This is a genomic window from Streptomyces sp. NPDC048664, from assembly GCF_040650555.1.
Classification (GTDB): Bacteria; Actinomycetota; Actinomycetes; order Streptomycetales; family Streptomycetaceae; genus Streptomyces.
On record NZ_JBEZHK010000004.1, the window covers coordinates 227,506 to 285,176 of the forward strand.

43 protein-coding genes and 2 pseudogenes (2 of these 45 only partly in view) are annotated in these 57,671 nt (G+C 71.2%); 13 read left to right on the forward strand and 32 right to left on the reverse strand.

Going from position 1 to position 57,671, the window contains the following annotated elements:
- The 4 genes from AB0C59_RS06545 to AB0C59_RS06560 form a co-directional block, all read left to right on the forward strand.
- On the forward strand, positions 1 to 404 hold the 3' end of the coding sequence (locus AB0C59_RS06545; protein ID WP_359654028.1) for an MFS transporter. It extends 838 nt beyond the left edge of the window; only the last 404 of its 1,242 coding nucleotides appear in the window; the start codon falls outside the window, past its left edge; it ends in the stop codon at positions 402 to 404.
- Positions 405 to 637: 233 nt separating this feature from the next.
- Positions 638 to 955, forward strand: a complete 318-nt coding sequence (locus AB0C59_RS06550) for a GFA family protein (RefSeq protein ID WP_363001387.1) — start codon at positions 638 to 640, stop codon at positions 953 to 955.
- A gap of 346 nt (positions 956 to 1,301) precedes the next feature.
- Entirely contained in the window at positions 1,302 to 2,075 is a 774-nt protein-coding gene (locus AB0C59_RS06555; RefSeq protein ID WP_363001388.1) for a tyrosine-protein phosphatase, read from the forward strand.
- A 375-nt stretch (positions 2,076 to 2,450) separates the two neighbouring features.
- Positions 2,451 to 3,188, forward strand: coding sequence for an aminoglycoside phosphotransferase family protein (locus tag AB0C59_RS06560; RefSeq protein WP_363001390.1), 738 nt, complete (start codon positions 2,451 to 2,453; stop codon positions 3,186 to 3,188).
- A gap of 17 nt (positions 3,189 to 3,205) precedes the next feature.
- On the opposite strand, the gene AB0C59_RS06565 is transcribed toward AB0C59_RS06560, so the two are convergent.
- The 9 genes from AB0C59_RS06565 to AB0C59_RS06605 all read right to left on the reverse strand — a co-directional run bounded on the left by AB0C59_RS06565 (position 3,206) and on the right by AB0C59_RS06605 (position 24,815).
- Positions 3,206 to 4,030 carry a hypothetical protein gene (locus AB0C59_RS06565; protein WP_355273124.1) on the reverse strand — a complete coding sequence of 275 codons (825 nt, stop codon included), beginning with the start codon at positions 4,028 to 4,030 and terminating at the stop codon, positions 3,206 to 3,208.
- 30 nt (positions 4,031 to 4,060) lie between these two features.
- Positions 4,061 to 5,734: an urease subunit alpha gene (locus AB0C59_RS06570; RefSeq protein ID WP_355273121.1), complete on the reverse strand. Its 1,674-nt coding sequence runs from the start codon at positions 5,732 to 5,734 to the stop codon at positions 4,061 to 4,063.
- The gene (gene ureA / locus AB0C59_RS06575) at positions 5,731 to 6,441 is read right to left on the reverse strand and encodes an urease subunit gamma (protein ID WP_355273118.1); all 711 of its coding nucleotides are present in this window, start codon (positions 6,439 to 6,441) and stop codon (positions 5,731 to 5,733) included. The genes AB0C59_RS06570 and ureA overlap by 4 nt, the downstream gene beginning before the upstream one ends.
- Before the next feature lie 31 nt (positions 6,442 to 6,472).
- Entirely contained in the window at positions 6,473 to 8,059 is a 1,587-nt protein-coding gene (locus AB0C59_RS06580; protein ID WP_355273115.1) for a hypothetical protein, read from the reverse strand.
- 65 nt (positions 8,060 to 8,124) lie between these two features.
- Complete coding sequence (locus AB0C59_RS06585) at positions 8,125 to 9,051, reverse strand: phosphotransferase (protein ID WP_355273113.1); 927 nt, start codon at positions 9,049 to 9,051, stop codon at positions 8,125 to 8,127.
- Positions 9,048 to 10,469, reverse strand: a complete 1,422-nt coding sequence (locus AB0C59_RS06590) for a condensation domain-containing protein (RefSeq protein WP_355273110.1) — start codon at positions 10,467 to 10,469, stop codon at positions 9,048 to 9,050. Before AB0C59_RS06590 ends, AB0C59_RS06585 begins: the two co-directional genes overlap by 4 nt.
- The gene (locus AB0C59_RS06595; RefSeq protein ID WP_363001393.1) at positions 10,466 to 15,976 is read right to left on the reverse strand and encodes an amino acid adenylation domain-containing protein; all 5,511 of its coding nucleotides are present in this window, start codon (positions 15,974 to 15,976) and stop codon (positions 10,466 to 10,468) included. Before AB0C59_RS06595 ends, AB0C59_RS06590 begins: the two co-directional genes overlap by 4 nt.
- On the reverse strand, positions 15,973 to 20,163 hold the full coding sequence (locus AB0C59_RS06600; RefSeq protein ID WP_355273105.1) for an amino acid adenylation domain-containing protein: 4,191 nt from the start codon (positions 20,161 to 20,163) through the stop codon (positions 15,973 to 15,975). The genes AB0C59_RS06595 and AB0C59_RS06600 overlap by 4 nt, the downstream gene beginning before the upstream one ends.
- Positions 20,160 to 24,815: an FkbM family methyltransferase gene (locus tag AB0C59_RS06605; RefSeq protein WP_363001395.1), complete on the reverse strand. Its 4,656-nt coding sequence runs from the start codon at positions 24,813 to 24,815 to the stop codon at positions 20,160 to 20,162. The genes AB0C59_RS06600 and AB0C59_RS06605 overlap by 4 nt, the downstream gene beginning before the upstream one ends.
- A 358-nt stretch (positions 24,816 to 25,173) precedes the next feature.
- Between AB0C59_RS06605 and AB0C59_RS06610 the strand changes: the two genes are divergently transcribed.
- A complete protein-coding gene (locus AB0C59_RS06610) occupies positions 25,174 to 26,514 on the forward strand; it encodes a transcriptional regulator (protein ID WP_355273099.1) in 1,341 nt (446 codons plus the stop codon).
- A gap of 109 nt (positions 26,515 to 26,623) precedes the next feature.
- Here the strand turns inward: AB0C59_RS06610 and AB0C59_RS06615 are convergent, their stop codons facing one another.
- From AB0C59_RS06615 to AB0C59_RS06635, 5 genes and pseudogenes are all read right to left on the reverse strand, one after another.
- Positions 26,624 to 27,151 (reverse strand): GNAT family N-acetyltransferase, encoded by a 528-nt coding sequence (locus AB0C59_RS06615; RefSeq protein ID WP_355273096.1) that lies wholly within the window; start codon positions 27,149 to 27,151, stop codon positions 26,624 to 26,626.
- A 169-nt stretch (positions 27,152 to 27,320) separates the two neighbouring features.
- Entirely contained in the window at positions 27,321 to 28,214 is an 894-nt protein-coding gene (locus AB0C59_RS06620; RefSeq protein WP_355273093.1) for a carbon-nitrogen hydrolase family protein, read from the reverse strand.
- Between the two features lie 195 nt (positions 28,215 to 28,409).
- Positions 28,410 to 29,255, reverse strand: a complete 846-nt coding sequence (locus AB0C59_RS06625; protein ID WP_355273091.1) for a sugar nucleotide-binding protein — start codon at positions 29,253 to 29,255, stop codon at positions 28,410 to 28,412.
- A 149-nt stretch (positions 29,256 to 29,404) separates the two neighbouring features.
- Entirely contained in the window at positions 29,405 to 30,442 is a 1,038-nt protein-coding gene (locus AB0C59_RS06630) for an XRE family transcriptional regulator (protein WP_355273139.1), read from the reverse strand.
- Between the two features lie 147 nt (positions 30,443 to 30,589).
- Positions 30,590 to 30,754, reverse strand: a pseudogene (locus tag AB0C59_RS06635) (helix-turn-helix transcriptional regulator); the annotation flags it as partial.
- A gap of 240 nt (positions 30,755 to 30,994) precedes the next feature.
- Between AB0C59_RS06635 and AB0C59_RS06640 the strand changes: the two are divergent.
- Genes AB0C59_RS06640 through AB0C59_RS06655 form a run of 4 tightly spaced genes read left to right on the forward strand, consistent with a single transcriptional unit; the run spans position 30,995 to position 35,236 of the window.
- Positions 30,995 to 31,720 (forward strand): hypothetical protein, encoded by a 726-nt coding sequence (locus AB0C59_RS06640; RefSeq protein ID WP_355273089.1) that lies wholly within the window; start codon positions 30,995 to 30,997, stop codon positions 31,718 to 31,720.
- Between the two features lie 5 nt (positions 31,721 to 31,725).
- A complete protein-coding gene (locus tag AB0C59_RS06645; protein WP_355273087.1) occupies positions 31,726 to 33,036 on the forward strand; it encodes a UDP-N-acetylglucosamine 1-carboxyvinyltransferase in 1,311 nt (436 codons plus the stop codon).
- Positions 33,036 to 34,073, forward strand: coding sequence for a serine hydrolase domain-containing protein (locus AB0C59_RS06650; RefSeq protein WP_024126810.1), 1,038 nt, complete (start codon positions 33,036 to 33,038; stop codon positions 34,071 to 34,073). Before AB0C59_RS06645 ends, AB0C59_RS06650 begins: the two co-directional genes overlap by 1 nt.
- Positions 34,074 to 34,090: 17 nt before the next feature.
- Complete coding sequence (locus AB0C59_RS06655) at positions 34,091 to 35,236, forward strand: UDP-N-acetylmuramate dehydrogenase (RefSeq protein ID WP_355273085.1); 1,146 nt, start codon at positions 34,091 to 34,093, stop codon at positions 35,234 to 35,236.
- Here the strand turns inward: AB0C59_RS06655 and AB0C59_RS06660 are convergent.
- The 6 genes from AB0C59_RS06660 to AB0C59_RS06685 all read right to left on the reverse strand — a co-directional run bounded on the left by AB0C59_RS06660 (position 35,233) and on the right by AB0C59_RS06685 (position 39,189).
- Complete coding sequence (locus AB0C59_RS06660; protein WP_363001399.1) at positions 35,233 to 35,529, reverse strand: DUF6624 domain-containing protein; 297 nt, start codon at positions 35,527 to 35,529, stop codon at positions 35,233 to 35,235. The genes AB0C59_RS06655 and AB0C59_RS06660 overlap by 4 nt on opposite strands.
- A 201-nt stretch (positions 35,530 to 35,730) precedes the next feature.
- Complete coding sequence (locus AB0C59_RS06665) at positions 35,731 to 36,612, reverse strand: hypothetical protein (RefSeq protein WP_363001401.1); 882 nt, start codon at positions 36,610 to 36,612, stop codon at positions 35,731 to 35,733.
- Positions 36,613 to 37,200: 588 nt separating this feature from the next.
- Complete coding sequence (locus AB0C59_RS06670; RefSeq protein WP_363001403.1) at positions 37,201 to 38,481, reverse strand: competence protein CoiA family protein; 1,281 nt, start codon at positions 38,479 to 38,481, stop codon at positions 37,201 to 37,203.
- A gap of 13 nt (positions 38,482 to 38,494) precedes the next feature.
- A complete protein-coding gene (locus AB0C59_RS06675; protein WP_181411942.1) occupies positions 38,495 to 38,641 on the reverse strand; it encodes a hypothetical protein in 147 nt (48 codons plus the stop codon).
- A complete protein-coding gene (locus AB0C59_RS06680; RefSeq protein WP_258404890.1) occupies positions 38,638 to 38,769 on the reverse strand; it encodes a hypothetical protein in 132 nt (43 codons plus the stop codon). The genes AB0C59_RS06675 and AB0C59_RS06680 overlap by 4 nt, the downstream gene beginning before the upstream one ends.
- Positions 38,770 to 38,865: 96 nt before the next feature.
- Positions 38,866 to 39,189, reverse strand: coding sequence for a DUF6087 family protein (locus tag AB0C59_RS06685; RefSeq protein WP_363001406.1), 324 nt, complete (start codon positions 39,187 to 39,189; stop codon positions 38,866 to 38,868).
- A 135-nt stretch (positions 39,190 to 39,324) separates the two neighbouring features.
- On the opposite strand from AB0C59_RS06685, the gene AB0C59_RS06690 reads away from it, so the two are divergent.
- Both AB0C59_RS06690 and AB0C59_RS06695 read left to right on the forward strand, forming a co-directional pair.
- The gene (locus AB0C59_RS06690; RefSeq protein WP_024126815.1) at positions 39,325 to 39,537 is read left to right on the forward strand and encodes a helix-turn-helix domain-containing protein; all 213 of its coding nucleotides are present in this window, start codon (positions 39,325 to 39,327) and stop codon (positions 39,535 to 39,537) included.
- A gap of 186 nt (positions 39,538 to 39,723) precedes the next feature.
- Complete coding sequence (locus AB0C59_RS06695; protein WP_024126817.1) at positions 39,724 to 40,617, forward strand: restriction endonuclease; 894 nt, start codon at positions 39,724 to 39,726, stop codon at positions 40,615 to 40,617.
- On the opposite strand, the pseudogene AB0C59_RS06700 reads toward AB0C59_RS06695, so the two are convergent.
- Positions 40,593 to 41,902 (reverse strand): annotated as a pseudogene (locus AB0C59_RS06700) (UDP-glucose/GDP-mannose dehydrogenase family protein). The gene AB0C59_RS06695 and the pseudogene AB0C59_RS06700 overlap by 25 nt on opposite strands.
- A gap of 118 nt (positions 41,903 to 42,020) precedes the next feature.
- On the opposite strand from AB0C59_RS06700, the gene AB0C59_RS06705 reads away from it, so the two are divergent.
- Positions 42,021 to 43,322, forward strand: coding sequence for a sporulation protein (locus AB0C59_RS06705; RefSeq protein ID WP_363001408.1), 1,302 nt, complete (start codon positions 42,021 to 42,023; stop codon positions 43,320 to 43,322).
- Between the two features lie 7 nt (positions 43,323 to 43,329).
- On the opposite strand, the gene AB0C59_RS06710 is transcribed toward AB0C59_RS06705, so the two are convergent.
- The 11 genes from AB0C59_RS06710 to AB0C59_RS06760 form a co-directional block, all read right to left on the reverse strand.
- Complete coding sequence (locus tag AB0C59_RS06710) at positions 43,330 to 45,099, reverse strand: hypothetical protein (RefSeq protein ID WP_363001410.1); 1,770 nt, start codon at positions 45,097 to 45,099, stop codon at positions 43,330 to 43,332.
- A gap of 572 nt (positions 45,100 to 45,671) precedes the next feature.
- Positions 45,672 to 47,012, reverse strand: coding sequence for a helix-turn-helix domain-containing protein (locus AB0C59_RS06715; RefSeq protein ID WP_355273071.1), 1,341 nt, complete (start codon positions 47,010 to 47,012; stop codon positions 45,672 to 45,674).
- Positions 47,009 to 49,528: a hypothetical protein gene (locus tag AB0C59_RS06720; protein WP_363001412.1), complete on the reverse strand. Its 2,520-nt coding sequence runs from the start codon at positions 49,526 to 49,528 to the stop codon at positions 47,009 to 47,011. The genes AB0C59_RS06715 and AB0C59_RS06720 overlap by 4 nt, the downstream gene beginning before the upstream one ends.
- A gap of 382 nt (positions 49,529 to 49,910) precedes the next feature.
- The gene (locus tag AB0C59_RS06725; protein ID WP_024126824.1) at positions 49,911 to 50,366 is read right to left on the reverse strand and encodes a hypothetical protein; all 456 of its coding nucleotides are present in this window, start codon (positions 50,364 to 50,366) and stop codon (positions 49,911 to 49,913) included.
- 393 nt (positions 50,367 to 50,759) lie between these two features.
- Positions 50,760 to 51,203, reverse strand: coding sequence for a hypothetical protein (locus AB0C59_RS06730; RefSeq protein WP_030381893.1), 444 nt, complete (start codon positions 51,201 to 51,203; stop codon positions 50,760 to 50,762).
- A 602-nt stretch (positions 51,204 to 51,805) separates the two neighbouring features.
- Entirely contained in the window at positions 51,806 to 52,651 is an 846-nt protein-coding gene (locus AB0C59_RS06735) for a ParA family protein (RefSeq protein WP_355273063.1), read from the reverse strand.
- Positions 52,652 to 54,341: 1,690 nt separating this feature from the next.
- Positions 54,342 to 54,881 (reverse strand): hypothetical protein, encoded by a 540-nt coding sequence (locus AB0C59_RS06740; RefSeq protein ID WP_024126827.1) that lies wholly within the window; start codon positions 54,879 to 54,881, stop codon positions 54,342 to 54,344.
- A gap of 80 nt (positions 54,882 to 54,961) precedes the next feature.
- Positions 54,962 to 55,405 (reverse strand): hypothetical protein, encoded by a 444-nt coding sequence (locus AB0C59_RS06745; RefSeq protein ID WP_355273061.1) that lies wholly within the window; start codon positions 55,403 to 55,405, stop codon positions 54,962 to 54,964.
- Positions 55,406 to 55,485: 80 nt separating this feature from the next.
- On the reverse strand, positions 55,486 to 55,944 hold the full coding sequence (locus AB0C59_RS06750; RefSeq protein WP_355273058.1) for a hypothetical protein: 459 nt from the start codon (positions 55,942 to 55,944) through the stop codon (positions 55,486 to 55,488).
- A gap of 201 nt (positions 55,945 to 56,145) precedes the next feature.
- Positions 56,146 to 56,271 carry a hypothetical protein gene (locus AB0C59_RS06755; protein ID WP_355273055.1) on the reverse strand — a complete coding sequence of 42 codons (126 nt, stop codon included), beginning with the start codon at positions 56,269 to 56,271 and terminating at the stop codon, positions 56,146 to 56,148.
- A gap of 130 nt (positions 56,272 to 56,401) precedes the next feature.
- On the reverse strand, positions 56,402 to 56,899 hold the full coding sequence (locus AB0C59_RS06760; RefSeq protein ID WP_355273052.1) for a hypothetical protein: 498 nt from the start codon (positions 56,897 to 56,899) through the stop codon (positions 56,402 to 56,404).
- 358 nt (positions 56,900 to 57,257) lie between these two features.
- Here AB0C59_RS06760 and AB0C59_RS06765 point away from each other — a divergent pair, with 358 nt between their 5' ends.
- A protein-coding gene (locus AB0C59_RS06765; RefSeq protein ID WP_355273049.1) for a hypothetical protein crosses the window boundary here: on the forward strand, positions 57,258 to 57,671 show its 5' portion. It continues 198 nt past the right edge of the window; 414 of the gene's 612 nt are visible here — the first part of the coding sequence; the start codon lies at positions 57,258 to 57,260; its stop codon lies beyond the right edge, outside the window.

The window sequence follows — 57,671 nt, forward strand, 5'->3', positions numbered from 1 at the left end:
ACGCCGCGCTCGCCCGTCGCACCACCGCCACGGCCCGCACAACGATCCTCATCGCCCTCGGTGGACTGACCACCGCCGCCTTCGCCGCGGTCCCCGGCCCGTACGCCCTGCTCATCGCCGTCTCGGTCGTAGCCGGCATGGTCCGCGGCAACCTCACCCTGCTCCAGGCCACCGCCATCACCGACCGATGGGGCACCACCCAATACGGCCGCCTCTCCGGACTCCTGGCGGCGCCGGCAACCACCGCGGCGGCCCTTGCGCCGTTCGTCGGCGCCGCCCTGGCCGTGCCCCTCGGCGGCTACGGACGGCTCTTCCTTCTCCTGGCCACCGTCTCCGCGGCCGCCGCGCTCATCGCACCGTGGACAGCAATAAGCGCAGTACGCCGCCGCCCCCCACAGCTCTGACAACCGCCGCATCCTCCTGCTGGCATAGACGAACCCGCCCTCGTGCCCGGCTCCAACCCGGCGACGACGCGCGGGTTCAGCTCATCGAAGCGGCCTACTCGCTCCGGTGAACGAGGCACGGCCTTCCTCATGGGGCCGGCCCGTAAGGCGGCCATCTCACCCCTTTGACGGCTGCCACTGCACGCCACCGCACAGAGGAACAAAAGAGCTGAACACATGGACTTGACAGGGAATTGTGTTCATGTGTCCATGAAACGCGGATCTCCGGCGGGCCTGCGGTGCTATGGGTGGGCTTCCCCCTGGACTCCCTGATCTGGACCGGACCCGGGGGCGAGCCGAAGTGGTATGCGACCTACCCGACCCTACGCCGAGGCTTCTGCCCCGACTGCGGATCGCAGCTCGTGTCCATCGCCGATGACTCCGACATGGTCATGGTCACCGGGTTCAGCCTTGCCGACCAGAACGGCATCGAACCACTGGGCCACTCCTTCCGTGAGCACGCCGCGCCGTGGATGCACATCACCCTCGCCCCTGCCCCGGCACCCGACTGAGACGGGGCTGCGGCACCAGGAACTGAGCCAGCTGACAGCCTTGAAGAGCCGTGTCGAGAGCGAACCTCTCGAACACCATCGGCCGGATCGTCCTGATAGCCGAGTCGCGAGTGGCGGCTGTTCCCGTCGCCGACTGCGGCCAACCGCTGGCCGACGACACGCCGTAGGCGAGCCGTCCGGCCAATCATCAGAGATCACGTACACCAGGCGCTGACTGTGCCGATCAGCCGGCCACATCGAACCCTCATCCGGGATGCGGACGACATCTTTCAGCCACACCAAGCAATTAGAGTTATTTTCCTGCAATAGGGGAATGAAAAGGCCGCTCGGGCCCTACTCTTTTCCCATGACAAAGCCTGACAGTGGAACAAGGTCGGCCAGTCACCTTCGTCCGGCACGGAACCACCTGCCGGACGTACCGAACGTGCGCAACTTCCGGGACGCATGCATTTCCCCTATGCGATCCGGGATCCTCTACCGATCCGGTTCTCTGAACCGGCTGACCGACGTTGGGGCCCGACGCCTAAGAGAACTGGGCATTCGCACGGTGATCGACCTGCGCAGCGGCGTCGAAAGCGACGTCTGGCCCGGACAGACGCACGGGCTCGACATCGAATGGGTTCCAATTCCGGCCTTGCCTGATTTGGATGCCCTGAAGGCGATGGGCTTCACCGACTTCACGGGCTTCGACGGCAAGCCGTGGCCCGTGGACCCGGCCGCCCTGTACCCCTTCATGGCCACCTACGGGGCTGCGGCGATCGCGGCGCTGGTCAAGCGGCTGGCCGAGCCGACCGCGCTGCCGGCAGTCGTGCAGTGCGCCGTGGGCAAGGACCGCACAGGTCTCGCGGTGGCCGTGGTCCAGTCGCTACTGGGGGCCCCGTGGGACCAGGTCGTCGGGGACTATGTGCGGTCCAACGTCGAGCTGGAACTGACGGCTGGACCGACGTCCTTCCTGGACGAGGCGGGGGTAACCCGCTACTCGCACCCGGTCAGCGAGGCCCTGCTGGCCTCAGCGATGGACACGATTCTGACCGGGTTCGGCTCCATCCCCGCCTACCTGGCACCCCACGGGATCACGGAGGCCGACCTGGACGCCCTCCGCTCCAACCTGCTCGCCTAACCAGGCCCGCGCGGCTGCGCCCGCGATCCACCGGATCGCGGGCGCAGCCGCGCGTCGACGCCTCGTCATCCGTTCGGGTGACGTTCGCTACGCGGCCCACGGTGCGAACGCCGTCTCGCCCACATCCGCTCTCAGCATCGCCGCAGGCCACACCGGTGCGCTTTGATCAATTGCGACGCCGGATACATTAAATTCGATCTTGAGAATGCCGGACTCTACACGCGACAAGGCGAGTTGGGCATCCCGGGACCGCTGCGCAGCGTGGCTCGTATAACATCGCTTGGGTCGCAAGGCGAGCCCTGGTGTCCTAGCGTAGATATGTGCTGCTTGTAGACCCATGGGCCGATTCGGGATCTAGGTATGGGAGCGGCTTAAATGACTGATGCGCCTGGTGGTGCGGTCCCGCTTTCCGGCGGAAGGATGACCGACGGCGTCGTTAAGGTCGATGATTCCGTGCGCAGGCCAGTATCGGATTCCTCGGAATTCGTCGCCACTCTTCTGAAGGTTTTCGAACAGCAAGGATTCGACGGCGCTCCGAAATATCTCGGACAGGCCGACGGGATGGATATTCTGAGTTTTCTCCCCGGTGAGGTTCCGGCGCGTTTCCAGGTGTGGGAGGACGATCAGGTGGCGGCGGCCGGAGCGCTGCTGAGGGCCATGCACGACGCCACTCGTGGCAGCGAGCTGGCCGGCCGCTCGCCCGTGGTGTGTCATCACGATGCCGCCCCGAACAATGCCGTATTCGTCGATGGGCTGCCCACCGCGTGGATCGACTTCGACACCGCGGCGCCCGGCTCGCCCCTGGAGGACCTCGGCTATGCCGCGTGGACGTGGTGCATCGCGTCCAAGTGCACCGTGCCGGTGGAGCGGCAGGCGGAGCAGGTGAAGATCCTCGCCGACGCCTACGGCATTCAGGGGCCGGAGCGCGGTGCGGTGGTCGACGCCATCCTCGAGCGGCAGGCACGCAACGCCCGGTTCTGGGCGGAGCTGATGGCCTCTCCCGACACCGCGCCCGCCGAGCCCGAAGTGCTGGCCTCCCGGATCGAGTGGAGCCGCCGCGAGTTCGCGTTCACCGCATCGAACCGGTCGGTGTTCGAGGACGCTCTGGCCTGAGCCGGCCCTGTCGCGCTTCAGACGGTGGGCGGGGCCAGGACCGGTGCCGGGGGCAGCCCGAACATCGAGCCGCTGGTCCGTGCCAGTGCCGCGACGTCCACAGCTTCGCCCCCTGCCGTGGCGTAGGGGGCGATGTTCCGGTCCAGCCTGGGGTTGACCAGGAAGAGTGTGGTGATGCGCCGCTCCAGCTGGTGGTTGCGGACCTGGTGGTAGAGCGGCGGGATGTGGCCGGCGGTCATCGCGGTGAGCACGCTGCCGGGCATGACGAGCAGGCGGCCGTCTCCGACGGTCGCCTGCTTCATCTCTCCGTCGGTCTCGATCTCCAGCCCGGGGCCGTCGGAGGTGGCGAGGGTGAACAGGTGACCGTCCTCGTGGCGGTCCTGAAGGAGGTCTCGCTCGGGTTCGCGGAGGTACCAGTTGATCTCCAGGTAGGACGAGGTGCGGAACTGCAGGTCGTCGCGGTAACCGTAGTGGGCCGCCAGGCCGGCCAGCACCTGGTCGGCAGCGTTGGAGGCGACCCGCCAGTACCCGGCCAGGGCCTTGAGGAACGGTGCGACGGTGTCGGCCTCGTGCCCGGGGACCCTGGCCGGGTCGTTCGCCCAGTAGGTGAACGAGCTGTTCATGTCGGGCCGTTCAGGGCTGACGGAGTACTGGCGCCCGTAGGGCCGGTAGCCGAAGTTGAAGTCGCTGCTGCCGTGCCGGAGCTTGGTCTCCTCGTCCTGGGCGAAGAACCGCGCTGCGTGGGTGCGCAGCTCCGCGAGGACCTCGGCGTCTGCAGCGGGCAGGGGGATCGTCGCTTGGCCGCGGTCGAGGAGGTCGCGGGCCGGGCTGGTGGGGGACATACGGGCGCTCCTGGGTGTCTCGGGCCTGGGTTACAGGAAGTAGAGCTGGCTGAGAGCGGTGGCCTGGGCGGGCGGGGAGTTGATGGGATCGCCGTCGAGGGTGACCCGTCCGGTGCCCGGGTGGACGCGGACGTCACTGAGTCGGTCGTTGCGGTTCATGTCGGCCAGGCCGATCGTGCGGGTGCCGCGGACGGCGACCCGGCGGCGCTGGGTCGGCAGGGTGTCGGTGCCGCTGTCGTGCGCGGACCGGCTGACGAAGGCGACAGACAGGTCGGCTGCGGTCGCACCGTACGCGCCGACCTGCGGTCCCAGGACGAGGGGCTGGCTCGTCTCGGTGGAGGCGTTGGGGTCGCCGGTGACGCCCCAGGCGGGGTAGCCGGCCTTGAGGACGAGCTGCGGCTTGGCACCGAAGTAGGCGGGGTTCCACAGCACGATGTCCGCGAGGCGGCCGGGGGTGAGCGCGCCGACCTCGTGGGACATGCCGTGGGCAATGGCCGGGTTGATGGTGAGCTTGGCGATGTAGCGCAGGACGCGTTCGTTGTCGTCACCGCCCGGCTCGGGGTCCAGGGCGCGCATCTTGGCGGCGATGGCGAAGGTGCGGCGGACGGTCTCCCCGATGCGTCCCATGGCCTGGGAGTCGGAGGAGGTGATGGGGATGACCCCGAGGTCATGGAGGACGTCCTCGGCGCCGAGCGTGCCGGTGCGGATCCGGTCGTGGGCCATCCGCCGGCAGTCGGGGTCGTCCGGGTCGAGCCGGTGGACGGTGGCGATCATGTTCAGGTGCTCGGCGGCGGTGTCGCGGGTGTAGGGCAGGCTCGGGTTGGTGGAGGACCCGATGATGTTCGCCAGGCCGGCCAGCTGCAGGACGTTCGGGGCGTGGCCGCCGCCGCAGCCCTCGACGTGGAAGGCGTGCAGGGTGCGGCCGCCGATGACCGCGAGGGTGTCCTGGACGAACATGGCCTCGTTGAGGGTGTCGCTGTGCAGCGCGACCTGGACGTCGTGGTCGTCGGCGACGGTCAGGGCGGTGTCCAGGGCGCGGGCGTGGGCGCCCATGTCCTCGTGGACCTTGAACCCGGAGGCGCCGCCCTGCTCCAGGGCGCGCAGCAGCGGGTCCGGGTGGGAGGAGGAGCCACGGGCCAGCATGGCGATGTTGACCGGGAAGGCGTCGAAGGCACGCAGAGCGTGGCGCAGTTCGGCGGGGCTGGTGACGCCGCAGCCCCAGGTCGGGCCGAAGTTCTGGGAGACGATCGTGGTGACCCCGGAGGCGAGGGCGGCGCCCATGATGCCCGGGGAGCAGAGGTGGACGTGAGTGTCGACGATGCCGGGGGTGGCGATGAGGCCTTCGCCGGGGATGACGGTGGTGCCGGTGCCCGCGAGGACGTCGACGCCCTCCAGGGTGTCGGGGTTGCCGGCGCGGCCGACGGCGGCGATGCGTCCGTCCTTGATGCCGATCGAGGCCTTGCGGATGCCGAGGACGGGGTCGACGAGCAGGACGTTGCTGACGATCAGATCGCAGGTCCGGTCGGTGAGGCGGGCCTGGTAGTGGATGCCGTCGCGGCCGGTCTTGGCGTAGCCGGTCAGGAACTCGTCGCCCGAGCGTTGGGCGTCGGCTTCGACGCGCAGAGTCAGGCCAGTGTCGGCCAGGCGGACGCGGTCGCCGGTGGTGGGGCCGTGCTGCTGTGCGTAGGTGAGGTGGCTGCTCACAGGTCGCCTTCCTGGTCGGTGGTGGGGCCGGTGTCGAGGTAGCCGGCGACGTGGGCGCGGGTGAGCGCGGACTCGCGTGCGCCGGGGGCGTCCAGCGGGCCGTCGACCAGACCGGCGAAGCCGATGACGACTCGGGCGCCGCCGATCGGGGTCAGCTCGACCTCCTGGGTGGTGCCGGCTTCGAAGCGGGTGCTGGCGCCGACGGGCAGGGCGAGGTGGCGGCCGTAGGCGGCGCGGCGGTCGAAGGCCAGGGCGCGGTTGGCCTCGAAGAAGTGGAAGTGCGAGGTGACGGTGACCGGCACGCCGGCGGTGTTGGTGACCTTGACCCGCATGATGTCGGCCAGCTCGGGCGGCGGCTGGTCGGCGGGTAGGACGGCGCCGGGGGCATCGGCCGGGTTGGCGGGCGGCCCGAGGGGGTGGGTGATGACGATGAGTTTGGAGCCGTCGGCGAAGACGGCCTCGACCTGGATCTCGGTCAGGATGCCCGGCACCTCGGGCAGCACGTCCGCGGCGGTGAGGGCCGCGCGCCCGGCGGCGACCGCGTCCTCGAGCCGGCCGCCGTCCCGGGCGGCCTCGCACGCGGCGTGGGCGATGAGCGCGGTCGCCTCGGGCACGTTGAGTCTCACGCCGCGCTGGTGGCGCTCGCGGGCCAGCAGGGTGGCCGTGTACAGCAGCAGCCGGCCCTGCTCGGCGGGGGTCAGGTGCACGACGTGTCCTTCCCGGCGGGGGCGGTCGGGTTCATTCGCCGATGACCACGCCGCACGCCTTGGCGTGGGAGCGGATAGTGGCACGGGCCTGGGCGAGGTCGTCGAAGGTGATCTCGGGCATCAACGCGAGGGTGTAGTCCCGCATCGCGTCCTCCGGCATCACCACGTCCTGGTGCGCCCAGCGGGCAGAGACGGCAGCGAGGGTGGCGTCGTCGGCAACCGTGAGGCCGAGCTTCGCGGCAGCCTGCCGGGCGGCGTCGGGGGTGGTGAGGTAGGTGTAGTCGCGGGCGCCGGGCTGCGGGGAGAGCACCTCCGCGTCGATCGCCGAGAACACGCCGTGCTTGCCGCCTTCGGTGATCAGGGCCAGGATCCGCTCGAGGTTCTCGGTCAGCAGGGCCCGGGTCATGCCGATGTGGCCGACGACGAAACCCGCGCGGATCAGCATGCCGTGGTCGCGGGCGACCGTGATCGCCTGCGAGTTGAGTTCGTACAGCTTCTCGGCCTCCGCGAGGACGTTGCGGCGGCGGCCGCCGACCGGCTTGTTCATCGCGGCGAGGGATGTCGCGGCGCCGGCGTCCATGCCGATCATGATCTGGCGCACTCCGAGGGAGGTGAGCAGCGCGGTCTTGCGGGGGTCGGCGATGCCGTCGGCGCGGCCGTACCCGACCAGGAGGGGCCGCTCGTTCTCGTTGAGGGCGGACCACCAGTCGGGGGTGTCCGCGGCCATGCCGGTCAGCAGTTGGGCGAACGTCAGGGGCAGTTCGTCGGCGGTCAGGTAGTGGTAGTCGTAGCCGGCGTTCCAGGCGGCCTCGATGGCGGCCCACGCCTGGGCAGGGGTGAGCTGGTTGCGCCACAGCTGCCCGGGGTGGATCGAGCAGAAGGAGCAGGCGTCGTCGGCGGCGAACTTCACGCAGCCGCGGCCGATGTCGACCGGCATGCCGGCCGTGACGGTGCGTCCGAGCAGTTCGTGGATCCGCGGGGCGATCCGGTGGCCGAACTGCCTGGTGTACAGCGGCGTCTGGGGGAAGACCCGGTCCACCAGGGTGTAGTCGTAGCCGGAGAACACCGGCTCGGCCCGCGTAGGGGTGGTGTGGACGAGGCCGTCGGCGCGGTACACCAGACCGGGGAACGCCGTCGGGTCGATCGGCGCCGCGGCCCGCAGGGCGCCGATCAGGTCGCTGAAGGGCCCCACGACCTCGTTGCCGATGAAGCCGTAGTCCAGGCTGGGGGACGCGTTCATGCACACCGTGGGCAGGGAGCTGAAGTGGTCGTTGCCCGCGACGGTGGTGATCCGGGCGTCGGTGTCCTTGGCGTGTCGGGCGATCAGGACACCGGCCTCGTAGTTCGCGGTCAGCATGCCCAGGCAGACCGCCAGAATCCGGTCAGCGTGGGCGGTGATGCACTCCAGGACGTCGTCCAGCGGGGTGATCGTGCCGTCGACGTAGACCGGCTCCAGGGCGGGGTTCGTCGCCAGCGAGGAGACGAGGGACAGTGCGCCCAGGCACAGGAAGTCCGACCAGTCGGAGTGCTCCTCGGGGCGGGTGACGGTCAGCAGTCGGCCGGTGATGACGGTGTTGGAGTTCGGCGGGACGACGACCAGGACAAGATCACGGGGCATGGCGGTCTGCTCTCTGCAGGGTCGGGGCGCGCCCGGCCGGGGCGCGCGGCTCACAGGTGGCCGGCCTACGGCTGAAGGTGCGGCCAGCGGTCGGACAGGGAGTTCGCGAGGTGGTGCATGGCGGCGGCTGAGCGCCCGGAGGGCAGGCGGTGCTCCCGTTGCCAGCGGTGGCGGCGCAGCGCGACGAGTACGGCCGCGTACAGGGCCGCGTCGCGCACCAGGTCGCCGTTCAGCGCGGCTGCGCTGCCCTGCTGGTAGCCGCTCAGCAGGTGGCGGGCGCGTCGCGGGGAGAATCCGCGCCGGCCGCACAGGCCGAGCAGCGCCATCCCCACGTCCAGGTGGGGCAGGTCCAGCGAGCCGTCCTCCCAGTCGAGGAAGATCAGGCTCCGGCCGCCGCGGACGACGATGTTGTCCGGGAACAGGTCGCCGTGGACTGGGACGTGGGGGGCGTCGTGCTCGGTGATGTGGCCGACGGCGTGCCAGGTGGAGCGCGCCCACTGGGCGAACGGCCCGTCGGGCAGCGTGGCCAGGGTGTCGGCGTCGTCGTCGTGCAGTCGCAGATGCGGGGGCAGCGCACTGTCGAAGCCGGCCGCCGCGGTGCGGTGCACCTGCCCGAGGAGGAGCCCGGCCTCGTGGACCAGGCGGACCGGTAGCCGGGCGGGGCTGCGCCCGTCGACGAAGTCGCAGACGATGACCGGCCGGCCGCGGTGGCGGGTGACCCAGCCGCCGGCGCGCAGCGGCCGCAGCCGCGGTGCCGGGGCGCCGTTGAGCTCCAGGTGCCGCAGGAAGCGTGCGTACTCCTCGGCCTGCGTCGGTGACTTCTTGTTCAGCACGGTCACCACGACCGTGCCGGTGGCCGTCTGCGCCTTGAGGTGGGCGTTCTCCATACCGCCCGGCAGAGGTCGTGCCCGGCGCAGCGTCAGGCCGTACGCGTCGAGCAGCTCGGCGGCGTCCAGCTCGGAGAGCGGCTCCGCTGCCGCGGCGGTGCTCACCGGGCCTCCGGCCGGGGCGTCGGCAGGGTGGCGGTGATGTCGGCGAGGGTGGTGCGGGGGTGGGTGACGGCGCGCAGCGCCGTGTCGAGGCCGGTGAGCGTGGCCGCGATGGCGGGGCGGGTGGCGGTGTCGGTGCGCCAGGTCAGCGTTCCGGCAAGATGGCCGGCGTGCTCGTCCAGGACCCAGCGCTGCTCGATGCTGGTCGGCGCGCGGCGTGGGCCGACCCGCTCCAGGTCGATGTCTTGGCAGTTAAGGCCGTCCAGGGTGAGCGAGGTGGTGCGCATCGTGTTGAGCGCGAGCGTCACCCGGTACAGCGGGCCCGGCCCGAGGGCGCCGGTGTCGCACAGGTCCTGGTAGAGGTCCTGGATGGGCAGGGCCTGGTGCTCGATGGCCTCGGTGACGGCGGTGTTCGCCTGCGCCACCAGATCCCCGGCGGTCATCGTCGGGTCGACGTGCAGTCGGATCACGGTGGTGTTCACGAAGTAGCCGATCAGGTGCTCGGCTCCGGGCCGGGCCCGGTTGGAGATCATCATGCCGATCCGCACGTCCCGCTCGCTGTCGGCGCGGTGCAGGACCAGGGCGAGCGCGGCGAGGAACGGTCCGGCCACGCCCCCGCGCTGCGCGCTGGTGGCCGCGGTCTCGCGCAGGCTCCGGACGAGGTCGGCCGGCACGAGGACCGGGTCGACGTCCACCGGGCTCAGGCCGTCGGCCTGCGGCTCGGCCCGGTGGGCGGGCAGCGGCGGGGCCAGTCGGCGGCGCCAGTAGGCGAGCTGGCGCCGCTCCTCGGGGCCGCCGCGCTCAGCGCGCATCTGCCGGCTGTGGGCGGCGAAGCTGCGGGGGATGGCGGGCAGGCCTGCGTCCCGCCCTGCCCGGGCGGCGTTGTAGAGCTCGGACAGGTCGCGGTAGAGGACGCCGATGGACCAGCCGTCGCTGACGGCGTGGTGGACCTGCAGCAGCAGAACGTGCCGCTCCTGGTCCAAGCGCAGCAGGTGGACGCGGAAGAGCAGGTCGTGGCGGGGGTCGACCAGCCGGGCCGGAGCGTGGCGCAGCAGTTCCTCGGCCGTGGGGAACTGCTGCCCGGCCGCGAGGTCGAGCGTCCCGAGGCTCATCGGATCCGGGGCGCGGTCGGTGACGAGCTGGACGGGCGCGCCATCGGGCCGCCGGCGGAAGGTGGTGCGCAGCGCGGACTGCCGGGCCACGAGCGCGGTGACGGCGCGCCGGAGTGCGGCGACGTCCAGGGGACCGTCGATGCGGATGGCGCCGCTGTCGATCGGGCGCAGCCGGGTCGGCGTGCCCGGAGTCGGCCAGGAGCCGTCGGGCAGGACGAACTCGGCGTCGAACAGGCGCTCCTGGCCGGGCGAGAGCGGCGCGATGTCGGTGACGACCGAGGGCTCGCCAGCGGCGGTGGTCACGGTCATGCGTGCTCTCCCTCAGTGGCGGGGTGGGCGGGGACGCCTCCGAGGAGGGTGTGCAGCAGTACGAGGCGTTCGCCGCCGGGCAGCAGCCATCGGATGCGGTCGAAGTCGAGGCCGTGCACCGGGGCCAGAGCGAGGCCCGCTCCGGTGGCGGTGTGGCACAGCAGTTGGCCGATGTAGCCGGCGTTCAGCAGGGCGAGGGGTTCGGCGTCGCATCCGTACAGGGGGGCGGAGTCGGCGGGGTCGGTCGCCAGGAAGATGCTGAAGGCCGCGGTGCCCGCGAGTGGGCGGTTGGCCGGGCCGAGGTGGATGCCGGGGTCGAGGTCGATGTCCGGGGCGTGCGGGGTGAGGTCATGGGCGTCGGGGTGGTAGCCGTACAGGCCGCCGGGCAGGCCCTGGACGCGGCCGGGCCGCACGTGGAGATGGGCCTGGACGGCGTACAGGCCGCCGGCTGAGGGGTAGAGGAAAGCGGGCCGGCCGCCGACATCGGTGCGGCGCAGGCTGTCCAGCAGGTCGGCGAGCGCCGCCAGGGTGACCGGGCGGGGGGCGAAGGTGCGCGGGGTGCGGCGCCGCGCCCGGATGTCCAGGTGGCCGGGCACCCGTTCGGGCAGGGTGCGGGAGGCGGGGGCCGGGCCGTGGGCGGGTTGGGCGGCGCGGAAGGCGGCCCGCTCGGCGGGATCGGTCAGCTGCGGCCAGCCGGACCACACGCCCGGCGCGGCCGGCACCGAGTCGTCGGCGGGCGCGGAGTTGTGCTGGAGGAGGGTGCGCAGGGTTGGGGCGGCGTAGAAGGCTTTCAGGTCGGGGCGCCGGCCGGTGTGCTGTTCGACGGTATTGGCCAGCCGGATCACGTCGACGGAGGTGATCCCGACGGCGAGCAGGTCCTGGTCCAGGCCGGGCCGGCCGGGCACGATCGCGGCCAGCGCCTCCCGCAGCTCCTTCTCCAGGCCGGTGTCGTGGCGGGCGGGCCCGGTGGCGGGCTGTGGTGACCGGTGGCCGGGGTCTGCGGTGAGGCGCTCCAGCGCGCCGCGGTCGACCTTGCTGGTGCCGCTCAGAGGCAGCGCGGGCAGGACGGTGAGCGCGGCCGGGAGCATGTGGGCGGGCAGGCGGCGGGCGAGGTCGGCGCGCACCGCGTCCAGGGGGCGTGCGGTGACGGCGAAGGCGGCCAGGCGCCTGTTGGTGCGCTCGCCGGTGGCGACGACGGCGGCCTGCTCGACGCCGGGCACCGCACACAGCGCCGTCTCGACCTCGCGCAGCTCGACGCGGTAGCCGCGGATCTTGACCTGGGCGTCGCGGCGGCCGAGGAACTCCAGGGTGCCGTCGGGGCGCAGCCGACCCCAGTCACCGGTGCGGTAGAGCCTGCGGCCGGTGCGGCCGTCGAAGACGAACGCGGCCTCGGTCAGCTCCGGATCCCGCCAGTAGCCCAGCGCGGTGCCGTGGCCGCCGATGTACAGCTGTCCGGGGACGTGTGCGGGACACGGCAGCAGCTGGTCGTCGAGGACCTGGACGCTCTGCCCGGTCATCGCGGTGCCGTACGGGATGCTCGACCAGGCCGGGTCGAGGTCGCCGATCTCGTGGAGGATCGACCAGATCGAGCCCTCGGTGGCGCCGCCGAGGCTGACGATCCGGCACTTCGGGGCGCGCTCGCGCAGCCGCCCGGGCAGGTTCAGGGGGATCCAGTCGCCGCTGAGCAGGCACACCCGCAGGCTCTCCAGCACCGTGTCGCCGGGGGGCAGGGTGTCCAGGAGCAGGTCCATCAGCACCGGCACCGAGTTCCACACGGTGACGTGCTCGGCGCGGGCCAGGGCGGTCCAGGCGGCAGGGTCCTGGCGCTGGTCGCGGGTGGGCACCACCAGAGTGGCGCCGGCCGCGAGGGTGCCGAACAGGTCCCAGACGGCGAGGTCGAACGTGGATGGGGACACCGCCAGCACCGCGTCCGTCGCACCGATGCCGAAGCGCTCGTTGACGTCGAGAACCGTGTTGAGCGCTCCCTGGTGGGAGATCATGACGCCCTTGGGCCGGCCGGTGGAGCCCGAGGTGTAGATCACGTACGCGAGGTCCCCGGCCGTGCGGCTGCGCTGCGCCCGGCCCATCGCCGTTTCGCTGGCGAGGGTGGGGCCGTCGGTGAGGAGGACGGTCAGGCCGGCGGGCAGGCGGGTGCGGGCCCGGGTCTCCTGCTCGGTGACGACGACTGTGGCACCGGTGGCGGCCAGGAGGTCGTGGAGACGTTCGGCGGGCCAGGCGGGGTCCAGGGGAACGTAGGCGAATCCGGCGAGCAGGACGCCCAGCGTGGCGGCGGCCTGCTCGCGGCCGGGGCGGCACAGCACGGCAACGAGTTCGCCGGCGGGCCCGGCGGTGGTGACCTGGTCGGCGACCTGCCGGGCCGCGGCGGCGAGTTCGCCGTAGGTGGTGCGCTCGCCGTCGCAGACGACCGCGGTGCGCCGCGGGTGCCGGCGGGCCTGCTCGATGAACGGCTCGTGCAGGAGCTGGCCGCCGCCGAGCGGCTCGGCGAGCTCGGGTGCCGGAGCGGAAGCGCTGAGGCGGGGGCGCTCGGGGGCGCCGGGGTCGTCAATCAGGGTGCGCAGCTGGGCGGTGTGGTCGTCGAGCATCGCCTGGACCAGGCCGTCGGGCATGCGGCCGTCGACGGTGTCGAGGTTGATCACGAGGTGGCCGGCGGCCTGGTAGGTCTGGTAGTCGACCAGGACCTGCGGGGTCTGGCCGATCCCGAACCCGATGGTGCCGGGGAAGGGGGTGGCTGGCTCGGAGCCGGGCACTTCCAGGTCGAGGGTGCTGGTGAAGACGACGGGCGCGGCGGCCGCGGTCCGGTCCCGGGTCTCCCGCAGGTCCCGCAGGACGTCGACTCCGCTGTAGCGGGCGTGGTCGAGGTCGGCCCATAGCTGGCGCTGCAGCGCGCGCAGCCGCTGGGCGAACGTCGGCGCGCCCAGGTCGATGCCGGTCAGGACGGTGGAGGTGAAGTCGCCGACGATCTGGTTGATCTGCGGATGGACGTCGGGCCGGTTGTAGATGGTGGTGTTGAGCAGGAAGGTGCTGCTGTTGGTGAACCGCCCCAGCGTCTCGGCGAAGACGGCCATCAGCAGCGCGGACAGGGTCGCGCCGTGCGCGGCGGCCACCTCGCGCAGCGCGGTGAGGTCGTCGGCGGGCAGGCGCAGCTGCAACCGGGAGAACCGCGGCCGCGACCCTTCGGCGGTGTCCGCAGGCTCGGGCAGGAGCGGCAGCGCGGGCGGTGCGGGCAGGGCCGGGAGCTTCGCCCGCCAGTAGGCGCGGTCGCGTTCGAAGCGCGGGCCGGTGGCCATGGCGGGCAGGTGGGCCACGTAGTCGGCGAAGGTCAGCTCGAGCACGGGCAGTTCGGCGTCCGGGTCCTCGTAGAGGGCGCGGGCCTCGCGGTAGAGGATCTGCCAGCTCAGCGCGTCGCCGATGAGGAGATCGAAGCTGAGGAACAGGCGGGTGGCCCCGCCGGGCAGTAGGGCCGCCTCGATGGTGAACAGCGGCCAGGTGCCGGTGTCGCGGCGAGTGTGGGACAGGCGCTCGCGCACCTGGGTGAGGTGTACCTCGGGGTCGGCGTCTGCGCGCAGATCCGTGGTGTGGATCCGGTAGGGCGCCACGTCGGTGAGGATTTGCTGGCGGCCGTCGGGGGTGGTGACGGCTCGCAGCATCGGGTGCCGGTCGATCAGGGCCCGCCACACGGCGGTCAGCCGCTCCAGGTCGGCCTCGGGAAGGTCGGCCTCGGTGTAGAGGTGGGAGTCGACTCCGCCGAGGTCGAAGTCCGCGCTGCGCCCGGTCCAGTAGGCCTGCTGGATACCGGTCAGTGCGAACGGCTCCCCAGTGCCGTCGGACGGGGCGGGGGTGAGCGGCGGTAGCGGGTCGGGCGCGGTGGTCTCGGCGGTGAGGAGGTGGCGCACCCGGGTGGCCAGCGTCCTGGGGGTGCCACCGGTGAGGAGGTCGCCGAGGGTGAGCTCGACGCCGAGCGCGGTCCGTAACTGGGCCGCGAGCCGTAGGGCCAGCAGCGAGTGCCCGCCCGCTGCGAGGAAGTCGTCGCCGGCGCCGACCGGCTGGCCGAGGACATCGGCGAACGCGTCGGTCAGCACCCGCACCAGCGGGTCGCTGTCGTCGGCCGTCCGGCCGGACGCCGGGAGGTCGCCCGTCTGGGGCCGGCGGGGCTGGAAGGGGGTGAGGTCGCAGATGGCCGCGGTCAGGTCGGTGACCGAAGCCGTCGCCTCGTCGGCCAGCCGGTGCAGCATCGTATGCAGGGCGTGCAGCGCGGCGCGGGCGTCGTCGTCACCGACGCGGGTGCGGTCGTTGACCAGGCGCAGCCGCAGTCCGTTGAAGGTCTCGACGACCAGGGCGAGCGGGTGGCGGGTGCGTCCGCCTTCGGACCGGATCCCGGCCGTCTCCAGCACCAGGCCGGGCCGGGGGCCGCGGTCGCCGGTGTGCGGGTAGTTGGCGATCGACACCACGCTGTCGTACAGGGCGCCGCCCGGCGCGAGCCCGGCCCAGGCGTACAGGTCGGCGGTGGAGCAGGCACTGTTCGCCTCCGCCTCGGCGAGCAGGTCCTGGATGGCGCTCACCCAGCGGCCGGCGTCCCCTGCCGGGGCGGGCAGCCGGATCGGCACGGTCGTCGCGACGGGCCCAATCAGGTCGGCGACGCCGGGGAAGGCGGCCGTGCGCCCCGAGAGGGTGACTCCGATGACGATGTCGTCGCGGCCGCGCTGCCGGGCGGCGACCAGGCCCCAGCAGGAGATCAGCACGGCCGCCGCCGTGGTGCCGTGCGCGCGGGCGAAGCCGGCCAAGGCCCCGGCGGTGGCCGCGTTCACGTCGAGGTGGTGCTGCCCGTGCCGCTCCTGGTCCGGGAGCGGCGAGTGCTCGGCGACCGCGGGCAGCGGCTGGTACCCGGCCAGGCGCCCCGCCCAGTACGCCCGCTGCCGGCCGCGATCCTGGGCGGCGAGCCAGCGCGCGTACGCGCCGAACCCCGCCCGCTCGGCCGGGACGTCCCCGGCGTATCGCTGCAGGAGTTCGTCGACGAGCGCGAGGTGCGACCAGCCGTCCAGCACGCCGTGGTGGTGGGTCCACACCAGGTGGTGCCGCTCACCGTCGAGGTGCTGCACGGCCAGGCGCAGCAGCGGCGGCCGCGTCAGGTCGAACGGCTCGGCCCGCTCGGTGCGCAGCAGCTCTTCCAGGTCGGCCTGCTGGCGGTCGGCGTCGTGACGGCGGCTGTCCACGACGCCGATCGCGCTCTCGCTCCGGGTGAGGACGACTTGCTGCGGATCGGCGGCCAGGTTCCAGGCGAGGCCGGTCCGCAGGATCTCGTGGCTGGCGATCATCCCCGCCAGGGCGCGCTCCAGACGGGATACCTCCAGCGGCCCGGCCAGGGGGAGAACAGCCTGCTCGACGAAAAGGGCGTCCTCGGGGGAGGCGAGCGTGCCGAGAAGGAAGCCCTGCTGCACGGGGGTGGCGGGGTGGACTGCGGCGATCGTGCGGTCTGTCATGATCGTCATCCCTCGAACGTGGCGGTGATCCGGCTCAGGTCGGCGGCCGAGAGTCCGGTCGGCCCGGTTGCGGTCTGCGGGCGGATGGTGAGCGTGGAGGCCGCGCGGCGGGCGAAGGCGTCGGCGAGGCGCTGGACGGTGGGGACCGGGATGAACGCCTCGTCGAAGCGCCACCTGACCTCGACCGCCTCCGGTCCGGTCCACACCACGGCCTCCAGGCCGAACAGCGGGTTCGCGGCGGAGTCCGGAAGGTCGGGGCCGCAGCCGGCCGGAAGGTCGCCCAGGTAGTTCAGCGCCACCGGCGGCAGCGCCCCCGTCCAATCCCGCGGCTCCTCGATCCGGCGGTGCAGAGCGGCGGCCAGCGCCGACGGGTCGCCCAGCACATGCCGCTCGGCTCGCAGCGGCCGGAAGTCGGTGAGCCAGCCCACCGCGGCCGCCAGGTCGAGCCCGGGACGGTCACGGCCATGGAGCTCGGCGCACAGCGCGGGCGGCAGGTCCGGACGCACCTCGGCGAGCGCACCCAGCAACCCGGCCCCCAGCACGGCGAGAGCCCATCGCGGTGCATCCTGCTGCGCATCGGCCAGGGCCCGGCGGGCGTCCGCGCCCAGCCGCGAGACGGCGGTACGACACGCGGTCGGCCCGCCGGACCCGAGCCAGGTGGGGAAGAGCGTCGCGGGCCGTCCGTCCTGGCCCCGCAGCCACACCCCGTACCCGTCCCCGCGCCGCTGTACCAGCTGGGCCGGGCGCGCGTAGGCGTGCCAGAGCTCCTGGTTCAGGCTCTGCAGGGAGACGACGTCGGCGACCAGGTGGTGGACGATCCACACGACCCTCTCCGCCTGTCCGGCGGCACGGATCAGGCACAGGCCCACCAGCCGGCCGGCGAGGTCGAACCCGTCCTCCACGCGCTCCAGGGCGCCGGCCACGGCCTGCTCCCGCTCGGCGGCCGGGACGCCGTCCAAATCGAGGACGTGTACCGGCACCGGGCCTGGATCGCCCAACCGGGCCGTCCACCGGCCGTCGGCGTGCGTGAACGACGTCCACAGCGCCTCATGCCCGGCGACGGTCACGGCGAGCGCCCGCTCCAGGCGCCCGGTATCGACCGGGGCGGGAGCGTTGGCGCTCCACCGCACAGTCCACCGCTCAGGCCGGGGGGCGGCGCGCGCGAGGAACCCGGCCTGGTGGGGCGTCAGCGGCACAGGCCCTGGATCCACCGCGTCCCGCACGCCGACCAGGCGCGCGGCGGCCGCGATCCGGCGCAGGGTCCGGCGCTGAAGGATGTCGTGCACGGTCAGCTCCAGACCCGCCCGCTGCGCCCGGCCAGCCAGCAGGACCGCCTTGATGGAGTCGCCGCCCTCGGCGAAGAAGTTGGCGTCCGGGCAGGTCGGCGGCGCGGAGAGGACCTCGCTCCACAGCGCGGCGACCACGGCGAGCTGCGGGTCGGCCGCGTCCAGCGCTCCTTCCCCCGTGGCGGGCGCGGGGCGTTCGGCCAGCTCCCGGCGGTCGACCTTGCCGTTGCCGCGCAGCGGCAGCCGGTCAAGGACCTCGTACCGGTCGGGGCGGGCGTAGAACGGCAGCCGGTCGGCCGCGAGCGCAGCGGCAGCTTCGGGCAGGGCGGCCGGGTCGGCGCCGGGGGCGGGGACGAGGAACGCGGCGAGCACCGGTGTGCCGCCGGTGGTGGTGACGGCGGCCGCTGTGATGCTGGGGTGGCCGGTCAGGACGGCTTCGATCTCGCCGGGTTCGATGCGGTAGCCGTGGATCTTGAGCTGGTCGTCGCTGCGGCCGAGCATCACCAGCTGCCCGCCGGGACTGAGGAGGGCGAGGTCGCCGGTCCGGTAGGAGCGGGTGCCGGTGTGCGGGTCGGTGGTGAAGCGGGCGGCGGTCTCGGCGGGCCGGTCCAGGTAGCCGGCCGCGACACCGGGCCCGGTGACGACGAGTTCCCCGGCGGTGCCGGGCAGGGCGAGCCGGCCGTCCGGCGTGCGCAGCTCGATCGTCGTGTTGTGGATCGGTGTGCCGATGGGCACCGGGCCGGCCGCCGGGTGCTCGCCCAGGCGCAGGGTGTGGGCGCAGCAGCCGACGGTGGCCTCGGTGGGTCCGTACTCGTTGGTGACGAGCAGGCCGGGTGCGTCCAGGAGGTCCAGGGTGGCGGCGGTCAGCTGCTCGCCGCCGACGACCAGGTGCCGGGCGGCTGCGGTGATCTGGGCGCCGGTCAGGAAGGTGGTGAGCAGGCGAAGGCCGCCGGGGGTGACCTTCAGCGGGCTCAGGTCGCGGGTTCGGGTGAGGGCTGTGGCCAGGTCCGTGGGCTCGTCGGAGGGCAGCAGGGTGACGGCCTGGCCTGTCAGCAGCGGCAGGAACAGGCTGGTGATGGTCATGTCGACGCTGATCGAGGAATGGGCCAGGGTGCCGCTGCCGTCCGTGGTGCCGTAGTGGCGTGAGGCCCAGCGGAGGTAGTTCATCAGCGCCGTGTGGCTGATGGGGACGCCCTTGGGGCGGCCGGTCGAGCCGGAGGTGTAGATCACGTACACGTCCGTCTCCGGCCCCGCGCCGACCGGCTCCGGTTCGGCCGCCGGGGTGCCGGGCGGCAGCGCGTCGATGCGCAGCACGGGCGCGCGGCCGCCCGACGGGAGGTGGGGTTGGTGCTGGTCCGTGACGAGCAGTCGCGGGTCGGCGTCGGCGAGCAGGTCGGTTACCCGGCCGGCCGGGAGGGCTGGGTCGATCGGCACGAACGCGGCGCCGCGGCGGGCGACGGCCAGCAGCACGGCCAGCAGCGGCACCCGGCGGCTCATGCACACGGCTACCCGGTCCCCGGCGGCCACACTCCGGTCGGCCAGCGTCCGGGCGAAAGCGGCGCTGGCGGCGTGCAGTTCGCGGTAGTTGACCTCCTGGTCGTCGTCGCGGGCGGCGCAGGCTGCTGGGGTGCGCGCCGCCTGGGCGTCGAACGCCTCCACCAGCGTGGTGGGCGCCGCGGTGCCGGAACCGGCCTGGTCGGCGCCGTGCAGGCGACTCTCTAAGGTGAGCGGGTCCAGGATCCGTGCGACCGCGGCCGCGGCCGGGGTGTCGATGTGCTCCGGCAGGCCGGTGCACAGGGCGCCCAGCCAGTCGGCCAGGCGTCGGGCGCTTTCCTCGGTGACGGCGGCGCGATCCGCGTCCACGGTGAGGCGGAGCCGGCTGCCGACGTGCAGGGAGTGCAGGTCGAGGCGGATGCGGTCGGTCGCGGCCCGGAGCGCTTCGACGGTGACTTCCAGGTCCGGTCCGAAGTCCAGCGGGGACGCATCCACGTGCCGGAATCCGGCGGTGAACTCGCCGCCCGGCTGCGGGTGGGTGAAGAAGTCGCCGAACTGGGCGGCGAGCACGTTCTCGCGGTGGCAGCCGCGGACGGTATCCGCGAGCGTGTCGGCGGTCTGTGGGCGTACCGGCACGGGGACGCAGCGGCCCAGTAGGCCGATCGCGTCCGGCAGTTGCTCCACCGGTCCGGGGGTGAACAGGCCCAGGGCCCCGTCCTCGCCGGGCGCGATCCGGTTCAGCAGCAGCCGCCACGCCGTCACCACGACGTCGTCCACGCCGACATCGAGGTCCCGGGCGAGGCGGACGAGCCGGTCTGCGGCAGCGTCGTCCAGCGGCACGGGAAGGTGCAGGCGCGGGCCGGGCGTGGCGGTGCGCATTACCAGGGCGCGGGCCAGATCCTCGGCCGTCGTGTCCAGCCGGCGGGTCTGCCAGTGCTCGCGGCCGGCGGCGGCTCCCGGGTCGGTGAGCAGGCCGGTGAGGAAGGCGTCGACGGTCTGCGGGTCCGGGCCGCTCGCCCCGGCGGCGGCCGCGGTCCGGTAGCCGGCGGCGACGGCCGCGGCGGCGCGCAGGAGGCCGGTGGTGTCCATCGAGCCGAGCGCCGGGCTCAGGCAGAGGGTGTGGCTGCTGGAGGCGAGGCGGACGAGCCGGACCAGCGGCTGCGCCACGTCGGCGGCGGTCGTGTCGAGGCGGCGGCGCAGCGCGGGGTGCTCGCGCACGGAGTGCTCGGCGGCCGCGCGGAGCCGGTCGGCGTCCAGCGGTCCGGTCAGCCGCAGTTCGAGTATGGGGGCCGTGAAGGCGGCCTCGGGGTGGGAGGCCAGGTGGAGGTGCTGCGGTGCGGCCGGTGCGACGGTCGGGCCGTCGGTGGGGTCGATCTGCCACACGGTGGTGGCGGGTCGGGGGCTCGTGGTGGTCACCGGGGTTCGCCGTCCTCTCGCAGGTTGGCCAATCGGTCACGGACCAGGTCGTGCACGGTGGCGGTACCGGGCCGCAGGAGGTCCCGCAGTCGCTGCAGGGGCAGTTCGGGCAGGGTGCAGAGCGCGGCCAGGACGAGCGGGTACGCCTCGGCCAGCCACGGCGGATCCACGGGGTGACGGGCGCGGGCGTCGAACCGCAGCAGCGCGCTGGCGCCGTCGGCGTGTTCCCGGACATCGAGCATCAGCGGGTACGGCACCGGCCACAGGGCCGGTTCGCTGCCCGTGATGGCGCAGCCGTCGAAGCGCAGCGGGTGCGTGGCGGGTGGCTGCAGGGTGAAGAGCGTGTCGAAGACCGCCCCGGCGCCGTCGGCGACCAGCCCGTAGGGCACCTCGGCGTAGGTCAGCGCCTTAGCCACGGCGGCAACTGCCGTATCGAGGTGCCCGCCTGCGGTGGCGGACCAGTCGAAGTGGACAGGGACGGGCACGAGGTTGGCGAAGAAGCCGACCGTGTCGGCGAACACCTCCTCGTTACGGCCCGCGACCGGGCAGCCTGTCACCACCGCATCCGTGCCGGCCGTGACCGCGAGCAGGAGCTGCCAGGCAGCGAGGTGGACCGCGACCGGGGTGACGGACCGGCTTCGCGCCGCCGCCCGCACCGAGGCCAGAAGGTCGGAGTCCAGTGCGAAGCGAAGGTGGCGGGGCTCGGAGGGCAGACCGGAGGGCGTGCTCCAGGGGCGGGCGGACGCCCGATCGAGCGCGGCGCGGACGGCGGCCGCGCCCTGGTCGAACGCGGCGCTCTCGCGCCGCCGAACGGCCGTGGCGCTGTACTGGGCGAATGTCGCACCGACCGGCACGCTGGCCAGGGCCTTGGGGTCCGCGTACAGGGCGCCCAGGTCGTGCTGGAGGATGTCGACGGACCCGCCGTCGCCCGCGCTGTGGTGCAGCATGAGCAGCAGCTCATGGTCGTCCGCGCCCAGCCGCAGCACGGCCGCGCGCAGCATCACGTCCCGGCCGATGTCGAACCGCGCCGAGAAGAACCGGCGGGCCAGCAGGTCCGCCTGGCCGGGACGCTCGGTCTCCGGCAGGTTCGACACCTCGTGGACCTCGATGTCGACCCCCTCACCGGCGGTCAGCTGGCGCTGCACCAGCGCCCCTCCGTCGTCGACCAGCACAGTGCGCAGGGCCGGGTGCCGGGCGACGACCCCCTCCAGCGCCGAGCGGAGCCGGCCGAGATCGAGCGGGCCGGCGATCCGGTACGCCAGAGGGATGACCTGAGCGTTTCCGCGCCCGCCGATCGCCTCCGCCGCCCAGACGCGCTGCTGCCCGAGCGACGCCGGCCCGGCCTCCGCGTCCGCCAGCGGCTCGATGGCCGGCCGCAGCTCCGCGCCCGCCTGCCGGGCCGCCCCGCGGACGGTCGGATGCGCCAGAAGCTCGTGGACCGCCAGCTCCACTCCGTGTTGGCGAAGGCGCGCGCAGATCACCGCGGCGGTCAGCGAGTCGCAGCCCAACATGAACAGGTCGTCGTGGACGCCGATCGGCGCAACCTCGAGCGTCTCCTCCCACACCGCAGCGATCCTGCGCTCCGTCTCGGTCTGCGGCGCGACGTAGGGGGTGGTGGACGTCGTCTCGCCGGGGCGCCGGTAGGCCTCAGCGGCCCGCGCGGCGGCCTGCTGCGAGACGGGCCAGCGCACCCGCGACGGAACCCTGGTGGGCGGGCGCTCACTGGCGATCGGGGCCGCGGCGGCGGTCTGCGGCGCAGTGAGGCGCCGCCAGTCCAAGCTCGCGGCCGCCGAAGCATCCACCAGATCGGGCGCATCCGAGAGGTTGAACCGGGTCCGGGCAGCGTCCGCGAACTCCAGGGCCGGCCGGTTGCGCGGGCCCGGCGTGCCGGTGAGAGCGATGCCGTCCAGGCCAAGAGGCCCGGCCCGCCCGGCCAGCTCCCGCAGGACACACCACTCGACGTTGCGTCCCAGGGCGCGGCAGCTGACGAAGAAGTCCCTCACCCGCAGCACCCGGCCGTCGGCATCGGCCGAGGCGAAGCCGACGAGCCCGTAGTCACCGAAGCGGTCGCGCACCCGGACCGACAACGCCACCCCGGGGGCCGCGAGCACCTGACGGACCGTTCCCGGCGTGTGGACGCGCAGCGCCAGGTTGAACTGGGTGGTGCGGGCCGCGAGCTGCGCGATCCGCTCCACCTCGTCGTCCGTCGCCTCGGACACCTCCACACGAAGGTCCAGCTGCTCCAGGTACTCGGCCGTCGTCGCCGCCTGCGCCGCAGTCCTCCGGCGTCGGGCCTCCCCCGCGATCAGGGCCGTCCGCGCGCGGTCCTCCGCGGTCCCGGTGCCCTCCAACGCCAGCTGCCACGTCCCACGCAGGGCGGCGGTGAACGCCTCAGCCTCGGCGGGCAGGTCGACGACTGTGACTCCCGGGTGCGCGATGGCCACCTCGACCCGCTCGGCCGCGCTGTCGTCGACGAAGACCAGCGACTCCACCGCGAAGCCGAGCTCCTCGGCGATCTCACCGACGGCGACGGACTTCGGGCCCCAGCCCGCTCGCACCACCGTGAAGTCCTGCAGGCTGAGCGGCATCTCCGGGTGAGTGGCGAACACCGCCTCCACGTCGGCCGGGTTGTTGCGCGAGCATAGGCACAGCACCCGCCCGGCCTCCAGTTGCGCGCGCAGCGCCTCCTGCACCAGCCGGTAGGGGCCACCCGTGTGCACGTTCTCGGGTCCTATTTCGCCGCACACTCCGCCCCACAGTGTGTTGTCACCGTCCACGACCACGGCCTTGACCACTGGCCGATGCACGGAGGTCATCCGTCGCAGCACTGCCTCTGCCCACGCCAGCACCACACCCGGCCTCTCGGCGGCGACGTCGGCTGGCGGGAGGGGTGGCGGCTCGACCCAAGTCAGGCCGCGGGCCGCGACGGCCTGACGGGCGATCCGCGTCTCAGCGGGCATCGCGCCGGGGCGAGCGGTCACGTACAGCGGCAGGGCTGAGGTCTGGGCCCAGCGCTCGGCGGCCGCGATCTGGCGCTCCGTCCACGGCGCTTCGGGGCGCGAGGCACCGGGCCGCAGGCCGTACAGCATGTAGATCTCCGATCCGGCGAACAGCGCGTCCTGCTCGACGACCGTCTCGAAGCCCCAGCGTTGAAGGAGGGTTCGGAGCCTGTCCATCCGTCCGTCCCGGTCGTGGACCTCGGCGACGACCTGACCGATAAGGGGCCAATGTTCGTCGTCGAGCCCGGCGAGGACGTCCTCCTCGGCGCGCTCGGCGTCGACCTTCAGGAGGTCAATGCGGCGCACAGCGTTGTCGCGGATCCAGTCCGACAGGCGGATCACCGGAACCTGGAGCTCCTGCCGCTCGGCCGTACGTGCGCGGACTGTCGGCGCGAGGGCCTCGGCGGCGGCCGCTCGCAGCTCGGCGGGGAGTCCGGGAAGTGCGTCGGCTTGGTGGCGGGCGTACTCCCCCACGATGTGCTGGTCGCCCTCGGCGTCGGCGTAGAAGCCAGATTGCAGCGACGACTGCGGATAGAAGGTGAGCGCGCGGACGCCTGCGCTCGCTCCGGCGGCAGCGCAGCTCACCGTGCCGCTGATCCCGTACAGGCTCATGTTCGTCTGCAGGGCGCGGGCCACGACGGGGACCGGCTCGAAGGCGTGGATCGTGACCTGGTTCGCCTGCGCGGCGGCGAACAGCGCGAACATCCCGATGTTGGCCCCGACATCGACGACGGTGTCGCCGTCGCAGAGCTGTACGCCGTGTCGTAGGTACTGGTTGCGTACGACGATCTCGTCGTAGAGCTCACGCGTCTCGTTCGCGTTCGTCTGCGCGATCGCGCGGCCGTCCGGCAGCACTCCCAGGCCGGCCCCCAGCGCGTCCTCACCTCCCGGGGCGTCCTCGGTCCTCGGCTGCGGGAGGCTACCGAGGCCCTGCTCAAGGACGACGAGGTTCGCTCCGCACGCCGTCGGCCGGTCCCCTTCCCCAGCTGGCCCGGACGCCTGCGTCTGCTCGGTCTCGACACGGTGCACCCTCACGGGCAGCCCGACCGCGTACCCCCAACCCTGAAGCGCGGTGGTCACTTCAGCGAGGCCGGCACCACCCAGGACCTGGATCTCGAAGCCCAGCGGCCCGGCCTGCTCCGCGGCCTGCGCCACGGTCAGGTCCGGTGCAGCAGCCAGAGAATGCAGTACGGCTTCGACCAGACTGGCGAGTGCCCACAGCCTGTCTTCGTCGGCGGCACTGGGCAGAGCGCTGAGGGTCCACTCCCAGCGCGCCGGAGTGACACGGACCGAGCAGGCGAGTGGAGACAGCGCCGGGGGCGGGTTCTGCCCGGCGGCCAACAAGTGGAATGCCGGGAGCGCACTGGAGTCGATCAGCTGCTGCAGGCGCGGGAGCCCGCCGACCTCGGCCTGAGCCAGCGAGCTGTCGGCCCACCGTGCGGAGAGGTGGCGGATCGGGGCCTGCGGAAGCACCTGCAGAGCCTCAACCCGCGATGGCTCCCCAGCCGCGGTGGTGCCGCACACCATCCGCACGTCTTCGACGCCGGAGCTGATCGCCAAGACGACCGCGAACGCTGTTCGTGCGAGCAGGCCGGCGTCGAAGTCGGCTGCTGCATCCGTCCAGCCGACGGGCAGGCGGGTGAGGGATGACACCGTCAGCCGATGAGACCCCCGGTCGGGGGTCGCATCGGCCCGGCGCGTGCACGGCCGTCCTAGATCGGCCCGTTCAGTCCGTGCAGACGCCATTCTTCCCCCTCGTCGACGTGCACATCCCAGGCTCACGACAAGTCGGCTTCATGCGGCCGAGACCCCGTACCGTCTGGGTTCTACGGACGCGCCAGTTGGCCGCCCTCAAGGAGACCGCCGGTAGGCAGCGGCAGGAAGAGCGCTGTCGTCATCTCGAGTGGCCTCGCGGTCATCCAGCGGTCATCCACCTGCCCCCGGGGTCTCCCATGAAGGGCTTCGCCCGGGGACACTTGGACTGTTGGTCCAGCAGCGGAGGGGAGCACTGTTGAGCGAGGTCGGGGATCTTCTCGACTACCTCGTCGCACATCACGGGGGAAAGGCCGAAGCGTTCTTGAAACGGATCGCGGCCCGCCATGAGCACATGGGGTTCGGCAGCATGGCAACCCACAAGCAGAAGCTCCACCGCTGGAAGACCGGCACCCATCCGGACAGAAACACTCAATTCGCGCTTGCCGATTTTCTGGGTTTCCCCCGGCGCGACGTGGTGGAACTCGGCTGGCCGGCCTGGCTGCATCGCGCAGTCCCCGATGCGCTGCTCGCACCGCGCCGCGCGACCCCGACCGCGCTGAAGGCCCCACGAAAGGCCGGTGAAACCGTGGAACGTCGTCGGTTCATGATCACAGCCGCCGCCGGTGGCATGGGCCTCGCCCTTGCACCCGGCGCCCCAGCCACGGCCCGTGCCAGCCGCAGAGTCGGCGATGGCCTGGCCGCCCTTCACGAACAGCGCTTGATCGCCCTACGGCACCTTGACGACAAGGTCGGCTCGGGCCACGTCTACAACGCTGCCGTCAACGAGTTCGACATGATCACGGGAGCGCTGCGTACCGCGTCCTACAGCGAGGGGACTGGTCGGCGTCTGCTTGCCGCCGCGGCCGACGCACAGCGGGCAGCCGGCTGGACCGCTTACGACAGCGGGCACCCCGACCGCGCGGAGACCCACTTCGCGGACGCCTCTGAAGACGCACTCTCCTCCCAGGATCCAGAGGTCCTGGCCACGACCCTCTCCTTCTGGGCCATCAAGCTGTACTCAACCGGTGCACCCCAGGAAGCAGTTTCGCTCGTGGAAGCCGCGAAGGTTCACGGTCGTGCAACCGGATCCGCCCGGATGCTCGCGATGCTCCACGCCCGGGCCAGTCGAGCCCACGCGCGAGCGGGCGACCTGCGTGCTTCCGACAGGGAAGCGAATGCAGCCATGGATGCCTACAGCAACGCCATCTCCCTCACCGAGGATCTACCGTCGTTGTACTGGGTCAACCTGGGTGAGATCCACCAACTCCTGGGCAGCTCCGCGCTCAACCTCGGTCATCCCGCCCGCGCACTGGACCACTTCCAACAGGCCGCCACCGTCGGCTTGGCCGAACTCCAAGAGAGTTACGACGGTGATTCCTTCCCTCGAGGGGCGGCGATCTACGAGGCCCGCGCCGCCGAAGCGCACCTCGAACTCGACGCTATTGAAGAAGCCGTAGCCGTGGCCCACCTCGCCGTCGAGCACATGGGCGGCGTGAACTCCGCCCGCGGCAGCAGCGCCCTGGCCGATCTCCGAACGAAGCTGCGGGTACATCGGAGCGTCCCGGAAGTTAGAAACTTCCTGGAATTTACCGCGTAACCGAGCCCCGTCTTCGGTCGAATCGGTGATCTCTGACCGGCGCTGGCCGACTCAGTCAGCCAGGCCCAGGAGCTTGCGAGAACGGCCGCAGCCCTGGGCCTCAGCCGGGCTACAGGAGCAGGCCGGTGTGGGAGTGGGACGCCGGCTTCTGCCGGATGACCTTCCTGAGTGCCCGGTTGATTTCGGGGTTGCGGCCGGGAACGTACGAGCGGATCGGCTCGTAGCCGCATGCGGTGTACAGGCCGAGAGCGGCAACGTTGCGTATACCGGTCTCCAGCAGGATCTCGGTGGGACCGCGGCCGAGCACGTCATTTTCCAGAGCGGTGAGAATCCGGCGCCCGAGTCCCTGCCCGCGAGCGGACGGCAGCACGTACATCCGCTTGATCTCGGCGGCCGAGGTGTTGAGGGTGCGCCAGCCCCCGCAGGCCAGTGCCGGTCCGTTCCCCGGCCGAGCGACGAGGAAAAGGCCGCCGGGAGCGTCGAATTCCGCGTCCTCGGTAGCTTCGGGGTCGTCGGCGGTGCCGTAGGTGGCCAGCTGCTCATGGTGAAGGGCTTGGACGAGGACGCGAGCGTCGGGGCTGCCGTAGGGGACGGCAGTGAGCGTCCATTCCGGGGCGGCCTGGAACAGCGAGGTCATGGTGTCGATAGTGCCGTGTCGAGGGCGCCCAGCGCATCACTGTGTCCGGCGCCGCACAGTTGCCGGCCGACGCCGTGCGGACTCGGATGAGGAGGCTGCGGCAATCGCAGGGGCAGGACGGCATGGCCCGGCGCGGCGCCGAGAGGCTCTGGAGGACTGGGCGGCGGTCTCAGAAAGCGGTGTGGGTGTCGCTTCGCGGATCCCCGGTTACCAAATGGTCGTCGTAGAGCCCGTCCTGCGCCAGACGGCGCCAGGGCCGGGCGTAGCGGAGGGCCACGTCTATGTCCGGGTCGGCCGAGTCGAGGTCGATGTCCGCGACCGCCAAAGCGGGTTGCCCTTCGGTAGGGCATTGTGCGATCCACCGGCCGCCGGGCGCCACGATCCCGGACGGCACTGTCGCGCTGAACTGCGCCGGCACGGCGTAGCCCACCCAGTAGCAGTACAGCGTCCCGTAGGCCTGGGCGATGCGCGCCCTCGGAGCATCGTCAACCATCACGGAGAGCAGGACGCAGTCGACGCCCAGGCGCTCGTATTCGTCGAAGAGTGGTGGAAAGTTCGCCTCGACGCACAGAGCGCAGCCGATCCGGATGCCGTCCACCTCGAAGACGACCGGCTCACGCCCGGGGGTGTACAGGTAGGAAACCTCGGTATGCGACAGGAACCGCTTGTCGTACCTGGCGACCAGCTCGCCACGGTCAGAGACGATGTAGAAGCTGTTGTGGGGCCTGCTCGGCGGCGTGAGCGGATGGAGCGACCCGAACGCCGTCCACAGCCGTAACTCCCCAGCCAGCGCAGCGATCGACTCAGCCTCCTCCCGCAGCACGTCCCAGGCGGCACGACTCCAGTCGGCCGGGACCAGCTCGCCGTCCGGGCCAGCCGCCATCACATGCTTGCTCGGATAGACGATCGCCCCCTCGGGGAACTGCACCAGGCGCGCGCCCGCGTCGGCGGCCTCAGCCATCAGGGCCCGGATCTCCTGCCCAGCTGCTCGCAGCGCGCCTCGGTCGGTGGGATCCTCCGGCACAGTGCTCTGCGCGACAGCCAGCCGCAATGTCCTCACCATGGCGCGGACGCTACGGCATCTCCGCCCTGGTGGCCTGAAGGTCCGGTGGACCCGGCCGGATCCGCGTGGTTCCTGTCCGGTTCGCCGGCCGTGACCGGCGGGATGGCACGCCGACCACAGGTCGTGGCGGGCCCGCGTTCGTCCTGTCGCGCAGCCGCTGCAAGACCGCCTCGCAGGGGCCGGAAAGCACGCCCGTCAGGTCTGCTCCGGGCTGCTCCCGCTTAGGAACTCGCGGGCTCCGCGGAGCCGGGTGCGCAGTTTCTGCTGGGTGGCGCGGTTGTCGAGTCGTACGTCGAGCCCGCCGGGCAGTCCCGTGTCCGAGCGGCGTGCGGAGGGCAGCCGGGCGGGGTCGAGTCCGTCGCGGCGTGCGATGAGCTCGCCCAGCTCGTAGCGGCTGAGCGCGTCCGGCCCAGCGAGGTGGAACACGCCGGCGGCGTCGGACCGGGTGATCTCCCACAGAGCGACAGCCAGGTCTGTCACGTGGACGGGGCAACGGATGTCGTCGGTGAACAAGGCGCCCTTCCGGCTGCCGGTGGCCAGCGCATGCACCAGCCGCTCGTGCTCGGACCGGCCGTTGCCGATGATCAGGGAAGTACGGGCGACGGCCGCGGTGTTGGGGCATAGGAGGCGTACGGCGGTCTCGGCGGCTGCCTTCGCGGCCCCGTAGGGGGTGAGTGGGTCCGGAAGGCAGGACTCGTCGTAGCGGTCACGGCCCGTGCCGGAGAAGACGGCGTCGCTGGAGACGTGTACCAGGCGGATGCCGCGGCCGGCCGCAGCTTGGGCGAGGCGGATCCCGCCTTCGGCGGTGACTGCCCAGTCCGCTCCGCCGCTCGTCGCATTGATCACCACGGCCGGAGCCACCGTGTCGAGGACCTCCTCCAGGCGGAGGGGGTCGCGAAGGTCGAGGTGATGCCAGGTTGCCCCGTCGCCGCTGCCGGGTCGGGAGTGGAAGGTGGCGGCCGGGTGCAGGCCCGCGGACACCGCCTGGCGTACCAGCTCGGCGCCCAGAAAGCCGTTGCCGCCGATGATCAGCACAGTCATGCCGCCTCACGCTACGGGCGAGCGCCACCGCCCCGAGCTACTTCGGCAGAAATCACGATCAGCCAGCCAAGGAGGCAGGAGCGCCGGCCCGAACCACGAATACCGCTCCGGCCGTCGGCCGACCTGGCCAGCCGGTCAGTGCTCTCTTCTCAGGCAAGAACGCCGCTGCGTTCGGCGAGGCCGCGGAGTTCCGTTGACGTGGGGCCAGAAACCAGCAGGCTGGAGATCAAGGCCTTCGTCGCAGGTCGGGCGTGGGTCTCCTGTGGAGCGCATCGCTCGGCGGCCAGCAGCGTGCGGACGCAGTCGCTGCGGCGGCCGAGGCGGTCGTAGGTGACGGCGATGTCCCCGAGGGCGCGGGAGCGGCGTTCGACGCTGGGCAGCGCCTTCAGCGAAATCGTGCGAGCGGCATCGAGCGCGGCCCGGGGATCGCCGGCGTGGTTCTCGGCGCTGATCCTGTGAAGTTGCACGGTGAGGGGGCTGAAGCCGCCGCCGTGGTCGCGCAGCAGGGTGACGCCGCCGAGTTCCTTGGCGATGGCGGCAGCTTCGTCGGTCAGGTCCCGCATTCCGTCCCGGTCGCCTCGGCGCGCGAGGGTGTACGACGCACTCTGGACCAGGAGGCCGCGGACGGCGGACCCGGCGCGTCCGGTGCCTCGGAGATCCGGGTGATCAGCGGCGGAGAGCGCGAGGGACAGCGCTTGTTCGTGCCATCCCGCCTTCCTGGCGAGGACGGCCAGCTGACGGGCGGACTCGGCGACCGCGAGGACGTCTCCCGCCGACTGGGCGAGCTGCCGTGCGCGGTCGGCGGCCATCCAGCCGAGCTGCTGCTCGTCCATCTTCACGAGCATGCGGGTGGCCAGGAGGTAGCCCTTGGCCAGGAGGGAGTGCTGCTCCGTGTCGTCGCCGCTGGTGGAGAGCGCGTGGCCGGCGCGGATGAGGCGGGGCAGGCGCACGGCCAGGGAGGCGTAGCGGCAGGCGTCGAAGTCGGCGAGCGCGCGGGTGAAGTCGGTAGCGAGCGCCTCGGGCGAGGATGGCGCGGCCGCGGCCGTCCCCAGTCCGAGCATCGCGTCCCGGAGCCGGGTGACGAGCAGCTCGCCCAGCAGGGCCTCGTCGGCCTGCGCGGTTCCGCTCCCGAGCAATGGGGCAGCGGCCGTGGCCGCCAGGCCCGCGAGCAACTTGCGTCGACGCACCGGTCCTTCACCGTCCTCCCGCCCGGGTGTACCTACCCTAGGGGCCGGGAGTCGGGGAAAGACGCTGATTGCGCCGACCGGCTGACCATGTCGAGTGCCCGGCCGGGGTGCGGGCGGCGTCAGCCCGAATGCCTGATGCGGGAGTTCGAGGGCGTCGGCGAAGCATCGCAGGACGTCGACGTCGGTCATCGGTGAGATGCCCCGCTCGTACCGGGAGACCTGCGCCCCGGAGTATCCGGTCATCGTGCCCAGCTCGGCGAGCGTGAGGCCCTTCGCCTTCCGCGTCTGACGTACCAGTTCCCCGGGCTTCACCTCAGCCCCCGAGGGCGCTCATGATCCGTTAATCGCATCTGTACCTCGTTCCCGCCGTTAGCCGAGGCTGCGCCGCTCCCACCGTAGTCCTAGGACTGCATGGCTGACAGGCCGTTTGCATGAGATGCAAACGGCTTTGCAAGCCAGGACAGCGCCCCTCCCGCCGGTGGGCCGGCAGCAGCGACCTTCGACTGCGAGCGGCCCGCAGCCACGGGCCGCCCCAGATTCCGGGAGGTCCTGATGCAGTCCGCGAATCCCATCCCGTCCACGGCGCCGGCGGCCGATGACCGCCTCACCCCCGCCTACTACGTCCGTCCCGAGGGTCTCAGCCCGTACATCACCCGGTTGTTGGCGGGCTGCTCCACCGTCTTCGACATCAAGGCCACGATGGCCGCCGGCCTCGACCACGGGGGCGAGGACCTGCGGGCAGGGCGGGGCGTGGTCGAGGACGGCGCACTGCTCCAGGGCGACGTGATCGTCCAGGCGGGGGCCCGCATCGAGGCGGGAGCCCAGGTGATCGGACCGGTCCTGGTGTGCGCGGGGGCCGTCGTGGCGGCCGGCGCGCTGGTGCGCGACCACAGCGTGATCGGCCCCGGCTGCCGGGTCGGGTTCGGCGCGGAGATCACCCGCAGCCTGCTGGCAGGGCACGTCTTCATGAAGCACCCCTGCTTCATCGGCGACTCGGTCATCGGCCGGCGCGTCAACATCGGCTCGTTCTGCTCCACCACCGGACTGCGGTGCGACCGCGGACCCGTCGCCGAGCCGGCACTCGAGGAGATCACCGTCAACCTCGACGGGCAGCGGATCCCCACCGGTCAGACGAAGTTCGGAGCCGTCATCGGCGACGAGGTGGCGCTGCCCGCCGGAACCGTGCTCTCGCCGGGCACCCTGATCGGGCCGGGCACGGTGGTGTACCCGCGCGACCACATCGGCGGCTTCCTGCCCGCCGGCTCCCGGGTTCGGTGACGGCCGTGGCCACCGCACCCACGCGCGACGCCCTGGACACCACCCTCGTGCGGGTCACCGGCGGGCGCCCGCTGTCCGGCCGGATCCCGGTGCAGGGCAGCAAGAACATCGCCCTGCACCTGTACGCCGCCGCGCTCCTTGCCGACGTTCCGGTCATCCTGACCGGCGCGCCGGACATCATCGACACCGGGGTGTGCGCGCAGATCCTGCGCCACACCGGAGCCCACGTCACCACCAGGGACGGCTGCTTCACGGTGACCCCACCGGACGGCATCTGCCCGGTCGTCCATCCCGAGCTCGGCCGCCGCGTCCGCACAACCGCCGTGCTGGCCGCAGCGGTGCTGGCCCGCACCGGGCAGGTGACCTTCCCCTATCCCGGCGGCGACGCGTTCTGCCCCCGCCTGATCGACCGGCACCTCGCGGCGATGCAAGCCGCCGGCGCCGAGGTCATCGCGACCGACACCGGCATCCGCGCCCGGTGCGATGCCTGCCGGGCGCGGGCGTTCACCGTGGACGTGAACACGCCGTACGGGCCGAGCCTCGGGGCGACGGTGACGGCGATGCTGCTGGCCGCCCGAGCGCACGGCACCAGCCTGATCACCCATCCGTCGATCGAGCCGGAAGTCACCGAAACCGCCCGCTTTCTGGCCGACCGGGGCGTCCTCGTCCACCTCGACCAGGAGGGCCTGCACGTGTCCGGCAGCGACTGGATCGCCGGCGGCACGTTCGCGGTGGCCGGAGACCGGATCGAGGCCGCCACCATGGTCATGGCCACCGCCGCGACCGGCGGCAGCGTCCACCTCGACAACATCACCGCCGCCGACTTCCCCAACGGCCTCACCCGCACCCTCGCCGCGGCCGGCATCACCTTGGCCGACGACGCGAGCGGTGGCGTGCGTACGCGCCTCAACGGGCCGCTTCAGCCCGTGGAGGCAGCGACCAGCCCGCACCCGGGCCTGCCGACCGACACCGCGCCGCAGCTGGCCGCGATGCTCACCCGGGCCGGCGGCACCTCGGTGATCGACGAGCGTATCTACCCCCGCCGCGACACCCACGTTCAGGGCCTGCGCGCCTTCGGCGCCGACATCACCGTCACCGGCTCGACGCTCCGCGTCCGGGGGCCGGCCCGCCTGAACGGCGCCACGGTGGAGGCCGCGGACATCCGCGCGGTGACCGCACTGCTGATCGCCGCACTCGCCGCCCACGGCACCTCTACGATCCGAGGGATGTTCCACCTCCGGCGCGGCTACGCACGCCTGCTGCCCAATCTGGCCACGCTGGGAGCCGAGATCACCACCATCCCCGGAGGCCCTTGATGCCCGTCCCGTCCACCGCCGATGACACCACCCGCCTCCGGGACACCCTCGACCAGGTCGTCGCCGACGGCGCCACCCCCGGTGGCGTCATCGCCTACGGCACCACCGGCGACAGCCCCGACTTCCTCAGCGTCGGCAAGGTCGCTCCCGAGTGTGGCGACACCGAACCCGACCAGGACACCGTCTACGACATCGCCTCGCTGACGAAGGTCGTGGCCACCTGGCCCCTGATCGGACAGGCCCTGGAGGCCGGGCTGCTCGACCTCGACGCCCCGATCCGCGACTTCCTGCCGCCGATGAACAGCGAGACCCCCAGCGGCGAGGCGACCGTGCGCCAGCTGATCGCGCACACCTCCGGCCTTCGCGCCTCCACCCGCCTCGACCACTACCGCGGCTCCGACCTGCCGCTGCACGAACTCCTGTGCCGCGAACCGCTGGAAGACGCCCCCGGCCAGCACCGGTACATCAACCGCGGCTACATCCTGCTCGGCCTGGCCCTCGCCCACATCCACGGCCGCCCCCTCGACCAACTCGGCGCGACCCTGTGGCAAACGCTCGGGATGGACGCCACCGTGTACGGGCCCGTCGCCCGCACACCCAAGGTCGCCCCGACCGAACAGCGCATCCCCGGCGCCCCGCGCATCTGGGGCGCCCCGCACGACGACAACGCCGGCCTCCTCGGTGGGATCGCCGGCCACGCCGGAGTGTTCTCCACCCCCAGCGACCTGGCGGTATACGCCCAGCGGCTGTTGGCCGCCCACGCGGACGACGACGAGCACGGCCTGGGCAACTGGCTGCACGCCAGCCTCGTCCCCCAGGCCCCGATCGAGCCCGGCCTGGACCGCGGCCTCTCCTGGATCCTCGCCGCCGGCGGGCGCGTCGCGTACCACCACGGGTTCACCGGCACGAGCCTCTACCTCGCGCCGACGACCGGCCGATACCTCGTCATCTGCACCAACGCCGTCTACAGCGGCAACGCCCGTACCAAGATCGCCCCGCTGCGAGTCCTCGCGCTCAAGACCATCTCCGCCACCTGACAAACGGAGGCATCCCCATGGGTGAGCTGCTGGCCGACCACACCACACTCCGCCTCGGCGGCCCCGCCGACCGGTTCCTCACCCACACCGATCCCGCCGCCTGGCCCGACCTCGCCTACGCCGCAAGCAGCAGCGACACAGCGCCGTTCGTGCTCGGCGGCGGCAGCAACACCCTCGCCGCCGACACCGGCTACCCCGGCACCGTGATCCGCATGGCCACCCGCGGCATCGCCGTACGCCCGCTCGGCAGCGACCACGTGGAGGTCACCGCCCAAGCGGGAGAGCCGCTCGACGCACTCGTCGCCTTCACCGTCGCCGAGGGCCTGTCCGGCATCGAGTACCTCGGAGGAATCCCGGGCACCACCGGAGCCGCACCGGTTCAGAACACCGGCGCCTACGGACAGCAGATATCCGACACCCTCACACGCCTCACCGTCTACGACTGGGCCCTGGGCCGCACCCGCGAATTACTGCCCGGTGATTGCGGCTTCGGCTACCGCACCAGCACGTTCAAGACCCAGCCCGGACGATTCACGATCCTCGACGTCAGCCTGCGTCTGGCACGTCAAGCATGCGCCTCCCCCATCCGCTACCAGCAGCTCGCCGACGCACTGGCCGTATGCCTCGGAGCCCAGCCACCACTCGCCGAAGCGGCCCAGGCCGTTCTCACCGACCGGCACAACCGCGGCCTGATCCTCCCTACCGACGGGCCGGACGCCCGCCAGGCCGGCTCCGTCTTCCTCAACCCACAGGTCCCCCGAGCCCAGGCGACGGCGATCCGCGCGGCCGACGGCCCCGTGCACAACAGCCCGGACGGCACCCTTCGCGCCAGCGCGGGATGGCTGCTGGAACAGACCGGATTCCTCCCCGGCACCCAGGTCGGCCCCGGGGTGTATTGCTCCCAGAACCGCGCCCTCACACTCACCGCTCGCGACAACGCCACGGCCACCTCCTTCACGACCGCGCTGCAAGATCTCGCTCATGAGGTTCTCACCACATACCGGATCCGCCTAGCGCCCGAGCCCGTCCTGCCGCACCAGAGGGGTCTTTCCCGTCGGCGCCCCCCTGGCGCTAACGGTGCCGATCACGACCGTCATCCGAGCGCGCAGCGCGACGGAGCCCGCTCTCAGGCCCGTTGCCTGACGTCCCTGACCTCGCCCTAACGGACGCCGGCCGCGACCTGCTTGATGTACGTCTCCAGCGGCTGGAACCCCCACGCGGCCCGCAACGCCTCGACCTCGTCCGGGTTGGCAACGGGGTACGGGATGAGCGTGCCGTCGGCGCCCTGCGTCAGCTGGGTGCCGAAGATCTGCTGCTCTCCTCGGGCGATCCGTACCCGGTCCTCCAGCAGGGCGCCGTGCTGCGGGTCGGCGTCGCCCACAGTCACGGCGGCCGAAAGAAGCTCCAGCACTCCTGCTGGAACTCGGGATGCCGGTCGGCATGCTGCGCCATTCACTAGTCAAGTCCCCTGTCGGACATGGTGTTGTCGGATGCCGGGGGGCGTGAGGGGGTGACGTACGAGCAGATTGGAGAGCGGTGATGTCCGCCGCTTCCGCGGGAGGACCTCGGCGATCGTGTTCACGATCAGGTCGTACCCGGCGCCGGCCTGCGGCCCCGAGGCGACGGAACCGGTCTTGGCCGCCGACCCCCGGGCGGGTCATTTCATACCGCGCTCTACGAAGTCAGCCAACCGGATCAGCCTGGCCTCGTCACTCCAGACCTCGCCGCCGCCGGTGACCAGCGGGTTGCTCGTACGCCATTCCGACACGACGTCGAGTACAGCTCGCTCCAGACGCAAGGCGTCCGGGTAGTTCGCGGTGGTGAAGGTGTCCACGATCGTGGCGCCCGCCGACTCGTGGGTCACCAGCCGGCGGTTGCTGCCCATCGTGGTGACGCCCACCTTGTAGAGGCCAAGGCCGTGGTAGTGGGCGATGTAGACACGGTGGGGAGCGTTATCGTCCCGAAGGCCGCAGCAGCGCGGGCACGACTCGTTATCGAGCATGTCGTCATGCCGCTCCAGCGCGCCGTCGATGACACCCTTCAAGTGGAAGGGATACGAGTTCAGGTAGCTGGCGAGCTTCTCTACGCCACCGGGCTGGTCGGGCCAGTCCAGCGCGTTCAGCGCTTCCATCAACAGGTGGTCGCGCTCCCGCTGACCCAGCTCCCGTCGGTCAACCTGCCACCGGACCGCCAGCGCCTGTGCGAACTCCTGCAGGTCGGCGGTGAACTGCGCAGAGCGCTGGTACCACCGGCACGGGTGCTCCCAGGGAAAGCCTCGCCAGCCGTGCCGGTGCTTGAGCTGCCGCCGCAGTCGCCGCTCCTCCGCACTCCGAAGGTCCGAACCGTAGTGGACGCGGCGGCCACGCAGGGGTTTCAGGCGCGCAATCTGCGCAAAGCGCCGATCCACGTTCATCCGCTCATAGCTGGTCCAGGCGGCCCGCCGCTCTTGCAGATACTCCTCTCCCTCAGCCTTCGTCAGGCTCCTGAGCTGCGGATACGTGGATATCGCGTCGGCCGGTATGCGGTCGTGCCATGCCATCGGGTGCGGTGCTCCTGTGGATCTTGGTTCGGCGAGCGACGCTACCTGGTGGGTACGGCGCCGGCGGGCCCGGGCCCCCGCATGCCGCCTGCCCGGGAGATGGTCAGGGCACCAGGTCAGCCTGCTTCGGGTGCATGGCGGCCCGACGTCGAGGGCGGGCGCCGACCATTCGTCCGGTCCTGGCCCGGCTGGCCGGGAGCACGGGCGCCAAGTCTTGAATGTCTTGACATTCAAGACTCTCAAGAGCAAGGTTCGGGCATGACTGAGATTCCAGCCCCCACGGGGGAGTGCTTTTGCGGGTGTGGGTCCGCCGCCCGGCCAGGCAACTACTTCAGGCAGGGCCACGACAAGAAGGCCGAGGGCGATCTCAACGCGCTCTTTCACGGCGACCGGGTTGTCCAGCGGCTTGTCGACCGCGGGTACGGGCCGGGCGGCGAGAACCTGCATCGTGCGGCCATCGACGCGGGTGTTCGGGAGGCGTGCGGTGTGGTGGAGGGCTGTCCGGCCAGCGGTCGGCCCGGCAGCGCGGAGCTGAGAAGGCACCGGGCCACCCACACACGCTCCGTCGGCAGCTGACGGGAAGCCTCCTCACCGGGCAGGGGGCTCCTGCTCGGGCAGGACGATGATGCGGGTGCCGTTGGGTGCGGTGCGGCCGAGGAGGCGCAGCTCGTCGATGTTGCGGACGAAGATGAGCAGCCCCTTGAGTTGCTCCCAGTCGACGAATTGGGGCCGCGGACGCAGGACGGCATAGGGCCGGTCGCCCGCGTACAAGGGCGTGCCCAGGGCCCAGCGGCGGTCGCCGTCGCGGTGGCTCGGTTGGGCGTTGACGCCCAGGAGGAGGCGGGTCTCGGCGACGGCGGCGGTGTGGAGGTGCTCGCGCTCGCGGCTGGGGAGGTTGACCTGCCACTCCGGCTCGGGACGCGGGGCCGTGCGGCGGCCCTGCTCGGGCACGGCGGGCTGCTGAGCCGGGGGCTTGGGCGGCGCGGCCGCGAGGGCTGCCACCCTGGCTCGGCGCTCCGCTTCCCGGCGGCGGCGCTCTGCCTCTTGGATTCGCTGCTGTTCTTCGAACTCGGCGACCGCGCGGTCGTGTGCCTGCTGGTAGGCCGCGGCGGCGGTGATGTACTGCGGTGCGGTCCACACGCCGGTCCAGGCGTGCTGGTCGGTGTGCAGCCAGCTCGGTAATCGGTGAGGGACGGCGCGGCCGGTCAGCGCCCAAGCGGTGAACGAGCGCAGGTCGGCGCCCGTCTCGTGCCACTCGCCGTGGCCGACGGAGCGGCACAGGAAGTCCTCGTCGCACGTGTCGACGGTGAAGCGGGCCAACCCGCCAGCCACCGTCCAGTTCGGCTCGCCCTCGCTCGGTGGCCGGACGTGGATGGAGGGCACTTCGCCGACCCAGGGCCGCAGCTTGGCAGCGACCCAGCACACCCGTACGGCGTCCTTGGCGAACCGGGCGGTGCGCTGGGTGATCTCGTCCACGGTGATCGGGGACAGCTGTGCCTCCCACGCCATCCGCAGGCTGCCGTCCGGCGAGGACGCCATGACGTCGGCCCGCCAGTCACCGTCAGGCCCGCGGACCTCGAGTTCGGCGTGGTACCCGGCCGCGCGCACGGCGGTGGCCATCTCCAGCTTCAGCAGATGATGCTCCATGGACTCACCGGCCAGCGCGCAGGTGGGGGCGCCGGGGTCGTGGGCGAAGAACCGCAGGCCGTACCGGGAGACCTTCGCGTGCATCGGGTGCGCGCACTCCGGACAGACCATCATCACGCGGGGGCGGGCACGGTGGACTGCCTCCCACGCCCAGGTGCAGCCAAGGTCGGGCTGGGTGGCATCCAGTCGCCCCCGCCCGTCGTGCTGTGCGGTGAAGCCCACGGCATCCTCCTGGTCAGGACATCGGTGATCCGTTTGGCAACTGAAAGCGGTGGCGGCCGGAAACGTCGATGGTGAGGTCGAGGCGGACGCCGGGCTGATCCTCGGCCGGTTCGCAGTCGTCCGGGCACAGGTAGAAGGGCACGAGGTTGACCGACGTCACGCACACCCCTCATGCTCGGCGACCCACTGGCCAGCGGCGGTGAGCAAGGCGGCGACGTCGTCCCCGGTGATGGACACGGTCTGGACATTGCAGGTGTCGACCTGGATCTGGGGCGGGATGACGGACATGCGTCTCCTTCACGAAGGTCGGGCAGCCGGATCAGTCGGAGGCGAGGTTCCACACGGCGGTCCTCGAACTTGGCAGCACCGCTTCGGTGCGGGTTCTCACCGGCCTTCCTCTGTCGGGGCCGTACGACGGTGCCGCCCCCTGCCCGGGCCGAGCGCGGTCGGGCGATCCCACTCGGCGGGCTTCTCCGTCGCCGGCTGCGGCGGATACAGCAGGGCCTTCGCGGCGTCCAGGTTCTCGACGACGCCGATCGTCTCCCACTCGTTGCCGTTCCACTCCTGAATGACCCGGGGAGCGTCCGGCTCGATGTGCGCCGCTCGATGCCTGCCCTCGGTGAGCGGCACCGCCCGCAGCCTGCCCTTCGCGGCGGCCCGGCGTTCCTCGCGCCGCCGTGCCCACTCCTGCAGCGGTTCCTCGTTCATCGGAGCATCGTGGCGCAAGCGCGCTCCGGGCCGCCACCCTCGCAGGCCATGGCGTGGTCTTCGTCGAATCGGTGACCGACGCGTCCTCCTCAAGCGATCATGAGGGCATCGCCCGCCCTTGCAGGGAGGAATCTCATGTCCAGGAAGACGCCGGCCCGCCGGCTCGCGCCCGGCGCGGATCGCGACAAGCTCGCCGCCGATCTGAAGAGGAAGTACGACGCCGGGGCAAGCATCCGAGCCCTGGCCGAGGAGACGAGCCGCTCGTACGGCGGCGTGCACCGCCTGCTCGAAGACGCAGGGACCACGTTCCGCTCGCGCGGCGGCGCTCCGCGTCGTCCGGAGTCCTGACGGTTCCGCCACCTCGAGTTCCTCCGGCCACGGCAGAGAGGTAGGCACGGTCGTCAGGCCACCGGGAAGAGGGTGGTGCTCTCGGTCGGCGTCGCCCGGCCGGGGGGCCGAGGCCAACACGTGATGTCGGTGCCCTGTGGTGGAGTTGCCTCCTGGTCTGTGATGTCAACTCGCGGAGGATTACCGGTGGTTGAGGAGAAGGCGCATGGCGGCGATGGGTCGGAGGACGGCGATGCGCCCGCCGGCTTAACCCAGCGCACCGCGGTCCCGGACGGAGGGCCGGACCCTGACCTGCTGTTGGACTCCCCGGATCCGGGCCGCGATCCTGCCGGGCCGGAACCGTGGGTCTCGCGTGAGGAACTGCGCGGTGGGGTGCTGATCGGCGCGGCAGTGGTCGCCCTCGCAGCGGTGGTCGGGTTCGGGCTCTGGCTGGGAGCTTGGCTGAACGAGCACTGGGGGATCTATGCCATCGTGCCGCAGGTGGTGGTCATGCTGCTGGCCGTCTGGGGCCTGGCCGGCGACCAGCGCCGCCGGTGGGAGGAGCGGCGGGCCCGGGGCGCGCGGATCCCGCTGGAGAAGATCGACGCTCTGCACCACCGCGACTTCGAGTTCGCGGTGCGGGATCTGATGCGCCGCGACGGGTTCGACGCCGAGCGGGTCGGCGGAGCACACGATGACGGCTGCGACGTCCGGGGTGTGGACGCTGACGGCCGGATCTGGGTCGTTCAGTGCAAGCACAAGCGGGACGGCTGGGAGGGCAAGGCCATCGGGGTGGAGGTCCTACAGCGGCTCGCCGGCACGGCGAAAACGGTCCACGGGGCCCAGTTCGCGGTCATCATCACCAACGGCCGGTTCACCCTGCCAGCGGTGGAGCGGAGCGAGACGTACGGCGTCCACCTGATCGACCGGGGCCGACTGGAGCTGTGGTCCGCCGAGGGCCGGCCGCTGTGGAAGCTGCTGGAAGGGGTCAAGCCCGCCCGGCGGCTGCCGGGACAGCGTCGCCAGCGGCGGCCGGGGTCTGCCCAGGCCGCCGCCGGGGTGCCAGCCTCGGGCCGTCAGGGCCGGCCGAGGGCGCGGTAGATCCACCCGGCGCCGCGCCAGGCGTCGGCGCTCAGGGTGCCGCGGGCGTCGATCACTTTCGGGCTGGCGACGCGGGAGGCGAGGCGGGCGGGGTCGATGTGCCGGTAGGCGGACCACTCGGTCAGGTGCAGCAGCAGGTCGGCGTCCTGTGCGGCGGCGATCGGGTCGTCGGCGTAGTCGAGGGCGGGGTGGAGCTTGCGGGCGTTGTCGAGGGCCTTGGGGTCGGTGACGGAGGCGCCGAGGTCGTGCAGGGCCTGGGCGACGGCGAGGGCGGGCGAGTCGCGGATGTCGTCGGTCTCGGGCTTGAAGGCGGCGCCCCAGACGGTGATCCGCTTGCCCCGCACGTCGCCGCCGAGCTCCTGGCGGGCCAGGGTGACGACGCGCTCGTGGCGGCGGGCGTCGACGGCGTCGGCTTCGCGCAGGATCCCGGCGGCCTGGCCGGCGTCGAGCTCGTCGGCGCGGGCGATGAAGCCGCGCAGGTCCTTGGGCAGGCATCCGCCGCCGAACCCGAGCCCGGGGCGCATGCCGCGGCGGCCGATGCGGTGGTCGTGGCCGAGGATGTCGGCGAGTTCGTCGACGTTGGCGCCGGAGACTTCGCAGACCTCGGCCATCGCGTTGACGAAGGAGATCTTGGTGGCGAGGAAGGAGTTCGCGGCGCCCTTGGCGAGCTCGGCGGTGGCCCAGTCGGTGACGATCGTCGGCGTACCGGCGTCGATGATCCCCTCGAACGCCTCCCGCAGCACCGTCTCGGCGCGGGAGCGGCCGGGGCCGAAGCCGAGGACGAGCCGGTCGGGGCGCAGGGTGTCTTCGATGGCGAAGGACTCGCGCAGGAACTCCGGGTTCCACGCGACCTCTACCAGGTCGCCTGCCGGGGCGAGCTCGTGGAGCAGCTCGGCGACGCGGGGCGCGGTACCGACGGGGACGGTGGACTTGACCGCGACGACCGCCGGGCGGGTCAGGAGCGGGGCCAGCTGGCGGACGGCGTCCATCAGGTGGGTGAGGTCGTAGGAGCCGTCGGACTGCTGCGGGGTGTCCACGCCGATGAAGTGCAAGTCGGCGAAGTCGGCAGCCTCGGCGTAGGAGGCAGTGAACCGCAGCTGCCCGGAGGCGGTGTGCTGGGCGAGGAGGTCGTCGAGGTCCCGCTAGTAGAAGGGGGCCGGCCGGTGGACAGGGTGTGGACCTTGTCGATGTCGGAGTCCATGCCGAGGACCTCGTGGCCGAGTTCGGCCATGCAGGCCGCGTGGGTGGCGCCGAGGTAGCCGCATCCGATGACGGTCATCTTCATGGGCGGGTCGTCCCTTCGGGTGGGGCCGCCCCCCGCGACCCCACCCTGCCCCCACGGTGGGAGGGTCAGGTGGGCCGGGCGGCCAGGAGCCTGCGGCGCGAGCAAGAAGTCCCTGGCCTTGCGGGTCAACCAGCTCGCCCACCAGGCCGGGATGGAGACCGACTACTCGCACACCTCCATCGCAAACTGGTGCCAGCGCGGCATGATCCCGAAGTGGCCCGTGCCCACCCTCCTCGCGCAGGCGATCGGCGAACGGCTCGGCCGGCCCGTGGATCTCAGGGAGGTCGGTATGGGCGAGGCCGAGACACCGGATGCTGATGTGGGGTTGGATTTCCCCCGGGACCGCGCGGATGCGGTCCGGGTAGCCACCTCGTTCTGGAGCAGCGTGAACCGCCGCGACTTCCTCACCGGATCCGGCTTCGCCGTGTCCGCCTTCACCACACCGGTCACCCGCTGGCTGGTCACGCCCGCCGACGGGTCCGCCGACCACGCCGGCGGCCAGCAGGTCGGCCGCGCCGACCTTGACGAGCTGCGGGACGCCGCCGACGAGGCCCGCCGCTGGGACTCCAAGTACGGCGGCGGGAACTGGAAGGCCAACTCCGTCACCGCCTGCCTGACCGAGCGCGCGGCCCCGCTCCTGCGCGGCTCGTTCTCCGACGCCGTCGGACGCGAGCTGTTCTCCGTCACCGCGGAGCTCTCCCGGCTGGCCGGCTGGACCGCGTTCGACGTCGGCCAGCACGACGCCGCCCAGCGCCACTTCATCCAGGCCCTGCGCCTAGCCCGGGCCGGCCGTGACGTCCAGCTCGGCTGCTACGTCCTGACCACCATGGCCATGCAATCACTGCTGCGCGGCTTCGCCTCCGAGGCCGTGGACATGGCCCAGGGCGCCTTCGAGCGGGCCAAGGGACACGCGGCGCCGCGAGTGCTGGCGTTCACCAAGCTCATCGAAGCCCGCGCCCACGCCCACGCCAACGACCCCAAGGCGGCATCCCGCGCGCTGGCCGCATCCGAGACCCTCCTCGGCCTGGCCGACGCCCGGCCGGGGGATGAGCCCGGGTGGATCGACTTCTATCACCACGCCCGGCTGTCGGCGGACGCCGCCGAGGTCTTCCGGGACCTGAAGAACCCCAAGGCCGCCCTGGCCTGGAACCAGCAGGCCGCCGCCATGCCGTCCGGGGTGTTCACCCGCTCCGTCGGCATGCGACTCGCCATCGTCGGCACCGCCCACCTCCAGGCCCGTGACCTCGACCAAGGACTCAATCTCGGCAACCGGTCCGTCGACATCCTCGCCCGCGTCCAGTCCAGCCGCGCCAAGGACTACGTCCGCGAGTTCACCGACGCCCTCGCCCCGTGGCGCCGGGAGCCGGCCGTCCGCGACTTCCTTCACTGCGCCCGCACCGAACTGAGCATCGCGGCCTGAACTGCTACTACGCCCGTTGGAACCGGGAGACCTCCACGGCCCACTGCGCCACCGCTTCAAGGTTTCCCCGCGGCTGCGGCCGGCCTGCTGCGGCCGCTATCCGGGGGTAGGCCGGATGCATGTCGTGATCGGCCCCGGTGACCAGCGCGGACAGCAACGGCGCGGTCCCCGCGCGGCTCCGGTCCACCTGGATGAGCACACTGGTTTGCTGGCTCCGCTCGAGGGCGGGCAGACCCGGCGGGAGCTGGGCGCGAATCTGCGCCCAGGTGAGCGTCGTGCCGGTCGCTGCCGCCTTCTGCAGGATGGTCTTGACCGCGGCGGCCAGCGGGTCGAGCTTCACCCGCGCGGGGCTCTCCGGCTTCCCGGCCGCCGGGGGCTTCGTGCGGGCACGGGGCTGTGTGGCCGCGGTGCGCGCCGGGCGTCGCTGTCTCGCCTTGCGCCCCCAGCTGGCGACCCGCTTGCGCTCGGGGTCCCTGAGGTTGGGGCCTGCGATGTTCGCCGCTCGCGTCAGCTCCTCCACCAGCTGCGCCAGCTCATCGTCGGCTAGGAGGTCGCTCTCGCGGTCGAGCCGCTCCAGCAGGGCCCGGGCTCTTGCTGCCGACTCCTTCGCCCGGTTCGGCTTCTTGCTCTTGGACCTCTTCGCGGCCGGCGCCGGCTTGTAGTGCAACTGCCTGCTCACGGCCGCCTGGGCCGGGGGCTGATCGGCGTAGTCGTGCTCGCGCAGATAGGCGCGGGCCGCAGCCAGGATGCGGTGCTCCTCGGCGCTGGCACCCCGCCGGGTCAGGGACGCGGCCTGCTGAATGCCCGAACGGACATCCCACGCCCGCCGTTCACGGACCGCGGCCTCCAGGTCCTTGAAGATGCGACGCTGGTACTCCTCGTGGGTGGCCAGCCACGCCTTCGCCTCCGTCAAGGCACGCTCGGCTTCGGCGCGGGCCGTGGAGGACAGGCCGTCGAGGAAGGAACTGCTGCCGTTGCAGAGCCTGCGCACGTGGTCCACCGTCCCCGTCCGCTGCGCCGCCTCCAGGCCGCGGACGAACGTGACCACGCTCTCCGGCAGAGCGCCCCGGCCGGCAGACGGCCCCGGTGCGGCGGGCCGGCTCCCGGCGGCGGAACGGTCCCGCATGATGCGTGAGGCGGCAGGGGTGAGCAGGCCCTCGTCTGTCCACGTGCACTCGCTGAACGGGACCCACTCGGTGGGCCGGGCCAGGCTCTGGGTTCCGATCCACACGCGGCGATTCGCCCCGTCGCTGTCGCACCTGACGCGGTAGACGTACGGGCAGCCCGCGAGCACGTCCGGATCCGGCACCACGCCGGGGCCGAGGATCACGGCGCCCTGACGCTCCCAGTCCGGCCGGACGGCGGCATCCATGTGGATGCGCAGGGACAGGCCGTCCTCCAGATCGACGTCGACGAGGGAGCCGATCGGCGGCGGAAACGCGAACCGGGCGGCCCGGCCGTACTCGAGCAGCGAGCGCGACATCGCCGACTTCACGTACAGGTGGTCCGCGCTGGACTCGCCGACGGACGGCCGACGGCAGGTGTTGGGGGCGCCGTTCGGCAGTGGATTGTGCTGGAAGTGACACTGGCGATCCACGTAGAGCTTGGTGGCGAGCTGACCCCCGCAGCCGCCCAGGAGCAGCCCACACCAGAAGGTGTCCTGCTGATGGGCGCGGCGGAAGACGTCGAGCTCGATCGCTTCGGTCGGCAGGATGATCGGGACATCGGAGTGTTCATCACCGATGACCGCGGTCTGCACCAGCCTCGTGTCCCGCACCACGTCGCCCCCACTGAACTCTCTGCAACACACGATAGATCGCGGGCTCCGTACGCGCGGGCGTTCCACCCACAGCGGACCCGCCAGTGGGCCGGGACGCCTATGGGGGGCCAGTCGGCGGGCCGGAAGGACCGAGCGGGCGTCCGCTCCTGGCCTCCCAGATCGGAGCGGGGCGACGAGGTGTTCTTGTCACTCGATCGGGTCCACTCCCTGGCGTTTCACGCCGTGAGGTCGGACGGCACGGCAAACTCTGATCTGTCGCATGCCCTTGCGTGCAAGGGCGTTGTGGTTGAGGGGAGTTCACCCGTTGTGGGTCGCTACCGCCTGATCGATTACGCGGCGGTGTTCGAACCCGCTGATCCTCCGCGCTCGGGCCTCGCGCCCGTCCCCACATTCCGAGCCGTCCGCGACTGGGGCCTGAGCGGCTGACCTGGCATCTTGATCTCCCTGAGCGTCTGTCGGGCGCCGATGTCCGAGTTCGTGCAGGGGCCGGATGATCGCCCAGAGGGAAGAGCCCGCTCCCGCCCGCGAGCGGCCGGCGCTGGACCATGTGCGGAGTCGTGGAGGCGGAGTCATCCGCACACCGCCTCGGGCGATGCGTCACCGGGCCAGGGTGGCGTGGGCCAGGTCGGCCGGTACGGATCGTCGACGATCCACCCCTGCCACGCCGGGTCGCGGAGCTCTCCCGTGTTCTGGTCGACCACGCCCTCGGGCACCAGCCGCAGCCGCGCCCGGCCGGGCTGGCGACGCTTGGCGGCGCGCTGTGCGCGTGCGGTGAGCCATTCCCAGTAGTAGCGCCGCTGGTCGCTGTGCCGTTTCCGGCGCCGCTCCCCCAGGCCCGTGGTGCCGCGGTCGAGAGCGACTTGCCGAAGCTGGTCGGGGTCGGGGCGAAGGCCTTCGTCGCCGGCCAGGTGGCGGGGCAGGTAGACCAGGCCGTCGGCTTCCTCGGCCAGGCCGTCTTCGACGAGCTTGTCCACGCGGCGGCGGACCGTGGTGCGGTGCAGGCCGGTTACCGCGGCCAGGTGTGCGATGTCGAGGCCGTCGAGCGGGTCGAGGGCGGCGAGGATCCGGGCGCCGGACGTGCCGTGGGCGTAGTGGTGGCAGGCGTCCGTACCCATCACGGTGCCCAGCGCGCGGGTGCTCACCTCCCGGCCCATGTGCACGTCCGGGACACCCTCTGCCCCCCTCTCCCCCGGAGCTGGACGGTGTCCCGGGCGCGCACACGACTCCTCGGCCTCTTGTGGGATCCGCAGGGACCACGTCGAGCTGCGCTCACCGGTGCCGGCCGTGACCAGGGACAGCCACCCGGCGGCGCGAAGGCGGGTGTTGCTCGCTTCCACGGTCGAGCGGGCGCAGCCCATCAGCTCGGCCAGCTGCCGTACCGACACCTCGTGCTCGAGACCGCCGGCCTGTTCGGCCAGCTGCAGCCGCGCGGTGAGGTTCTTCAGGTCCGTGCCCCCGCCGGGCCCCGGCCACACGACGGCTTCCACGGCGGCCCGCACGCGGGCGATTGCCACCATGGCATCGGCCCGGCACACGATCGCCCCCGATGTGCCCACGAACGTGCGCGCCTTGTCGAGCATCCCGGCGAGCTTGCCCTCGGCGTACCGCTCGCCCTTGCGTGAACGCAGCGACCTCGCCCAGGCGCCGCCCGCGGTTGGGCGCAGCACCAGGGCCTCCCACCACTGCGCGAAGGTCCACTCCCGGCCGGGCTGGGAGACCGCGACCGCCAGGGCCATCGTCAGCCGGTACCCGGAATCGGCTGACGTCCTGCCCGCGTACCGGCGTTCGGTGTCGCCCTCCAGCAGCAGCCGGCGCGCCCGCCCCGAAAGGCCCGGCAGCCCTTCCACCCACTCGGTCAACGACGGCCGCCGAGCGGGCCGCTGCGTGAGGACGCGTACGGGACGATTCATGCCCCCACCCCCGCCGGCTCCCCGCTGCCGACCGTCGGCGCGGCCGCGGATGTCGTGGGCCGCCGTACGGACACGGCATGCTCCGGTGGCGCCGGGCGGATCAGGGCACGGACCTGAGCGGCCGCCTGCGCGTAACAGTCCGGTTCGGCGTCCACCTCCGCGGCCGGCCGGGCGGACCGCAGCGTACGCAGCCGGTCCTCCAGGAGCGCGTGCGCCGTGTTCAACCGGGCCGCGTGCGCAGCCTCTTCCGCAGCCTCGCGAATCTCGTCATCGCTGGCGTCGAAGTTGCGCCGCAGGCGGTGCAACTCGATGCGGCGGACCTTCTTGTACTCGGCCAGGGCCGAGGGCTGGCTGGCGAACTGGCTCACCGCCCGCCGCCGCAGGGCACCCAGCTGGAGTTCCGCGGCCAGCCGCGCCGCGAGTGCCACCGACTCGGGAAGGGCGCCTCCGCCCGCGGCGAGCAGCTCCGCCACCGCCTGGTCGACCGCTCCGCGCATGTCCCGCTCGGTCCTGCGAACGACGTCCAACCGATCGAGCTCACTGCCCAGGCCCCAGGTGGCCACCGCCACGTCGACGGCCTCGGCCACCAGCTCCTCGACACGGCGCTCATCGCGGCACTGCCCGCACATCCCGGCCGTGTTGTGCTTCCCGCACGCCTCGCACGCAAGCGCCTGCCGTGCGGCCTCCTGGGCCGCGGACCGGGCCCGCTGTTTGGCCCACACCCGCTCACGGGCGTGCCGCTCTCGAGCGGCCTGCTCGCGGCGGACTGCCGCGAAGGCGGCCTCCTGCTGCCAGCACGCGTTCAGCTCCGCCTCGAACGCAAAACGGTCGACCCGGCCGCCGGCCAAGGCCGTGGTCGCCTTGGTGAAGGCGCGGGCCCGCAGCGCTCGTCCGTCCAGGATCAGCATCTGGCAGGCGGTGCAGTCGGCCCGGGTGTCCATCCGCCGTCCGTCGTCGCACCGGAGATCCGGGCACACCGCCCGGCGTGGCAGAGCACGGCCGACCAGCCAGCCCACCGGGTCGGTGATGGGCACCGCGCCCTGTTCCGCCAACCGGCGCTTGAGCCGCTCCCGCAGGATCCGCTCGGCATCCACCTCCGGGCCGCACGCTCCCGAGATCTCGCCGAGCTGGGCCCGCGCCACCTTCGTGACGAACCGGCGCGTCGTCAGCCGGTCCAGCCGGCCCCACACCATGGCCACCGGCTCCAGCACGCGCTCCAGCCCCTTGGGCACCTGAGCCCACACCGGCGGCGGCCCACCCGACGCAGCCCGCCACGCCTGGAGAGTCGACGCCGCGGCCGACGCCTCCGACTCCCCCTGGGCAAGCAGCAGATCGGGTTTCTCCCCGCGAAGCGGGCCGCCCCCGCCGTCGACGACCGGCACGTCACCCTGGAGACCACCATCCGATGCCCCGGAGTTCCCGCCCTCGCGCGCGCGTACCGGCTGACGGCAGTACCCCGACGCGGCTTCGCCGGAAAACCCAAGACCTCCAGCACCCTTACCACGTACATCAGCCACAACAGCGTGGTCGGCGTGAGGGTCTGCAGCAGCACAACTCGCCTCGAACGACTCAAAGACGGTCTGACCTGCGAAAAGATCCCTCTCAGCGTCGTCGAGACCTCTGGGTGCAGTTCCGGAAGCCTCCTCGGCCCCCCCCAGATCATCCCAGGACAGCTGCCGCCAGCCATCTCCCTCCAGCACAAGCTCGTCACCGGCATCGTCGCGGCAGGCACACCGCGCACAACCCGCCACATCACCGGCAGGCACCGGATCCGGTGATGCCGAACCCGTGAGCACAGCAGCGTCCTGGACCCGGGCCTCGGACCCGTGAGCGGCCGCCACCGCCGGCACCACGAGCCGACCCGGACCGCCTGACACCACCCCCGCGGCCACAAGGCGGCCCAGCACCGTCGCGGCGAGGGGCACACGGCACCCCAGCAACCGCGCCAGCGTCACCGCCGCCCGCCCATGACGAGCCACTGTCTTCGCCAACGGACCGCCGATCAGAGGCACCCGCCCGTCCGGCCGCGCATGCAAAGCCAGCAGAAGCAGAGCCAGGCGATCCGACGCCGCGCCCCTCCCCCGCCGCCCCACCAGCAGACCCGGAGGCGTGGCGCACCGCTCCCCCCACCCCGGAGCGAACAGCGCTTCCACGAACCGAAGAAGCGTCGCCAACTCGGCCTTCGACAACGCCAAGGGCGCGCCGACGGCGTTGCGGGCCTCCCACAGAGGCTCCACCCGATACTCGACGCCCGTCGGCAGGCCGTCGTCACCCCGCAGGACCCGCGTGGCGACGACATCAACCTCCCGCAGAACGCCCAGCACCTCGTGGTCCACCGTCGACTCCGACACCCCGAGCCAACGACCCAGCTCCCGGGCCGTGGTCTCGACGCGGCAGGTGCCATGCGCGGCCTTCGCCATCAGCACGAGGGTGCCGAGACGCACCACGTCCTTGCGGCCGACGAGCCGGGCATCTGCCAGCAGGGCGCGGACAGCTGCCAACAGCCGGAACCGCATGCCGCGGCCCAGTTGTAGGGCTGAAGTTGGTCGGGCGAGAGTCTGCGGCAACTCTGATGAGAAGCCCGTGGTCAAGGGCGCCGGACCTGGAGAATGAGACTTCTTGGGTAGGCTGTCGCTTGCTTCAGGCATGACTGAGCCGACCCTCGTACGGGTAGCTATGATCTGCTCCAGTCGAGGAGTAACAGGGAAACCCTCATCGCCAACCGGCACCGCCTGGGGAGGTTGGAAGGCCGGACGCGCGACGGGTATTCAGCTAGGGATGTGGAGCGGCGCTCACCTCCTCGACGCGACTGGCCCGGGATTGCGGAGTCCCGGGCCAGTTTCCGTAGCGCCTTGTCGGGCGGGTCTTGGCCGACCTACTCGGCGTGTGATGGGGCTGTCAGTCCTTGGCCTTCTCCGTCATCTCTTCTGCGAGACGGCGTCGTGTCGGTAGCTCGTTGAACCATCGGCCCAACGGGGCGTAGTAGAAGGGCTGTTCGGCGAACTTGAAGAAGGCAAGGGCCTTCGGCCCCGGACCCGAGACGAGCTCGCAACCTGTCTGGTGAACGAAGAGGCCCGTGTCGTCGTGCACTTCGTCGGGAAGCGCAGCTCGCGCGGTCTCGATCGTTATGGCTTCCCAGACGCGCAGTCCCTGGTCCTTGTTCGCTGGCCGGCGCTCTTCGGGCCAGACGAGGCGCTTCAAGGCCCCGTAGAGGCGGACAAGGACAATGTCCGTCTCTACGGTGTGTTGGGCGTCGATCACTCCTTCCTCGGCGGCATCTCGGGCCACCTTGGGCAGGACGTGCGCCTCTTGCGCCAGGGCGCGAAGTGACCAACCGCTGGGCGCCGTGCTCATGAATCAGTCCTCGCTTTCTTCCAAGAGCATCCTACTCACTGATCAGCCCTGTCTTGGTAATGACAGAACCATCGTGTGTCTGATCCTCAAGTAGAGGTTCAGCAAGATCACTCGCGAAAGGGCCCTAGACCTGCGCAAATGGGACTTGGAGGCTGTGGCGGTGTGAGCGTGTCAGAAGCGCGTTGGCCGTTCGGTGAGTGTGACAGTGTCATTGCGGGTGATGCTGTGGATGCGTCCGGCGCGCAGTAGAGAGGGCAGGCTGATCGTCAGATTGTGCGCGTGGGTGCGTGTGACGGAGCCTGGCGTGACGCGTGCGTGGAAGTGGGTGAATAAGTGAAAGCAGAAGAGGGGTGGCCCGTCCAAGTAGGTCGGGCCACCCCTCTTCCGTGTCCTTCAGCGAGCTGGAGGGAAGGGTCCTTCTTCGTCGGCGGCATCAAGGAAGCGATCCACCGATGCTGAGACCACGTCCAGGATAAGACCCCCGCTGCCCGCTCCGCGCTGACCGCGTAGATGACGCTTGAGTCCCTTGAGGAACTGGTACATCTCCGGAGACACGCCAGCTTGAATGCTTACACCAGGCGGGTGCTCGCCAGACCACTTGTCGATCAGCCACTCGTTGGCAAGGGCCGCGAGCTCCTCGGGGCTCGAGTCCTTAACAAGCCTCAGTGCAGCGTCGAGGTAGTGCCCGGGCATGAGATTGCGCCCAGAAGACTCGGCGTCATCATCAGCCTTCTTGAGAAGGCGCGCCTTGGTCTCCCCCTCGATGCGGCCGGACCAAGTCGGCCAGTTGCGCTCCGTCCTGTGCTTTATGAACGAACCGAGGACGGCGGCCTGCATGGGCGGCTTCGTGTCAGCAGCCTTCTTGCGAGTGCGCGGCTTCAAAGCCGGCTCAGCAGAGGTGGCTGTGAAACCGGGACCGTCGTTCCTGCGACGACCCGTAGCCGGGGGTTCAGGCGAAGCCTTCGCACCGCCAGGCTTCTCGATCTCCTCAGCCGGCTCGTCCGCTGGGGACGCCTTCGGGATTGCCGCTTCGGGGTCGGAAGAAGTCTTGTCAGGAGCCGCAGGGGTGGCTGCGCCCTCAGGAGGCAGGGACGGTGAGGGAACGACAGGGGACGCCTCAGGGGCGACGGGTGCCGGCGAGAACTCTGCCCCCTCGTGGGTAGAGGGGCGAGTCTCCGACCCAGGAGGGGCGGTGGTGGTGTGTTCTCCCTCTTTCGGCCCAGGAGAGTCGTAGTCGAGAGTCAGCGTGGGCGGTACCGCGACGGCAGTTGATGACCCTCGTCGCTCGGACTCAGCAGAGTCATCGCCCAGGAACCCGCCCTCAGTGGCGTCGTTGCCCACATGCTCGATCGCGCTGAAGTCGAAAGACCGCGCCTTGCCACGTCCCCTCCTCCGCGGGGACTTCGGCGTTCCCTGCGTCGACTCCTCAGGTGAAGGCGTCATGACAGCCCTCGAATCCGGTCGATGATCTCCACGGTGAGATCCTCAAACCAGCCACTTGCTGCGTAGCTTGGCTCGTCAATGACGATGGGTCGACTGATGCCGTACGACGCGGAGATCTGCGGGCTCGTCCTGATCTCCTTCGTGAAAGGTGCCAGGTCGTGCTTGTTGAGGAAGGCGTCAACGGCGTCTGCTTCCTCAGTGCGCTTCGACGGTGGTTGGGCCTCGTTGATCACGGTTCCGAGGAATACGGGGCGGCAAGTGCCTCCCGTACGCTCCGGCACCTTGGCCACATTGTTCCGAACGACGCGAGCGCCGTCCGCGGTTGCAAGCCGGGGGTTGCAGACGGCGATCACGTAGTCGCCGGCGGCGAGGGCTACGGAGGCCAGGGCGTCGGCTGACGGCGGGGTGTCGACGATGATGAAGTCGAAGTCGTCCTGCAAGGTGAGCAGGAGATGGCGAAGGCTTGACACGGCCTCCCAGCCTCGCTTCGCGATTTCAGTGCGAGCGCGATCAGTCACGTTCATGACCGAGCCGATGACGCTGAGCGTGCCGGGCTTCTCGAAGTCCTTGAGCAGGACGGTCCTGTCAACCATGCGGCTACGCAGGGGCGTCATGCTTGCAAGCTCGTCTGAGTCGACCGCGTCGATGTAGTCGAGCAGTGCGCTTCCAATGTCCTGGGGCTTGCGCGCGAACGCACCCAAGGACACTCCGAGCTGGCCCTGGAGCTCGAGGTCGACCATGCCGACGCGGGCTCCACCACTGGCAAGGCTGGAGCCGATGTTGGCGGATGTCGTGGTTTTACCCACTCCACCCTTCTGGCTGGCTAGGACGATGACCTTCATGGGTGCCTTCCTCCCATTCCCCAGGTGCCTCGCCCTAGATCTTTGCTTTCCGGGTTGCACTGCCGACGGCGATGGGGACTGAGACTGACAGATTCATGCTGACGGCCAGAAGGTTAACAGCAGGAGGGGGGCTCTCTGCGTGGAACCTGGGCACTTACAGCGTGTCGGTCATCGGCGATCGGGGATCGGGCGAGCCTGTCAGACTCGCCTGCGCTGGCAAGTGCCCCGGTTTAGGCCGTTTTGGTGCGTCCCATGAGTTCGAAGCGGACGGCAGCTGAACGTACTGGTGTGCTGTGAGGTGCTCGCACGGGTTCCGGCCGGTCAGGGCGGGCGGCTGATAGTCAGGGCCGACGAGTGCCGGACCGCCCAGCGAGATAGGCGAGCGGAAGCGCGCGTTGATAGGCGCCGCGTGCGCGGGAGGGGTGTGCGGTCGCGCCGCGAGATACCAGTAGGTGAGCAGAAGCCGTGGCAAGGAGATACGCCTGAGAAGGCGTCTTTCCGTTCCGACGCGGATCCGCATGAGCAGCTAGGTGCCATCGTGTCGGGCCGAGCCTGCGCCCCAGCGCAAAGGCGGAAGCGCTGCTGTGTGAGAGCACGGCGCAAGGCAGCGAGGCACGAACTCAAGTAGCAGCGGGGGCGAGCGCGCGAAGAAGCGAGAAAGTATGTGCGCCATGAACGACGCACAGGAGACTGCCTGCCCGGATGTGCGCACGCAACAGATGGTTTGAGCAAGTAGGAAAGCTAGAGCGGGAGACAGAGCGCAAGCGTGCTCGCGTGGAAAGAAGTACGTGAATACGGGTGCGGGTGTCAGCGCGAGAAGCAAGGTAAGTACGCGGATAAGGAAGAGTGGCTGCGACTACGGCAGCGCGCAAGAAGATACCTCTACAGGAGAGAAGGCCAGAAGTAGAGCGAGCGAGTGTAGAGGTAAGTGATAACGCAAGCTAGTGGAGGTGTAAGGACTGCCGGGAGAAAGAAAGAGTAGAGGAATGTAAACAAGTGAGTAAGAGGGCGGAAAGGAAGGAGTGCGCGCAAGCAGAGGGTGAAGGGCGTTGAGAGGAACGAGAGTGATTCTAGAGGGGAGTAAGCGGATTAGTTAGAGAGGAAGAATGAGAATGCGTAGGCGATAGACGACAAAGGCAAGAGCGAGCGAGGTGGAGGCAGCACGAGTGATGCAAACGAGGGGTCAGGGAGCGTGCGAGGAAGCGCGCGTAAGTGTGCGTGCGTGAAAGTGTGTGAATTAGTGAAACGCACGCGTGCGCTCGTGCCGGGCGGGGAGTGATGGCGAGGTGGGGTGTAGTGCAACGGAAGAGGTGTGGCCTGTGGCGTCAGGCGAAACAGGTTGGCGTTGCAGATGCGCGGGTGTGGTCGCGGGCGTGAGTGCGTGCCTGAAAGTGTGTGAATTAGTGATTCCATCGTGCTCGCGGCCGGTGGGAGGCGAGAGTCGATGGGAAGGAGTGCGGTGTAACGGTTGGGGCTTCGCTCGCGGGGGCACGTGCAGCGAGGTGAGCGCGCAGGTGAACGCGCTCGGTGGAGGAAGTGAGTGCGTGCGTGCGTGAAAGTGTGTGAATTCGTGAACTATCCCTTGCGGAGGGTGGGGTCGGTGGGCTGTGTCCAGCCGGTGGTGGTCTGAATAGTCGGCGTCAGTCGGGGTCGTTTAGCTGGTGGGCAGTGGCCTAGGCGTAGCCGGCGTTCATGCTGCGGATTCGCCGGGTGAGGGGCGCGGGTGCTCGTGCGGGCCGCCGTTGTTCACCTCGACGAGCAGCAGCCCCTGCCCTTCGCTCCGGTCCTCGATGTGGATGTAGGGGACGTTGGTGGCGGGGCCCCACTGGGTGCGGCGGCGGATGAGGACGCTGATGCCGTGGACCTGCATCTCGTAGACGTCGCTGGGGGTGTTGTCGTTCGGGGAGGCGTCGACCACGGTGATCGACGCTTCGCGGACGCGGTGGAGTTCGGGGTCGGGCATGGCGGGTCCCTGGGTGGTTGGAGCGGAGTCGGGGGAGTAGGTGGCGGGGTCGAGCGCGAGAAGGGCGTCGGCGACGGCCGAGAAGAGGTGGGAGGGGACGAGGCTGGAGTTCTGCAGCAGCGCGAGCTTGTCGCCGGGGGCCGCCGCGTCGACTGCGTCGAGCAGCTGCTGGTCCTCGGTGTCGTCGCTGGCCCACTGGGACGCCTCGGAGGTGAGTGCGTCCAGGAGCGCTTCGGCGGCGGCCGTGCGGGCGCTAGGGGTGGTCATCTGTGGTCCTCAGGGGTGTGGAGCCGAACCCGCATTGGGCGAATCCGGCCGTGTGGATGGGGCAGGAGGAGCCGGAGGTGTCAGGACGGGGCGGGGACGGCGTGAGTCAGGCTGAGCCGAGTGAGGGGGGCGTCGTTGTTCCACCTCTCGATGCAGTCGGGGCAGGTGGCCAGCCGGGGGTCGGCGGCGGCCGGGCGGTCGGCGCCTCCACACAGGGCCGCTCCTGCGGGGTTGGGCGCCAGCGGGCGGGGGAGCGGGGCCGGCCGCCAGCGGCGGGGGTCAGTCCGCTCCGGGATGCACGCGTCGGCGAAGGGGACCGGGGGGGCCTCGTGCACGGCGAGGGCCAGTTGGAGCAGCCGGTCGCGTACTGCCTCTCGCGGGCCGTGGAGGGCGATGCCGTTGCTGCCGGTCCACACGGCGACGGCGATCTCGCCGGGCTCAACCACTGCGCCATCGATGTCCACGCCGGGAAAGAGCAGTTCAGCCCCGCTGGAGGCGTGGGCCCATTCGAGTCGTTCGCTCATCAGGAAAGTCCTTGGAGGTGTGGGGGAGCAGAGAAGGGAGGGGCGGTCGGTGGCGTGCCCTGCGCTGGCAGGGCCGGGGTTCATTCGGGCTCCCACGGGCCCCGGACGGTGAACTGGCCGGTGTTGAGGTCCACCACCAGCCGCGATCCCGCTACGGGACAGGTGAAGCTGGAGTAGTCGCGCAGCGCGTGCTCGATGTCGGTACCGCCGTAGTCGACCGGGGTCTTCGCCCCCGACTCGTGCCGGGCGGCAGCGTTGACGCTCCAGCACACGGGGTCGTAGTCGTTGTCGTGCGTGCTGAAGGTGACGTGGGTGACCGGCTCGGAATGGTCGGTGAGCCCCTCGCGGTGCAGTACGGCACTGTCTGCGCGGAGCGTGGCCAGGAGCCGGACCTCGACCCGTGCGAAGCGGCGGGTGCTGATGCGCCTGGCCAGCTCGTCGAGCTGCTGCTCGTCCAAGGCGTCGAGGAGGGAATCGATGATCGATTCGGTAGCGAGCACCGAGCTGCTGGCGCGCGCCGGGCTGGGGCGGTCGCTCATGACGTGAACTCCCGTGAAGAGGGCGGGTAAGAACGGGCGGAAGGCGTGTTACGGCTGGGGACGCTCTGCCGGCGGACGGGCACGCGCGTGTCGACGACGAGCTGCGAGTACGCGGGGTCCTTGCGCCAGATCCGTCGTTTGATCCACAGGACCGGGCTTGCGGCGCGGGACGCCGGTAGCCGGCCACGCGCGTGTTGGTGATCAGTGGGTGACGGGCTCGAAGTGCTCGACTGTGTCGTCGACCCAGGCGCGGTAGTCGCGGGCGTACTCCTCGTACACCCGCTGCACGACGCGGTGATGGTCGTCGACGTCGAATGCGGGCCGCACCAGGGCGACGATGGCGGCCTGGTCGCCATTGAACCGGGTGGCATGCGGTGAGGCTGAGGGGGTGCCGTCCTGGGACCAGTGGCCGAACAGCAGAGTGGGCAGGATGCGGCTCGCTCTCGTGGCGGCGGGGCTAGGAGGCCAGGACGACGCGGATGTGCTCGCCGTGGCTGGGCTTCGACCAGCGGGTGAGGGAGTCGAGCGCGGCGGCGATGTCCGTGAAGTGGTCGTGGTCGCCAAATCCGCCGGTTACCTCCCTGGTCGTGCCGCCGTACATCTCGGTCACTTCGGCGCCACGCCAGCCGGGCCCGCCCCAGTACTCGAAGACCACGGCGTCGGGCATAGGGGCCTGGTTGGCGTAGTGCTTGAGGAGGGCGCCGCGCAGCGCGGCCCACCGGCGTTCGGTGTACATGCACGGGTGGAGGTCGCCGACCGGCTTGCCCTTGCTGCCCCAGCCGCAGCCCTCGCAGTAGCGCAGCCCTCGGTAGTTGTAGGCGGGGCAGGACGGATTGCCGCAGCGCCACAGGTAGCCGGCCTGGCGGAAGAGTTCGTGGGCGAGACGGGTCTGGGTCTCGTCGGCATGGGCGGTGAGACGGGCTATGACGGAGCGAACTGCTTCGGCTTCGGACATGGGGTTCTCCGCAAGGGGCATGGAGGAGCGGCGTGTGGCTCCTGGGGGCGTGAGGTGGAGGGGAACGGTGCCCTCAACACCAACAACAATACATAGTGAAACCCAAATAAGCAACATCTCGGGGGTGGTGTGGCCTCTTCCAGCACCGTGCAGGCAAGCCGTCGTGCTTCTCCAGGACCTTCAGGACGGCCCGTTCGCGGCGCAGCTTCGGGTGGCCTCGGTGGTCACGGCGAGAGCGTACGACCTCCACCTCGTGCGAGCGGGTCCTTTGGGAGCATCGCCACCGAAGCGCTCGCTGTCTGCTCGTCCTCAGCCATTCCGGGGATCGCGGCTCCGCTCCTGGGCCACCATCAGGGGCATGCGTGAAGAGGACTTTCAGGAAGAGCAGTACCTCGGCGACGACGTCATCCACCTCACCGACGCGCCCCTGTGGGACGGAGAGGCGCTGCCGAAGTCGCGAAGGACCAAGAACTTCAAGAACCGGCATCTGCTGCCGGCAGCCAGAGTTCGGCTGCTCGACTACTTCGACACGGGGCGTACGCCACCCAAGGCGATCTGCGCCGCCGTACGGCACACGGCGTGGGAGGACCTGGAAGTAGCGGGAGGGCCGCTCGACGCCGTCGGTGACCGGCTCTACGTCCTGGAGTTTCGGTCCATGGTCGAGAAGTTGTCCTACATCAAGGTCGGGCGGGCGGAGAACAGGCCCGACAACACCCGCGAGGTTTCGGATCGCATCTCACGTCATGAGAGCGACGCGCAGGTGACTCAGGCG

Excerpts from the sequence above, each read along its gene's own strand:
- AB0C59_RS06665 (WP_363001401.1), bottom strand. The coding sequence starts at position 36,612 with ATGGCATGGCACGACCGCATACCGGCCGACGCGATATCCACGTATCCG.
- AB0C59_RS06750 (WP_355273058.1), bottom strand. The coding sequence starts at position 55,944 with ATGAGCGACCGCCCCAGCCCGGCGCGCGCCAGCAGCTCGGTGCTCGCT.
- AB0C59_RS06715 (WP_355273071.1), bottom strand. The coding sequence starts at position 47,012 with ATGAATCGTCCCGTACGCGTCCTCACGCAGCGGCCCGCTCGGCGGCCG.
- AB0C59_RS06620 (WP_355273093.1), bottom strand. The coding sequence starts at position 28,214 with ATGGTGAGGACATTGCGGCTGGCTGTCGCGCAGAGCACTGTGCCGGAG.
- AB0C59_RS06580 (WP_355273115.1), bottom strand. The coding sequence starts at position 8,059 with ATGCCCCGTGATCTTGTCCTGGTCGTCGTCCCGCCGAACTCCAACACC.
- AB0C59_RS06735 (WP_355273063.1), bottom strand. The coding sequence starts at position 52,651 with ATGAAGGTCATCGTCCTAGCCAGCCAGAAGGGTGGAGTGGGTAAAACC.
- AB0C59_RS06655 (WP_355273085.1), top strand. The coding sequence starts at position 34,091 with ATGGGTGAGCTGCTGGCCGACCACACCACACTCCGCCTCGGCGGCCCC.
- AB0C59_RS06640 (WP_355273089.1), top strand. The coding sequence starts at position 30,995 with ATGCAGTCCGCGAATCCCATCCCGTCCACGGCGCCGGCGGCCGATGAC.
- AB0C59_RS06730 (WP_030381893.1), bottom strand. The coding sequence starts at position 51,203 with ATGCAGGCCGCCGTCCTCGGTTCGTTCATAAAGCACAGGACGGAGCGC.
- AB0C59_RS06685 (WP_363001406.1), bottom strand. The coding sequence starts at position 39,189 with ATGAACGAGGAACCGCTGCAGGAGTGGGCACGGCGGCGCGAGGAACGC.
- AB0C59_RS06760 (WP_355273052.1), bottom strand. The coding sequence starts at position 56,899 with ATGTCCGAAGCCGAAGCAGTTCGCTCCGTCATAGCCCGTCTCACCGCC.
- AB0C59_RS06740 (WP_024126827.1), bottom strand. The coding sequence starts at position 54,881 with ATGACCACCCCTAGCGCCCGCACGGCCGCCGCCGAAGCGCTCCTGGAC.
- AB0C59_RS06565 (WP_355273124.1), bottom strand. The coding sequence starts at position 4,030 with ATGTCCCCCACCAGCCCGGCCCGCGACCTCCTCGACCGCGGCCAAGCG.
- AB0C59_RS06625 (WP_355273091.1), bottom strand. The coding sequence starts at position 29,255 with ATGACTGTGCTGATCATCGGCGGCAACGGCTTTCTGGGCGCCGAGCTG.
- AB0C59_RS06615 (WP_355273096.1), bottom strand. The coding sequence starts at position 27,151 with ATGACCTCGCTGTTCCAGGCCGCCCCGGAATGGACGCTCACTGCCGTC.
- AB0C59_RS06650 (WP_024126810.1), top strand. The coding sequence starts at position 33,036 with ATGCCCGTCCCGTCCACCGCCGATGACACCACCCGCCTCCGGGACACC.
- AB0C59_RS06720 (WP_363001412.1), bottom strand. The coding sequence starts at position 49,528 with ATGCGGTTCCGGCTGTTGGCAGCTGTCCGCGCCCTGCTGGCAGATGCC.
- AB0C59_RS06555 (WP_363001388.1), top strand. The coding sequence starts at position 1,302 with ATGACAAAGCCTGACAGTGGAACAAGGTCGGCCAGTCACCTTCGTCCG.
- AB0C59_RS06680 (WP_258404890.1), bottom strand. The coding sequence starts at position 38,769 with ATGTCCGTCATCCCGCCCCAGATCCAGGTCGACACCTGCAATGTCCAG.
- AB0C59_RS06690 (WP_024126815.1), top strand. The coding sequence starts at position 39,325 with ATGTCCAGGAAGACGCCGGCCCGCCGGCTCGCGCCCGGCGCGGATCGC.
- AB0C59_RS06725 (WP_024126824.1), bottom strand. The coding sequence starts at position 50,366 with ATGAGCACGGCGCCCAGCGGTTGGTCACTTCGCGCCCTGGCGCAAGAG.
- AB0C59_RS06745 (WP_355273061.1), bottom strand. The coding sequence starts at position 55,405 with ATGAGCGAACGACTCGAATGGGCCCACGCCTCCAGCGGGGCTGAACTG.
- AB0C59_RS06560 (WP_363001390.1), top strand. The coding sequence starts at position 2,451 with ATGACTGATGCGCCTGGTGGTGCGGTCCCGCTTTCCGGCGGAAGGATG.
- AB0C59_RS06590 (WP_355273110.1), bottom strand. The coding sequence starts at position 10,469 with ATGACCGTGACCACCGCCGCTGGCGAGCCCTCGGTCGTCACCGACATC.
- AB0C59_RS06595 (WP_363001393.1), bottom strand. The coding sequence starts at position 15,976 with ATGACGATCATGACAGACCGCACGATCGCCGCAGTCCACCCCGCCACC.